General features: G+C 44.8%; 41 protein-coding genes. 18 read left to right on the plus strand and 23 right to left on the minus strand.

Translation table 11 applies throughout. The features are described 5' to 3' along the window. Nucleotides 1-170: 170 nt before the first annotated feature. Together ISR87_06100 and ISR87_06105 are read right to left on the minus strand one after the other, a co-directional pair. Entirely contained in the window at nt 171-803 is a 633-nt protein-coding gene (locus ISR87_06100) for a membrane protein insertion efficiency factor YidD (GenBank protein ID MBL7025012.1), read from the minus strand. Nucleotides 804-844: 41 nt separating this feature from the next. Then, nucleotides 845-1567, minus strand: coding sequence for a hypothetical protein (locus ISR87_06105; GenBank protein ID MBL7025013.1), 723 nt, complete (start codon nt 1565-1567; stop codon nt 845-847). A gap of 236 nt (nt 1568-1803) precedes the next feature. Between ISR87_06105 and ISR87_06110 the strand changes: the two genes are divergently transcribed. The 4 genes from ISR87_06110 to ISR87_06125 all read left to right on the plus strand — a co-directional run bounded on the left by ISR87_06110 (nt 1804) and on the right by ISR87_06125 (nt 6495). Further along, entirely contained in the window at nt 1804-2673 is an 870-nt protein-coding gene (locus ISR87_06110) for a tetratricopeptide repeat protein (protein MBL7025014.1), read from the plus strand. Nucleotides 2674-2692: 19 nt separating this feature from the next. Next, nucleotides 2693-3253: an aminodeoxychorismate/anthranilate synthase component II gene (locus tag ISR87_06115; GenBank protein MBL7025015.1), complete on the plus strand. Its 561-nt coding sequence runs from the start codon at nt 2693-2695 to the stop codon at nt 3251-3253. Between the two features lies 1 nt (nt 3254). Then, a complete protein-coding gene (locus ISR87_06120; GenBank protein MBL7025016.1) occupies nt 3255-4433 on the plus strand; it encodes an anthranilate synthase component I family protein in 1179 nt (392 codons plus the stop codon). 103 nt (nt 4434-4536) lie between these two features. Further along, the gene (locus tag ISR87_06125; GenBank protein ID MBL7025017.1) at nt 4537-6495 is read left to right on the plus strand and encodes a T9SS type A sorting domain-containing protein; all 1959 of its coding nucleotides are present in this window, start codon (nt 4537-4539) and stop codon (nt 6493-6495) included. Between the two features lie 71 nt (nt 6496-6566). On the opposite strand, the gene ISR87_06130 is transcribed toward ISR87_06125, so the two are convergent. Genes ISR87_06130 through ISR87_06140 form a run of 3 tightly spaced genes read right to left on the minus strand, consistent with a single transcriptional unit; the run spans nt 6567 to nt 10047 of the window. Continuing rightward, nucleotides 6567-7313: a fumarate reductase iron-sulfur subunit gene (locus ISR87_06130; protein MBL7025018.1), complete on the minus strand. Its 747-nt coding sequence runs from the start codon at nt 7311-7313 to the stop codon at nt 6567-6569. Then, nucleotides 7313-9262 (minus strand): fumarate reductase flavoprotein subunit, encoded by a 1950-nt coding sequence (locus ISR87_06135; protein ID MBL7025019.1) that lies wholly within the window; start codon nt 9260-9262, stop codon nt 7313-7315. The genes ISR87_06130 and ISR87_06135 overlap by 1 nt, the downstream gene beginning before the upstream one ends. Continuing rightward, on the minus strand, nt 9259-10047 hold the full coding sequence (locus ISR87_06140) for a hypothetical protein (GenBank protein ID MBL7025020.1): 789 nt from the start codon (nt 10045-10047) through the stop codon (nt 9259-9261). The genes ISR87_06135 and ISR87_06140 overlap by 4 nt, the downstream gene beginning before the upstream one ends. Before the next feature lie 427 nt (nt 10048-10474). Here ISR87_06140 and ISR87_06145 point away from each other — a divergent pair, with 427 nt between their 5' ends. After that, a complete protein-coding gene (locus tag ISR87_06145) occupies nt 10475-11647 on the plus strand; it encodes a DUF5009 domain-containing protein (protein MBL7025021.1) in 1173 nt (390 codons plus the stop codon). Nucleotides 11648-11697: 50 nt separating this feature from the next. Here the strand turns inward: ISR87_06145 and ISR87_06150 are convergent, their stop codons facing one another. Further along, nucleotides 11698-13017, minus strand: coding sequence for an LPP20 family lipoprotein (locus tag ISR87_06150; protein MBL7025022.1), 1320 nt, complete (start codon nt 13015-13017; stop codon nt 11698-11700). Nucleotides 13018-13502: 485 nt separating this feature from the next. Between ISR87_06150 and ISR87_06155 the strand changes: the two genes are divergently transcribed. Continuing rightward, complete coding sequence (locus ISR87_06155; protein MBL7025023.1) at nt 13503-14933, plus strand: proline--tRNA ligase; 1431 nt, start codon at nt 13503-13505, stop codon at nt 14931-14933. A 111-nt stretch (nt 14934-15044) separates the two neighbouring features. Here ISR87_06155 and ISR87_06160 read toward each other — a convergent pair whose 3' ends face one another. The 13 genes from ISR87_06160 to ISR87_06220 all read right to left on the minus strand — a co-directional run bounded on the left by ISR87_06160 (nt 15045) and on the right by ISR87_06220 (nt 26587). Beyond that, nucleotides 15045-15704 (minus strand): DUF4395 domain-containing protein, encoded by a 660-nt coding sequence (locus ISR87_06160; GenBank protein MBL7025024.1) that lies wholly within the window; start codon nt 15702-15704, stop codon nt 15045-15047. 51 nt (nt 15705-15755) lie between these two features. Beyond that, entirely contained in the window at nt 15756-17012 is a 1257-nt protein-coding gene (locus tag ISR87_06165; protein MBL7025025.1) for an ABC transporter permease, read from the minus strand. Between the two features lie 136 nt (nt 17013-17148). After that, nucleotides 17149-18369, minus strand: coding sequence for an ABC transporter permease (locus tag ISR87_06170; GenBank protein ID MBL7025026.1), 1221 nt, complete (start codon nt 18367-18369; stop codon nt 17149-17151). A gap of 1 nt (nt 18370) precedes the next feature. Beyond that, nucleotides 18371-18730: a GIY-YIG nuclease family protein gene (locus ISR87_06175; GenBank protein MBL7025027.1), complete on the minus strand. Its 360-nt coding sequence runs from the start codon at nt 18728-18730 to the stop codon at nt 18371-18373. 71 nt (nt 18731-18801) lie between these two features. Continuing rightward, complete coding sequence (locus tag ISR87_06180; GenBank protein MBL7025028.1) at nt 18802-19500, minus strand: ABC transporter ATP-binding protein; 699 nt, start codon at nt 19498-19500, stop codon at nt 18802-18804. A 31-nt stretch (nt 19501-19531) separates the two neighbouring features. Further along, a complete protein-coding gene (locus ISR87_06185) occupies nt 19532-19882 on the minus strand; it encodes a GIY-YIG nuclease family protein (protein ID MBL7025029.1) in 351 nt (116 codons plus the stop codon). 101 nt (nt 19883-19983) lie between these two features. Next, the gene (locus ISR87_06190) at nt 19984-21228 is read right to left on the minus strand and encodes an efflux RND transporter periplasmic adaptor subunit (GenBank protein ID MBL7025030.1); all 1245 of its coding nucleotides are present in this window, start codon (nt 21226-21228) and stop codon (nt 19984-19986) included. A 9-nt stretch (nt 21229-21237) separates the two neighbouring features. Beyond that, entirely contained in the window at nt 21238-22503 is a 1266-nt protein-coding gene (locus ISR87_06195) for a TolC family protein (GenBank protein MBL7025031.1), read from the minus strand. A 44-nt stretch (nt 22504-22547) separates the two neighbouring features. After that, entirely contained in the window at nt 22548-23342 is a 795-nt protein-coding gene (locus ISR87_06200; protein ID MBL7025032.1) for a YIP1 family protein, read from the minus strand. Nucleotides 23343-23509: 167 nt separating this feature from the next. Continuing rightward, a complete protein-coding gene (locus ISR87_06205; GenBank protein ID MBL7025033.1) occupies nt 23510-24331 on the minus strand; it encodes a hypothetical protein in 822 nt (273 codons plus the stop codon). A gap of 32 nt (nt 24332-24363) precedes the next feature. Then, nucleotides 24364-25365 carry a hypothetical protein gene (locus tag ISR87_06210; protein MBL7025034.1) on the minus strand — a complete coding sequence of 334 codons (1002 nt, stop codon included), beginning with the start codon at nt 25363-25365 and terminating at the stop codon, nt 24364-24366. Then, entirely contained in the window at nt 25362-26219 is an 858-nt protein-coding gene (locus ISR87_06215) for an ABC transporter ATP-binding protein (protein MBL7025035.1), read from the minus strand. The genes ISR87_06210 and ISR87_06215 overlap by 4 nt, the downstream gene beginning before the upstream one ends. Then, nucleotides 26219-26587, minus strand: coding sequence for a GntR family transcriptional regulator (locus tag ISR87_06220; GenBank protein ID MBL7025036.1), 369 nt, complete (start codon nt 26585-26587; stop codon nt 26219-26221). Before ISR87_06220 ends, ISR87_06215 begins: the two co-directional genes overlap by 1 nt. A 415-nt stretch (nt 26588-27002) precedes the next feature. Between ISR87_06220 and ISR87_06225 the strand changes: the two genes are divergently transcribed. Then, nucleotides 27003-27422 (plus strand): prepilin-type N-terminal cleavage/methylation domain-containing protein, encoded by a 420-nt coding sequence (locus tag ISR87_06225; protein MBL7025037.1) that lies wholly within the window; start codon nt 27003-27005, stop codon nt 27420-27422. Nucleotides 27423-27805: 383 nt separating this feature from the next. Here ISR87_06225 and ISR87_06230 read toward each other — a convergent pair whose 3' ends face one another. Both ISR87_06230 and ISR87_06235 read right to left on the minus strand, forming a co-directional pair. Next, nucleotides 27806-34099, minus strand: a complete 6294-nt coding sequence (locus ISR87_06230) for a T9SS type A sorting domain-containing protein (GenBank protein MBL7025038.1) — start codon at nt 34097-34099, stop codon at nt 27806-27808. Nucleotides 34100-34314: 215 nt separating this feature from the next. Next, nucleotides 34315-34965 carry a hypothetical protein gene (locus ISR87_06235; protein MBL7025039.1) on the minus strand — a complete coding sequence of 217 codons (651 nt, stop codon included), beginning with the start codon at nt 34963-34965 and terminating at the stop codon, nt 34315-34317. Between the two features lie 346 nt (nt 34966-35311). Between ISR87_06235 and ISR87_06240 the strand changes: the two genes are divergently transcribed. Further along, on the plus strand, nt 35312-36085 hold the full coding sequence (locus ISR87_06240; protein MBL7025040.1) for an AMP nucleosidase: 774 nt from the start codon (nt 35312-35314) through the stop codon (nt 36083-36085). Between the two features lie 87 nt (nt 36086-36172). Here the strand turns inward: ISR87_06240 and ISR87_06245 are convergent, their stop codons facing one another. Beyond that, nucleotides 36173-38353, minus strand: coding sequence for a PBP1A family penicillin-binding protein (locus ISR87_06245; GenBank protein ID MBL7025041.1), 2181 nt, complete (start codon nt 38351-38353; stop codon nt 36173-36175). 271 nt (nt 38354-38624) lie between these two features. Here ISR87_06245 and ISR87_06250 point away from each other — a divergent pair, with 271 nt between their 5' ends. The 9 genes from ISR87_06250 (at nt 38625) to ISR87_06290 (ending at nt 52366) form a co-directional block, all read left to right on the plus strand. After that, complete coding sequence (locus ISR87_06250; protein MBL7025042.1) at nt 38625-39857, plus strand: GNAT family N-acetyltransferase; 1233 nt, start codon at nt 38625-38627, stop codon at nt 39855-39857. Between the two features lie 111 nt (nt 39858-39968). Further along, on the plus strand, nt 39969-41204 hold the full coding sequence (locus ISR87_06255) for a C40 family peptidase (protein ID MBL7025043.1): 1236 nt from the start codon (nt 39969-39971) through the stop codon (nt 41202-41204). Nucleotides 41205-41217: 13 nt separating this feature from the next. Then, entirely contained in the window at nt 41218-42093 is an 876-nt protein-coding gene (locus ISR87_06260; protein MBL7025044.1) for a 2-oxo acid dehydrogenase subunit E2, read from the plus strand. 25 nt (nt 42094-42118) lie between these two features. Next, nucleotides 42119-42952, plus strand: coding sequence for an NAD(P)-dependent oxidoreductase (locus ISR87_06265; GenBank protein MBL7025045.1), 834 nt, complete (start codon nt 42119-42121; stop codon nt 42950-42952). A gap of 85 nt (nt 42953-43037) precedes the next feature. Continuing rightward, a complete protein-coding gene (locus tag ISR87_06270; protein MBL7025046.1) occupies nt 43038-44189 on the plus strand; it encodes a HAMP domain-containing histidine kinase in 1152 nt (383 codons plus the stop codon). Nucleotides 44190-44311: 122 nt separating this feature from the next. Continuing rightward, entirely contained in the window at nt 44312-45208 is an 897-nt protein-coding gene (locus tag ISR87_06275; protein MBL7025047.1) for a DMT family transporter, read from the plus strand. A gap of 145 nt (nt 45209-45353) precedes the next feature. After that, nucleotides 45354-45563: a zinc ribbon domain-containing protein gene (locus ISR87_06280; protein ID MBL7025048.1), complete on the plus strand. Its 210-nt coding sequence runs from the start codon at nt 45354-45356 to the stop codon at nt 45561-45563. Nucleotides 45564-45648: 85 nt separating this feature from the next. Further along, nucleotides 45649-46074, plus strand: coding sequence for a hypothetical protein (locus ISR87_06285; GenBank protein ID MBL7025049.1), 426 nt, complete (start codon nt 45649-45651; stop codon nt 46072-46074). 82 nt (nt 46075-46156) lie between these two features. After that, nucleotides 46157-52366, plus strand: coding sequence for an exodeoxyribonuclease V subunit gamma (locus tag ISR87_06290; protein ID MBL7025050.1), 6210 nt, complete (start codon nt 46157-46159; stop codon nt 52364-52366). A gap of 58 nt (nt 52367-52424) precedes the next feature. Here ISR87_06290 and ISR87_06295 read toward each other — a convergent pair whose 3' ends face one another. Further along, nucleotides 52425-54233, minus strand: a complete 1809-nt coding sequence (locus ISR87_06295) for an ABC-F family ATP-binding cassette domain-containing protein (GenBank protein ID MBL7025051.1) — start codon at nt 54231-54233, stop codon at nt 52425-52427. Nucleotides 54234-54616: 383 nt separating this feature from the next. On the opposite strand from ISR87_06295, the gene ISR87_06300 reads away from it, so the two are divergent. After that, the coding region (locus tag ISR87_06300; GenBank protein ID MBL7025052.1) for a hypothetical protein at nt 54617-54845 on the plus strand (229 nt) is incomplete at its 3' end.

Consider the following 54845-nt stretch of genomic DNA (forward strand, 5'->3'; position numbering starts at 1 on the left):
TCATTACTTGCTTTGATTTTGAAGGAGGGTTTTTTATCTTTGCGCATCTTCACCTCGTAGGTGTGTTATGATTATTTTTTAAGACATTATAATTTAACACGCTTACGAGGTTTTTTATTATTCTAAATCGGAATCAGGGAGGGTGGTGTGTGATAATTATTGCGAAAAAATCAGGGCTGAGTATTTCGTGGTGGGGACATTTTAGCGCTACGGTGAGCCCCATAAAAATCAGCCAGCCAGAAGAGGGTCATGAAGCTGGCATTTATCCCGATTCTAACAGGATTTTCCGCCTGAATATGTTGATGGGTATTAAAAGCAAATCCAGAGACCAGAATAAAGCTGAATAGTCCGTCAACGGGATGCCCGGCATAGGCTCTACCCAGGCCCGGAATTATTGATAAGGAAGTCGCCAGAAGTGGGCTTTTCCCAGGGCTAGGCTCTCTGGCATATTCGAGTGGATCCACCAACCTCCCGTCATATTGAATTTTAGAATGTGGGAGTTGTAAGTGGTAATGACGGGCTGAAGGATTACAGCGAACGATCCTGTCAGTTCCCATGACTGATCCCCGCAAAAATCCTTTCTCCAGAACAGCTTCAACCATAAAATTGGAGCATGACTTCTCGAATTGGCAGTTGAGTGCTGATGATTCATAGCTGAAATGCTGCCAGGCTTGGATGGGCTTTAATAGTGCTCTTTGAGCAAAGCTGAGGCTATCCTGAGCATACAATGAATCCAGGGGTGTCAGCTCCTGTGCGCATACAATTTGTGTAAACAGGATGAGTGAAAGTAGGGCTGATCTCAATCTTATTGCTTAACTGGTAACTGTATTCTGACGAATCTCTATTAAGGCTGAAGTTCAGTGTACAGGCGATTGAAAAAATCGATAAAGAATTGCTGGTCCTGTACTGGACCTGATTCAACAAGACTGGGACCTTCGTAATGTTCTCCCTGAACCGTCAGGCGTACCCGGGTTTGCTGGAGAGGAAGGTCTTCAAGATTAATGGTCATGATGTAGGTATAAGAATCGGCACTCGAAGGGCTGGAATCACTGGAACCAAATATCGAAACGCCAGAATCATGATGGTGGGAGCGGGATCTGTGCGAACGTCGGGGACGGTGGGAGCGTCGATTATCGTTTTCATCATCCTGATCTTCACCTTCATCGTCATTATCAAATGCATCAAACATCCACGCAATAAAAAGACCTACAACGGCCATGGTTCCTGCTATCAAACAGAAAGTCCCAACATCACTCTCGAGGCTCTCTTCAGCAACTGTTTCACGACTTATGGGTGCCAGGAGGTGTTCGGATGTCCTACTGGCAGTCATGAGTCCCAGATCCATGTCCACATTGCCCATGGTGTAGTGCATTTCCTGGAGGACAAGACTTGCGGCTTTGGCCACTTCTTCTGGAGACCCGTTGAAATCCCTGGTCTGAAGTATCTTGGCTTGCTCTGGAGCGAGTTCAACGGGTCTATTAGCGCATCCAGATATTGCTACGGATAAGTAAATAATGAGCAGCCAGCTGGCTCCTCTTGAGTAGCGATTGACAACTGATGTTTCCATAGTTTATTTCCCTTCCACTTCCAAAAGTCAGGATTTGTTCCCCCAGGGGACTTATTTTTCTGCTTTACACCCTTAGCTTACGTCTTAATTTGATATTAGCAAAGAATAATTATTACAAAATATTATGGATTGGTACGCTTATGTATAAAAAAAATGTCGTGTTCATATGTATGCTACTGGTGTTAATAAGTTGTTCGCCGGATAATAAGGGGGTTGCAGTCGAGGAGGAATTTCAAATGCATGATTTTGATAAATTATGGAACTACAATAACCCTGGTGAGACAGAGCAGAAATTCAGGGAGATACTGGACAATACAACTGAGCAGGAGGACCCTGGATATGAACTGGAGTTGCGAACACAAATTGCCCGATCCCTGAGTCTTCAGCAAAAATTTGAAGATGCCCATAAATTATTGGATCAAATTGAATCTGAATTAAAACCTGAATTTCCCATTGCCAAGATTCGCTATTTACTGGAACGGGGGAGGACTCTTAATTCATCTGGAAAGCAGGAAGAATCATTGCCTCTTTTTCTGGAAGCCTGGGAAGCAGGTCTTGATGTAAAAGCTGACTTTTATGCAGTGGATGCAGCCCACATGCTGGGCATTGCAGCGCTGCAGGATCAGCAATTGCTCTGGAATGAAAAGGCAATGGATCTAGCGGAAAAAAGCCTGGATAAAAGAGCACAGGGGTGGTTGGGATCTCTATACAACAATATTGGCTGGACCTACCATGATATGCAGGAATTTGATAAGGCCATGGCCGTTTTCCTGAAGGCCCTCAAATGGCGTGAAGCCCATGAACAGATTATTGAGACCCAGATTGCAAAGTGGTGTGTAGCCAGAACCCATCGTTCATTAGGAAACGTTGATAAGGCCCTGGTAATGCAATATGAGCTTGAAAAAGAAATGTTGGCAGCGGGGCAAGATGAAGATGGTTATGTCTCAGAGGAGATTGCAGAGTGTCTCACCCTTCAGGGTAAACCAGAAGAAGCGGCTCCTTATTTTATGAAAGCCTGGACAATACTGTCGCAGGATATCTGGCTGAAAAAGAATGAGGTGGAGCGTCTGGAGAGATTAAAGACTCTGGGAGAGAAGACATTCTAGTGTCTCAGGATCTCAGCCCTTGATCCTTCTCATAGATAATTACGATTCTTTTACCTATAACCTCTATCAACAGGTATCCGGTTTTGGACAGGAGGTCATTGTTGAAAAGAATGATGGCCTTTCCCTGGATACTATTGCTGCTCTAAAACCAGAGCGGATCATTCTCAGCCCGGGACCCAAAACCCCGGCAGACTCAGGTATCTGTATTCCCCTTATTAAAAGATTCTCTGAAATAGTTCCAATCCTGGGAATCTGTCTGGGGCACCAATGCCTGGCAGTTGCCTATGGGCAATCCGTCATCCCTGCACAACGACTCGTTTATGGAAAAACTACCACCATAACTACAAATGGTTCAAGGATCATGGCTGATCTGGATGCATCCTTTGAGGTCGCGCGGTATCACTCTCTGGTTATAGACGAAGTGCCCAAAGGCTTTTTAGCCACTTCCCATGATGCTACTGGCGACATCATGTCTATTGAACATGAACAATTACCTCTCTTTGGTCTGCAATTTCATCCTGAATCCTTTTTAATGATGAATACAGGAAATCGTATCATCCAAAAATTCCTGGAACTTTGATATGAGCAAGGAACAACTCTGGTTGCAGGTTACCAATACAGGTGACACCTGTTTTAGAACAGATGGTGATGGCACATCCATGTGGCGTGATCTCCTGGCATTTCAACCCGCCTCAAGCTTCATTCTCAACGATATTGAGAACCTTCCAGCTCTTGAGGACTTTCTGGGAATGAATGGAGATAAGCTTTGTGGGGGCTATTTCAGCTATGACCTGGGAATGGCGCTTCAGGGTGTGGTCAGTCAGCACAAGAGACAAGTTCCACTGGCAGTCATCCATGCTTATGATAAATGGGTTGAGTACCAGCAAGGCCAACCTGACTACGTGGGATTCGACCCTTCAGGATTTGAGAATATAGATTCACCCTCAGACTTGTCTTCGCCCATTGAATTCACATCAAGTATTTCAAAATCAAGGTATGCAAATATCATCCATCGAATCCAGGAATACATCCGTGCAGGTGATTTTTATCAGCTCAACTATACCCAACAACTGACTGGGAAGACCGATAACACCATATCATATGCAGCCATGTTAAAAAAGCATCCTGCCGCCTATGCACTGGCCATGGAATTTGGTGGCTTCAAGATTCATTCACTCTCGCCGGAGTTATTTCTACATCATAGGAATGGGATTTTAACGACGGAGCCCATTAAGGGCACCAGACCCCGTGGAACCACCCAACAGGAAGATGATGCCCGACGCCAGGAGTTGATGAGTAGTGAAAAGGAACAGGCTGAATTATTCATGATTACTGATCTCCTCAGGAATGATCTGGGCAAGGTCAGCGAGGTTGGCAGTATTTCGCTTGAAGCAGTCAAGGATATGAGAAAACTCCCCAAAGTCTGGCATACCTATTCCAGAATATCAGGACGGCTTAAGCAAGGTCTTAAACCCGTTGACGCCCTGCTTTCCATGCTGCCTGGTGGATCCATTACAGGTTGCCCCAAAAAACATGCGATGGAAATTATCGATGAATTAGAAGATTCTTCCAGGGGGATATATACGGGATCATTGGGCTATTTTCATCCTGATGGAGAGTTCAGTTTCAATATTGCTATTCGAACCCTGGTTCAGCAGGATTCGAAAATATCCCTGGGCTCAGGCGGGGGAATAACCATTGATTCTATCTGGCTGGAGGAGTGGGAAGAACTCATGGTGAAAGCCTCAACCTTTCTGTAATCTCACATTCCAATATTGAACAATCGCTTTATTCTCCTCCTTGTAACTTGCTTTCAGGGAATGCACCCATAGATTTCATCCATAAAAAATTTGAGGGGATATCATGCATAGATCAACAAAAGCACTCATACTCATCTTGTGCCTCTCCATGGCCGTCGAAGCACAGATGTGGCAACAAAATGATCTGATTTTCAACCCCAGTGGTGTACCCTCCTTACCGTTCTCACAACCACGATTTGCCGATCTTGACAATGATCTGGATCTGGACATGATCCTGGGAAATATCAGTGGTCCCCCTTTGTATTTTGAAAACACAGGGTCCGTTACTTCACCTCAGTTTCAGCCAGGTGCTGATCTCTTCAATTCAGTAGAGGAATTGGATTGTGAAATTGGGGTCTGCATAGATCTGGATGCTGACGATGATCTGGATTTCGTAAGTGGGGGATACAGGGGTTTACAGCTATACGAAAACACAGGTACACCTGAAGTTGCCATATTCGAAAAGGTGGATGGATTTTTCGACGGATTGAGTCTGGCTGCCAATCCCGTTCCGCATTTTGCTGATATGGATAATGATGGTGATATGGTAATTGGGCTTAGTGAATCAGGAGCAGTGGAATACTATCAAAACTATGGTACGCCTGAGGCAGCCATCTTTCTTGGCGGAACCCAGGAATCGTGGTTTGATGTGGGTCTATACGCCTATCCCTGGTTTTCCGATCTGGATGCTGATGGGGATACTGATCTTCTGGTAGGTCGTGATGGCTATGGATTCTATTATTATCAAAACGTAGGAACCAATACCAACTGGACATGGATTCAGACAATTTCTCAGTTCTCTGGACTTGGACAATCAACCTACTGGAATTCACCCTGTCTGGTGGATCTGACCGGTGATGGCAAGCAGGATCTGGTCCACGGTACTGCCTCCGGTCCACTCAGGTATTATCGCAATACAGGAACACTTGCACAGGCTTCATGGTCAGAGGTGACATCACTTTTTGGCGGGGTCATGGATGTGGGTGGTGCCAGCAACCCGATCTTTATTGATTTTGATGATGATGGTGATCTCGATCTACTCAGCGGCAGTCAAATGGGTGACATAAAATATTATGAAAATACAGGAAATGCTTCAGGACCCGCCTGGACGCCTAACCATTCTCGTTTCAGTAGTATTGATCACTCAATTTATTCTGCAGTCGCAGCCGGTGATCTGAATGCTGACGGTGAGGTTGATCTCGTCGTAGGAGATCTTAGCGGCAATCTTTATTACCATAGAAATACAGGGACCAGTTTTGTCTTAGAATCTGCTGAATTTTCCGGAATCAATGTAGGCGGGTGGTCCAGTCCCCGCTTATACGATACAGACCAGGATGGTGATCTGGACTTGTGTGTAGGAAGGGAGGACGGGCAAATTTCATATTATGAAAATTCGGGAACCGTTCTGGATGCTATCTGGACTGAGGACGCAACATTCTTTATTGGTCTGGATATAGGCAGTAATGCCGTCCTCACGCTGGGAGACATCAATCTGGATGGGATTCTGGATATGCTGGTGGGCAAGAGCTTCCGGGCTGTTACGTATTTTAGCTATGAACATGGAACATGGGTTGAATATCCTGATTCATTGTCAGGTTTTTCTTTTGGCCAGAATGCCGCCCCCGCCCTGGCCGATTTGAATGGAGATGGGGATCTTGATCTCGCGGTTGGGAATTATGAGGGAACCTTTAGCTATTTTGAAAACCTGAATGCCGTAAGTGTTGGGGAAGATGTATATCGTCCCAATACTGCCACTTTGCACACAGCCTATCCTAATCCCTTCAACCCTGCTGTTACCATTCGCTACGAGCTCGATGATGTAATGAACATCTCGATCACTATTTACGATTTAAGGGGAACCAGAATTAAAACCTTGTTGGATGAGAGCCAGGCATTTGGTACTCACGAGGTTGAATGGACCGGCCTCAATGGGCAGGGGCTGCAGGTTGAAGCGGGTGTCTATCTTGTGGTTCTCGAAGAAGGTGGGATAAGTCAAACTCAGAAGATTACGTATTTGAAGTAAAAAAAAGAGCCCCGACATATCTGCCGTGGCTCTTTGATTACGAAACCTGTTTGGCTTCGCGAAAACAGGTTTTAGGTGAGATCCATTTCGTCCACAGCAACCTTTACTCCTGAATTCATCTTGCGACGAATATAGGAGAAGACCTCCAGAAGAGGTAGATCCTTGGGACAGACATCGTCACAGGCCATCATACCGATACAGCCAAACACACCAATATCAGTTGAAACCAATTCGAACCATTCCTGTTCTCCACGGGTATCCCTGGGATCAAACATAAAGCGACCAATGCGATTCAATCCAGCTGCGCCCAAAAAATCAGGATAAACCTGTGCCGTAGCACAGGCTGCCACACAGCAACCACACTCGATACAGCGTTCAGATTCATAGATTTTATTGGCGGTGTCATTGTCCATGCGCTCTTCTTCGGCAGTGGGATCAAATTCCTTGGTCGTATGGATCCAGGATTCCAGACGTTTGGCCATATCATGGAACCAGACACCTGTATCTACTGAAAGATCACCGAGGAGTTTAAAGAAGGGCAGGGGATACAATTCAATGGTGTCTGTCAGGTCAGCCGTAAGTGTTCTGCAGGCCAGTGTGGGTCGACCATTGATCATCATGGCACAGGAGCCGCAAATACCAGCTCGGCAGACAAAATCATACATGAGATCTGGTGCTTGTTTCTCTCTGATTCGATGAAGGGCAGTAAACAGATTTAAACGAGGAGTCTCCTCCAGTTCAAAGGTGTCAATATGCGGTTCATCATTCTCTTTGGTGGGATTATATCTGAATATTTTAAATGTCAATGTACGTGCCATTATTTTGCATCCTTATAGGGTGATTCTTCACGCCAGGCTTCCTTTGGAAGGCTAACTCCAATCGGTTCACTTGTATCTTGTTTTCCCAGCGCTTTTTGCTCGGCATCGACTTTGGCGTTGTATGCTTCAAGACTCAAATCCATATCGATCATTTGTCCCCCACCATATCCTCGATCACCAGGAGGCAGATCAAGAGGGCCTACAGGTTCATAATTAAATTCAGGCTCATCTGCACCCACTGGCCAGCTGGCAAGTGTGCGATTCAGCCAGTTTTTGTCATCTCTGGCAGGATAATCTTCACGGGTATGGGCTCCCCTGGATTCAGTGCGCAGCAGGGCTCCCTTGGCAATGATATAGGCCTGTTGTGCCATCCCTTTGATCCGGAGTGCTTGTGATAATGCAGGGTTCATACCAGGGGCACTGGCCTTGACCTTCACATTGTCCACTCGACCTAAAATTTCCTTTAGACCGTTAACTGCTTTTTCAAGGCCCTCACCAGTTCTGAAAATATGAACATGATCTTTAAGCAACTCAGCAATTTCATCTCGGAGGGCATAGACGTCTTCCTCACCAGAGTTGGTTAGCAGATGCTCAATAAGGTCAGTCTGTTCCTTGGCGAATTTCTCTCCCAGAGAGATATTTGCGTTCAATTCAGCCGATTTGGCAAAATTTGCGATTTTTTCACCCACTACCATACCAGCAACCACTGTTTCAGCCAGGGAGTTGCCACCTAGACGGTTAAAACCATGCATATCCCAGCAAGCCACTTCGCCCAAAGCGAATAAGCCTTTCATGCCATAGGCCATACCATCCTTGTTAACACGAATTCCACCCATGGAATAGTGCTGGGTTGGACGTACCGGTATAAGCTCTTTAATAGGGTTGACTCCGATGAAGTACATGCAAATATCGTAGACTTCCCGGAGCTTGGTGGTGAGATGTTCTTCACCAAGATGACGCAAATCCAGCCAGAGGTGTTCACCATACGATGATTGAACGCCTTTACCCTTGAGGATGTGTTGCTTCATCCTGCGAGAGACAACATCGCGTGAGGCTAATTCTTGTTTTTCTGGCTCATATTCAGGCATAAAACGATATTCATCCACATCCAGCAGGAGACCCCCGTCACCACGACAACCCTCAGTGACCAGAATATCTGTTGGCACGATACCAGTTGGATGAAATTGAACAGCTTCCATATTTCCCAGGGGAACCAGACCAGTTTGCAGGGCTATGGCTGATCCCGTACCTTCATTAATGATGGCATTGGTGGATTCACCATAGAGTCTTCCATAGCCGCCTGTGGCAATGACAGTCGCTTTGGCCAGATAGTTTATAATCTCTCCATCCCTGAGTGAGCGAACAACGGCTCCAATACAGGCACCGTCTTCATGGATAAGGCTAAGTGCTTCCATTCTATCGTGGATGGTGATATCCAGCTGAACCGCTAAATTGTCCATGGCATAAAGTACGGTGTGTCCCGTTCCATCAGCCGTATAACAAGTTCTCCACTTGGCTGTACCACCAAAATCGCGGGCAGTGATCAGTCCTTCTTTATCATGATCTTCAACAATAGTCGTTTTTTTGCCTTTGATGTAAACTTCACGGGGACCGCCTTCAACACGATTCCAGGGCACACCAAAATGAGCCATTTCGCGCATGGCTATGGGGGCATTATCAGCAAATATGCGGGCAACTTCCTGATCGGCGCCCCAATCAGAGCCCTTAACAGTATCCAGCCAATGAACAGTTGGGTTGTCACCCTTACCTTTTGCTGAATTTCCCAGCGAGGCTTGCATGCCGCCCTGGGCTGCAGATGAATGACTTCTTCGAGGTGGGACAAGGGAAAGCATGGTTACATCCAAACCAGCCTGCGCGCTGGCAATAGCAGCTCGTTCTCCTGCCAGACCGGCACCGATGACCAGAACATCACTGATTAAGGTTCTCATGAAAACAGTCCTTCCCAGGCGCCGGAAGCAGTAACGATAGTAATCGTCCCCAGCACGATATAAAAAGTAAACAATAGATAGAAAAATGCCTTGGCGTAGTTACGTACAAACCAGGTGTCAGCCAACCACTTTACCAGGAGGCGATAGACCCCGATGGCCATGTGGGCCACTACGGATGCCATCAGTATGGCATATAGAATCCAGAGACCGCTACTCATGCGCGACACCGTAAGATCTGCAGTAAATCCGAGAGGTTGTCCAAGATACCCCATGTCTGAGAACAAATTCCAGGTCACCAATACCAGATGGAAGGAACCGGTGGCCAGTACAATCATCCCAGTACGAACCTGAGTAATCCACAATGAAGTTTCAAAATGAGATCTCAATTTAATATCTGATTTTGGATCCTGCTGCCAACCCTCACGGGATTTTTCCAGCTTCTGACCCAATTCCAGCATGCGTTTTCTATCACGGAGTTTGCCAGGAATTTTCCGGCTGGCCCAGATGAAGTGAACAAAGAAGGCAATGGTTACCAGAACAATAACGGGTTGAGCCATGGGAATGGTGTGTTCCATAAAGTTGGCAACGATATCGTAGATATCTTTCCCAAAAATTATGGAGGACTCTGCAAGCAGGTGGCCCCAGATGAACATGGCCAGAAAGGCTCCAGTGAGACCACTGATGCGCTCATCTCGCAAAGCTTTTTTTGCATTCTTGAAAGCGCTGCTCTTCTGACTGTGTCGAGTTTCAGCTTTCGGGTATAGTTCAGTATCAATATCATTCATGATACCAGCTCCGATCTATGTTTATCCGCCTTCATTCCAACTACTCCGTTGGAACTTCGGCGCGATGTTTCGCCCTAAAACATGGGCAGATAACCGCGGCGAAGCTGGTTGAGCGAAGACGGGTTATGGATTTCTCTCGGGCTTGATCCCGTGTATATCCGTTGTTAATTTTGACTTCCGTTTCAATTGTTGGTTTAACACAGGGTAAATATCAACTCCCCATAACAAATTTCAAGTGTGAAGTATGCACATCATCCCTTCATCAAAAGAATTGATGTGGATTAGTCATGATTGCTCAAAGCAAATATTAAACCATTCCCAGAGAATTGTCTGATATTTTAACTATTCAATTAATTCCTAAGTGCATATTAACTTCCACCAATCTATTTTGTAATCATCTAATTGCTTATCAAATAAAGGAGTCACTATGAAAGATCGTATGATATCTCTGGATGTATTCCGAGGGTTGACTGTTGGGTTGATGATACTGGTCAATAACCCTGGAAGCTGGTCGCACATTTATGGACCACTCCGTCATGCAAAGTGGCATGGCTGGACACCCACAGATCTGGTCTTTCCATTCTTTCTATTTATAGTTGGTGTTGCCATGGCTCTCAGTTTTGGGAAGCGCATGGAGGCCGGTGCAGATGTGGATGCCCTCAAGAAAAAGGTGTGGTCGCGGGGCGCTATTATCATTGGCCTGGGACTCTTCTTGAATGGCTTCCCCTTTAATGTCCCCCTCAATGCCCAAATGGCTGCGGATTTCGAGTTCATGGATATTTTTCGTCGCTTCCTGACACTGCGATACTGGGGTGTATTACAGAGGATCGGTTTGAGTTATCTCATTGGTGGATTGATCATCCTCTACTTCCCAAAAACCATGAACAGAGTCCTTGCTGTAGGTGCTTTGATTTTTATTTATGAGTTTTTTATGCGAGTTCCTCTGGTAGATGGATGGGGAGCCGGTAGTTTTGAGTTGGCCGATAATTTTATTCGCTATATGGATATGCTTCTTTTTGGTGAAGCTCACTTGTATGGCGGCACGGGTGTCCCCTTTGATCCTGAAGGTTTCTTGTCCACCCTGCCTGCGGTTGCCACGCTTATGAGTGGTTTCTGGCTGGGTGAATATTTGCGCAAGCCCATTGATCACCAGGAAAAGCTCAGCACTTTAAGTGTTATCGGGATCATGTTATTCTTTGCAGGTTCCCTCCTCGGTCTGATTGAGCCCATCAACAAACAACTCTGGACCGTTTCCTATGTCATCACCATGGATGGTCTGGCCATCATGATGATCGTTATTTCATCCTATCTCATTGATGTCAAGAAGTTGGTTTCCTGGACCAAACCTGCCATTGTTTTTGGAAGTAATGCTCTGGTTGTTTTCGTGGGCTCTGGAATTATTGGTCGCTTGATGTATATGCTGAAAACCACCAGTGCATCAGGTGAAATTATCTCGATTAAAACGGCACTCTATTCAGGTTTTTATGTGCCGCTGGCAGGGGAGCTCAATGGTTCTCTGCTTTTTGCCCTGACCAATATTGCCTTCTGGCTGGCCATATTGTGGTATCTGTATAGTAAAAAGATTTTTGTAAAAATCTAATTTACTTAAAATTTTTCCAGGAAGATGGGAACAAGTGTGGAGCAGCTAAATTAGTATTGAAATTCAAAATTGAGCATCCAGACCTCATGATCCTCATAGCTGATCATGGTGGCAAAACGATCTGAGACAGCAATCAGTCTTAAGCCAAATTGCCATTGAAAAGCATCACCAAATCGGTTTTTGTAGTTGTCATCTTGAATTAAATCGAATTGATTGATGATGCTGATGGCATCTCCCATGTTCCTGGGAAAGGGATACCATATTGACGCCAGTGAAAATTTCCGTTTATCCCAGTAAGCCGAGATATGTGTATTGAATTGTGGAATGCCTACACCACCAACCACGAGGAATGACTTTCCCTGATCATCAGATTGCTGCCAGAGTTCTAGCTTATGATCATCCAAACCAATAAACTCACTGGGTCGCTTCAAATTAAAAGCGGCATCGTCATCCCAGGCAGAAACATAAGAGGTGTATCCCAGGGCTAATTGCACGGGGTAGAGGTCCCCCTGAGATGGGAGCACTTCCAATCGGACTGAGATATCGGCTTGATTGGCCATAGAAGCTGTACCCCAGGTGTTGGCTTCAGCTGTGATAAGCCAGAGTGAAGCTCCCAGACTTAGCTGGCGAATATGATTTTTGTCAAAATCCCATCGACCACTTGCCTGAAACCAGGTGTTGGGTGTCTTGGCGGAGGGAACATCTACCAGGATATGATGTGGTTTTAATTTGAGAAAGGCGGCATGACGGTTTTTAATCAGATCTACTCTGTCATGCTCCTGTCGTAGTCTGGTTTCATCCATTTTCAAGATGTGATCAAGTGAATCAATGACGGCCTGTTTTCTGGCAAGTACCAGACTGTCCATTGTGATTTTATGTCGTAGTGAATCTGCGCGCAGGGCTTCCGTCGCCTGATGTTCCAGTTCCTGTTGCCGAATATTCGCTTTCAGGGATATTTGAATCTCCTGTGTCACGAGGTGATGATAGGAGGACTTTCCGTAACGAATAAGGCTATAAAAGGTTGAATCGGTGGATACGTAGCGGTCAGAAATTTTAATGCTGCGAAGGTTCATATTGGTGGAGACCAGCGACTCATAGCTGTAGTTCTCTTCCAGTCGATCTTTGTTTTCCTCAATTTGTTGTGTCGCAATACTCTGTACACTGACCTCAACATGTTGGGCAAAACTCAGGCGGGCATCATTATCTGCAGCTTCCTGGGATTCACTTGATTTACCAATGCCATAATAGAGGGTATCAGATGTGAGTTCACCAGTCTTGACCCACTGGGGGACACCGCCGGGTGGAGAAAGAATGTCATCGATGACCGTTGTACCAATTATTTCCTCGATATCGAAAGGTCGACCATGCACAGCCCGGTCAAATTTTGTTGTGTCAGGATTAGGATTACCCCACGCTGTGATGCATGCACTTATGAGGAGTAATATTGTAAAGCTTTTTGAGATAAACGCCTCCGCTGTATGGCATGTATTCTAGTATTTTCCAGTGTTTAAGACAAGGTTTGAATCTGATCTAAGGAGGAGGAGACGTCCAATTTTGCGCTCGGTCACTCTCACTCTTAAAATGGATTTAGACTAGTCACCTCGAGCGGAGTCGAGTGGTGGGATGTTAAGCAGGGTCAGGAAAGGACAGAAGGGCTGAACCACGTCGACCTTTTAGGGTTATTAGGTAGGATCTCTCAACTCCGCTCGAGATGACAGACTTAGAGAGACTCCGATCTGGACGATCTGTGTTTGAATTATGATCTATTCTTCATTGTGTCAGGGGGGTACTTATGTTATGATTGCATCGCTGTGCCGAATAAGCGGTTCAAGTCCAAACAGAAAGGATGCCCGTTGTGTCAAAAGGGGTAACAAAACAGAGCGAAGATTTCTCAAAATGGTATACCGATGTAGTCAGACAAGCCAAGCTGGCAGATTATGGTCCTGTTAAAGGAACCATGGTCATCCGACCGTATGGATACGCGATCTGGGAAAACTTTCAAGGCATCCTGAATCAAATGTTTAAGGACACGGGTCATGTGAATGCCTATTTCCCCATGTTTATTCCTGAGCATTTTCTCAAGAAGGAAGCCGAGCATGTGGAAGGTTTTGCTCCTGAAGTGGCAGTGGTTACCCATGCCGGGGGAAAAGAATTGGAAGAACCATTGGTGGTTCGTCCGACTTCCGAGACCATTATCTGGCATATGTATAAGAAATGGATATCATCCTATCGTGATCTGCCTTTGTTGATCAATCAATGGGCCAATGTGGTACGCTGGGAAATGCGGACACGTTTGTTTCTAAGGACGACAGAATTCTTGTGGCAGGAAGGACATACTGCACATGCTACGGCAGAAGAAGCACAAGATGAAACCCTGAAGATGCTGGAGGTCTATAGAAGTTTTGCTGAAGACTACATGGCCATGCCTGTGATTACTGGTAAAAAATCTGAATCTGAAAAATTTGCTGGAGCGGTGAGTACCTACTCAATTGAAGCCATGATGCGGGATACCAAGGCCTTGCAATCAGGTACCAGCCACAATCTGGGTCAGAATTTTGCCAAGGCTTTTGAAGTCACCTTCCAAAATAAAGACAATAAGGAAGAGCTTGTTTATGCCACAAGCTGGGGCGTGAGCACACGATTGGTGGGTGGATTGATAATGGCTCATGGCGATGATAAAGGGTTAATACTACCACCCAAAGTGGCACCTTACCAAGTTGTGATTATTCCCATCTTTCGGAAAGATACAAAAGACCTTGTCATGGATAAGGTCCATGAGATCGTGGCTGATTTGAAGGTGGCTGAAGTTCGTGTCCATGTGGATGATGACGAGAAAAGTTCCCCCGGTTTCAAGTTCAACGAGTGGGAAATGTGTGGTGTGCCCATGCGGGTGGAGATTGGTCCCAAGGATATTGAAAAGGGACATGCTGTCGTGGTGATCAGACATTCTGGCGAGAAGCATTTTATTCAGCTCTCTGAGCTTGTGCAATTTCTTGCTGATCAGCAGGATATTGTTCAAGCTGAACTGTTCCAGCGCGCTCTGGATTTTCGTGAAGCCAATACTCACACTGTTGATAATTGGGAAGATTTCAAAGAAACACTGGAAACCAAGGGTGGTTTTATCAAAGCCTACTGGAATGGATCTGCTGAAGTTGAGGAGAAAATCAAGAACGAGACCAAAGCTACTATCCGCTGTATTCCCTTTGATCAACCTGATGCTTCAGGAAAGTGTGTTTACACCGGTGAGGAGAGCTCGCAGCAGGTCATTTTTGCCAAAGCTTATTGATATCCAGAAACCAGTTTTCAGCGTAGCCAAACTGGTTTCAATTGGCAATATCAAAGCACTTAAACCTGTTTGACTCGTTCCACTCGCTGAAAACTGGTTTAGAAAGAAATACTATCGATGCATCTTTCCTTCAATCCCAAATAGATCAAAAGGTGGTCTACTATAGAAATCATTGAATAGTACGATTGTCAATATGATGAAAACGATGAACCCCAATAGTATCAACCATTGGTTCCTGGAAATCTTCTGGATTTCTTGTCTGTCTTTCAGTTCGCATACTTCGCCAGGACAGTATTGCGCCTTCTCCTTATAAATCCAGGGGTAGACCTTACAGCCCAGGCAAATACCGAATGCTGATTCAAAAAACAGGAAGATGAGACAAATAAAACAGATGAGACCTGTAATCGGACTGTATGAGTTCACCAGGACAATCAAAACAAACATGACCAGCGCCATAAAGATCCCGATGTACCAGGCAAATTTCTTCTGCTGGGCACCCACATATTCGGGAGTCTGATTTCTGACGATCCACCGACCCAAAATGAGGGTGGGGGAGTACTTGGGATTGATAAAAACACGAATCAACATGTCTGCCAGGAAAAAAGTAACTGCATATTTCAGGGGGGTAAAGTTCCCGGCACCAGCAGCAGCTTGAATTGAAAACAGCATGACCAGGAAAAGTATCCCGGCAGTTGCCCTGATCTCTCGTTCGTTTAAAACGGGAATGTTGTACCCTTCAACGTCCTCACCAAATTTTACAATTTTACTCATATACTTCCTTATGATTTTCGATTTGTATGTTCGTCTACGATGGTTTTTCTGCTATTCGTGGCGCAGGGATTCGATGGGATCCAGTCTGGCGGCTTTGTAGGCAGGATAGATTCCAAATACGATCCCAATAAATGAACAGACACCCAATCCAATAAACACCCAATCTATGGGAATGACAGGTGCCACATTTTTCATTACCAGGGTTACCATGTTTCCTACTCCGACTCCCAATAGGACACCGATGACACCACCGATAAGTGAAAGGAAGACAGCCTCAAGCAAGAACTGAAAGAGAATGTTATTTCTAGTGGCTCCTATGGCTTTGCGAACACCGATTTCCTTGATTCGTTCACTTACTGAAACCAGCATGATATTCATGATACCAATTCCAGCCACTACCAGTGCGATGACACTTACTGCTCCGGCAAACATCTTAATTCCTGCTGTAAAGGAGCCAAATGTATCAATGAGGGCATCATTTGAAGTTACCTCAAAATCATTCTCGTCCTCAGGACCTAGACCACGGACAATCCGCATTTGATCAATGACTTCTTCTTTTGTCAAATTAAAACTTTCTCCATCGGGTGCCTTGATGGATATCCCCAGGGATGTCCAGCGACTGCCATAATACTGGAGGTAGGTTGTAATGGGGACAATCACAAAGTTATCCTGGCTTTGGCCAAACATCTCACCCTTGCGCTGTAAAGTGCCAATGACATCAAATCCAATCCCGTTAATATTAATCATCTGGTTTATGGGGTCTTGAAAGGGAAAGAGTTTTTGAATGACATCAGTGCCCAGAATGACGACCCGACGACTGTACTCAACATCCTCCGGAATAAAGTTACGGCCATAATCAAGCTTGTGATTCAGAGCCTCTAAACCGAATTCGTCAACTCCCTGAACACCAACATTGGGGTTGGTTGCTTCTTTTTTAAAGCGAATGGTCTTGCCACCCGTTCCATCCTGGGCACTGACAAATTCAGCACCAAGCATACGCTCTCTTAATTCCAGAGCCATATCATAGGTGATATTGGGTCTGCGCCAATATTTTCGTCTGCTGTTATGATCTCCCATCTGAATCACAGGAGATTTTTGGACAAAGATCACATCTGAACCAAATACGTTCAGGCCAGTGTTAATGGATGATTCCAGGGTACGGATGGCCGTCATCACTGCGATAATGGCAAAGACGCCAATAACGATTCCCAGGAGAGTGAGTATGGAACGAAGCAGGTTATCACGAATAGCTTCCAGAGCCATGAAAAAGGCATCATTTAGTGTTTTAAGAGTGGTTCGTACGTACATGTTAAATTCTCAACTTATTCATGGGGAGTAGGAATGAAAAATTGATTAAAGTACCTGCCTACGCCTATCAGCTTCGGCAAGGCAGGCAAGGAACACCGATTAACGATTTTTGAATTAGTGTTTAGCATTGCTACTCTTATTCATATCTCAATGCTTCAATAGGATCCAGTTTTGCCCCTTTTCGGGCCGGCGCCAGACCAGCAAATAAGCCTACAGCCGCACTAAGGGCAATGGCCATAAATGCTACGCCAAATGACATGGTGGCAGGGAATAAAAATTTACTAATAGCCATGCTGATCAGTGTGGAGATGATGAGTCCCACCAACCCACCAGAAGCTGTGATGACCATGGCCTCAATAAGAAATTGTCCTTGAATTTGGCTGCGTGTTGCGCCAAGTGCTTTCCGCACCCCAATTTCTCGGGTGCGTTCTTTAACCGATACGAACATGATGTTGGCAATTCCAATTCCACCCACCAGGAGAGAGAGGGCTGTAATGATCATACCAGTGCCTCCGATGGCCAGTTTGATACCCTGGTACGATTGGCGGAAGGCATTTTGCTGATTGATGGCAAAATTATCTTTTTCCTCTGGTTTAAGACCACGCAATACCCGGACAACACCTCGCAGTTCTTCTTTGGCTTCTTCTACGAGGTGTTCCGGGACCTTAACTGTGATACTCCTGCGCCCCCAGGGACCATGAAAAATTTTATTAAATGTGGCGAGGGGAATGATAACCTGGGTATCATTTGAAAATGCTCCCATAAATTTTCCCATTTCAGCAAGTACGCCAATGACTCTGAAACGCTTTGAGCCGGCAAAGATCATTTTGTCCACAGGATTTCCTTGCGGGAATAAAGTTTTCGCTACCTCAGACCCCAGGAGCACAACTTGGGCACCGGTTCGATCTTCAGATTCAGTAAAAAAGCGGCCGAATTCTACATCAACCGTTGATACCTCGGGGTAATTTGAAGTTACGCCATGGATATAGATGTTTTCTGCTGATAGTTCTTTATAGCTCAGGTTGGCAGAACGACCACGCTCAGCAGCCACAACCAGGGCATATTGGGAGCGTTCCTTGATCTCATCAGCCATATCAAGTTCGATACGAGGACGATTCCGAAGTGTCCACCAATCCTCATCTCCAAACCACGGCCATTTCTCAACATAAAGATTCCCTCGTCCCAGGAATTTCATGCTTTCTTCAAAAAGCCCATCAACCCCATTGATCAATGTGGACATAAGGGATACGGCGATGATACCAATGACGATACCGGTTCCAGTGAGAATGGAACGTGTCTTGTGACCCCACAATTCAGCGAGGGCAATGCGTAAGTTTTCCCAGAAGAAACTCTTCATCTTACTTTCTCATTTCTCGGAGGTTCACATCCTCGTCATACAGAGTGGAGTCGAGGGATAGGTTATTATGATGACTTTCATTTTGGCATTCAGCTAATAAATGCAGTATTTCCCACCTCTCTTCAATCAACGCTCTCTTTTTTCTGTGGCTCCAATTCTTTATCTGTTTTTCGAGAACAATGGCGTCCTGGATATGCATTAAGTTCGTATTCCACAGCAATTTTATGGGTCGTCTGGAATGTGTATATCCAGGGAAATTTCCTTCATGATGTTGAGCCAGGCGATTTTCTAGATTGCTGGTTACACCTGTGTATAATGATCCGTCAGCACATTCCAAGATATAAAATTGACCGGTTTTCATGGAGTAATTATCCCTCGACTCCGCTCGGGATGACAAACAATAAATCTTTGCAATTCAAGTACCACATGGAATTATCGTTTTGCCCGGTTAGTAGCTTCATCTACGGCAATTTTTCCATCAAGGAGTCTGATCACTCGGGAGGCATGAGCAGCAATATGCTCCTCATGGGTAACCAGAATAATGGTGTTACCCTGCTTGTGAAGTTCATCAAAAAGGACCATGATTTCTTCACCTGTTTTTGAATCAAGATTACCAGTAGGTTCATCGGCCAGAATAATTGCTGGATTATTGACCAGGGCTCTTGCCACTGCCACACGTTGTCTTTGACCACCGGATAATTCATTGGGTTTATGATCGACACGATCACCAAGATTCACCCGTGTCAGGGCACCAATCGCCATTTCTTTGCGATCAGCAGCCTTGATCTCTCCATTATATATCAGGGGTAGTTCGACATTACGCAGGCTGGTGGATTTTGGGAGCAGATTAAAGGTTTGAAATACAAACCCAATTTTCTTGTTTCGAATATGTGCCAATGCATCATCATCCATGGTGGCCACATCAATACCATCCATAAAGAACTCCCCTGAAGTAGGGGTGTCCAGACAACCCAGAAGATTCATCAGGGTCGATTTCCCCGAACCTGAGGGACCCATGATGGAGACGTATTCGTTTTGTTCGATGGAAAGGGATACGCCGTCGAGGGCACGCACTTCAGAATTTCCCATCTGGTATATTTTATAGAGATCTTTGACTTGGATTAGTAACATAATTAATTCCGTGTTATTACAAATATTTGCTTCAAAAGTCAGTATTCTTCAGTTCGTCATCCCGAGCGGAGTCGAGGGAATAGTTCTTACTATGACTCGGGTTTTTACACTCAGACAATAATTTAAGCGTATCCCAACTTTCATTTATAAGTGCTTTTTTCTTTTCCCTGCCCCAGTTTTTAATCTGCCGCTCTAGAAGTATGGCATCTTGGATATCCATTAAATCAGTATTCCAGAGTAATTTAACAGGTCTCCTTGAATGGGTATAACCGAAGAAATTGCCCTCATTATGTTGAGCTAATCGATTCTCAAGATTGCTGGTTATGCCAGTATACAGTGTCATGTCAGAACATTCCAATATGTAGACTTGTCCCAATTTCATTTTTCAATATCCCTCGACTCCGTTCGGGATGACGTGAAAACGGTATGTGTAGCGATAATATTATGATGCGATGCTCTTGACGTGTATTCTAGTCATCGCTATCAATCTTTATTATCGTCAGCATTGAATTTTTTACGCTTGGTAATCTTTACCCGGTCTCCATCATTCAGACCACGGCTGATTTCTTTATATGGACCTGTGACAATTTCATCATCCAGTTCCAATCCAGATAGGATTTCAAAATCACGCTCGCCAATAATCCCAGTGACTACCTCTCGTTGAATCACTTCTTTGCCCTTACCCTTTTCACTGTCTACCAGGACAAAGACCACTTCCACGGGTTCAAGGTCTTGATCTTCCATATTCTTACTACTGTCAGCTCTTGAAAGTTCTTTACTTTGCTTTTCCTTGAGTTGACGTGGTTTTCTCATGGTGATGCTTTGAATGGGAACGAACAGGACATCATTCCGAACATCTGAACGGATATCAACAGCCGCTGACATACCAGGGCGAATTTGTGGGGGTGGATCTAAAAGGCGAATTTGTACTTTGAAATTGGTCACCTGATCGAGACTACCACCACCAGTATTCTGGGCACTATGGGCAATCTCTGTAACAATACCCTGAAACATGGTATCCTGAAGCGCATCAATTTCAATTTCAGTGGTATCGCCTAGAGAGACATCGACCACATCATTTTCATTTACATCGACCAGAACTTCCATCTCATTCAGGTCAGCAATAATCATGATGATATCCCGACTGAAAGCGGAACCCAGGGCCATTTCTCCAACTTCCTTGTTGACCAGAGTCACAGTCCCTGACATGGGAGCAAACATCATGGTCTTATTATAGTTGTCCTGTGATTGGGCCAGTGCAGCCTCGGCTTGCTTTTTAGCTGACAAGCTCTGCTGATATCGTACCAGAGCTCCCTGGTAGATAAGTTCACTCACTAACTTCTTCTGGAATAGTTCGAATTGCTGGTTTTTTTCCAGTTGGGCCAGGGAGAGTGAAGCTTCCGAGGATGCCAGGACCTGTTCAGCTCGATCAACATCTGCATTGTAGCGTGTCGCATCGAGTTGGGCCAGGAATTGTCCCTTCTCTACCCAGTCACCTTCCTTGACAGCCATGCGAATGACCCGACCGGCAACATCTGCACTCACATCGACTTCAACGACAGGTTGGATTCTTCCTGAGGCAGCAACTTTATGGACGACCTGTCCACGCTCAACCTTTGCTGATTGGACTTCCTTGGTATTACCCTGATCTTTCTTTACAGCGAAAAATCCACCAATTCCTACAACAATGACAATCAGGACAATGATTATTATTTTCTTTTTGGACATATCAACCCCTTAACGCTTTCCCATCAATTGAAGCAGTCCTGCTTCAGCAACTTTCAGATTGTGTTGGGTACGGATTAAATTTGATTTTGCATCTTCATAACTTGCCGTGATTCTCAAGACATCCAGAATAGAGAGCGAACCAATTTTGTATTGTTCTTGGGCCAGGAGAAGATCCTGTTCAGAAGCCGTTAGAATAAGCTGAGATATGGTGACTGATTCGTTTAAAGCATCCATTTGTTCCAGGGTTTGAGCCAGATCTTTACGAAGATTTCGCTCAGACAAATCATAGTTTTCCGTGGCCAGTTTGGCGTTAATCTTTCCCTGTTCTACTCCCCGGCTGGTGCGGGTTCCATTGAAAAGGTTCCAGCTGAGGGAGAGTCCAGCAGACTTTGTTGAAGTGCTCTCACCAAAAACATCACCAAATGCAGTGGCGCCATTATTTCCATAGGAAGCTGACATTCCCAGGGATGGCATATAGCCTGATCTGGCTATTTTTACATTATATGACATGATTTCCTTGTTCTGTTCCAATAATTTCAGTGACTGATTTGAAGCCAGAACCTCATCCATGATTTGTTCGACTTCTGGAACGACAACAGCCTGCCACACTGGTTCCGCCAGGACGAGGGGATCGTTTGCTTCGCGGCCAAGGATGATATTGAGATTGCGAGATCTTGATTGTAAATCAACCTCGCCATTTACGATCTGCAGACGAGCGCGTTCTATATTCACTCTGGTTCTCAGGGTATCATTCTGGGAGGCAGCCCCCAATTTGAATCTTTCCAGTGTGAGCTGATGCTGATATTCACTTGTTGTGAGATTCTCACGGTAAACATCCAGCAATTGCTGTGTTGAGAGGTAGTTATAGTAGGCAGCTTTTATCTGATATACGGTATTAACTTCATAACTCTCATACTGGATAGAAGCTGCATCCTGGGCGACTTTAGCTGATTTGAGGGTGTTCCACCAGGCACCGCCATCCCAGATATTCTGAGAGAGAGTTAGCGAGGAGGAGTAGCCATCGTTCCAGCCAGTCCCGGCGAGATTTGAACTTCTACCCGAAACTGAAAAATTGACAACGGGCAAAACCATGCCAATGTTACTTTTGGCTTGAGAGACACTCCGGTCGGTTTCATAGCGGTTTATTTTTAGAGATTGATTGTTTTCTAATCCAATACGGATGCAATCATCCAGAGTTATGGGGGAGGCTGATTGACCAAATCCAGGCAGCCAGAACAGGATGATGAATAAGGAGCCTATTAATTTTAAACGCATGGAATTTCCTATCATAAATATTGAATGATTATTATTGTGATTTCTCATCCGGCAGTTGCTGGATTCGACTGAAGTAAAGCTGCTCCGATTGAGACAAAGATGAGCCACGGCAGGCCAACGGCCATGATTCCTGTGGCTGTGGACTTATTGTAAAGCTTGGCAAAGCCAAAACCCATTACAATCATTCCCCAGACTCTGAAGATATCGATTTGGTTTACAAATTGTTTTACAAAGCTATCAACATGGTCAAAAAGAAGACCGGCGCTAAGCATCATTCTGGTAGACTCTTTCATAACAATCAAGGGGGTTTTTACCAGCAGTTCCAGCGTCCCCGATCCAGGAAGGCTATTTAGGAATATTCCATTCCCGCCAATGAGATATGACATCATAACTACGGTAAATATTGGTATAAATTTAACCTGGCCACCCATTCCAAAATTTCCCACTAACCTGAGAATAAGTGCAAAGACGGCAGCCGATATTATTAGCATGATCGGAATCAATATTTTTATCCAAAGGTATTTAAAAGCAAATGGGTTGTTGCGGGCGTCTTCGATGTTCTCTCTGGCTTCCTGCATCCCTTCAATGATCATAGCGCTTCTCTCTTCAGGGATGTCAGAGTTGTTCTGTATCGATTGAATAGCCCGATCCATATGATAAGCTCCTTCATCAAGACTGATATCCAGATATGCGTATGGTAGGACAAGCAAAGCTAAGGAGACAATGATTAATGGGTAGAGCCAATCCTTGTATGAAACCTCATCAACTAAGCCGTCAAAGGCTTTGCTTGGAATAAAAAATAAATTAATAATCCGCTGAAGAAATGATGTGTTTTCCATGAGATCGAACCCTCTTGTAATTGTGGATCGGTATAGGTGTCATTTTATCCAGTTGAAGTGAACCGACCCAGCTCACTTTAAACTTTCTTTTATGCGGCAATCAATATGCCACTTGTTCAAGTCAAGTGTATTACTTTCTGAAACTATAACTCATCTGATGCATTAACTCACTTCAGTGCAAAATGATCCGCCTGGTAAGGTGTTGTCTCAGCCTCAAGAACATCATACTTCATGGTAAAGACATCGTCATCATCCTTGTCCACAAGCCTGATAACAAATCTTACGATATCACCTTCAGGGCGGGACCACTCTCTATCTCTCTTCATGTCGTTATATATTACATTCACCAGAGATGGGACGCCTTCAACATGGTCTTCATCATTGCCCAGCTTCATGCTCAGATCTTCTCTGGCTCGGGAAATCTTGGATAGGGCTGTGGACTTCGTGGTATAATATTCCTCCACCACAACCCGGCTTTCTGAATCTTCAGGATATACGGTAGTGACTACTTTTCTGGCTTTTTGACCATTTATATTTTTTTCATAACCTAAAATTTCTCTCACCATTTTCTTAGGATCATCTATATCATTTTGATCTGACCCTATATCAATATGAGTTTCGTGATCACCCTTTTCGGCGACTTTCAATTCACGAAGATCCTGGAAGGATTGGGACTCATAAGCGGTCGATTCTTTGTTGTACTGCCACTGAACCTCTTCGCATAAGTTGGAAAGAATAACCTCCGTACTTTTGCCATCTGATTCGCTCATGATTTTTACAAGTGCGTTATGAACTTTCACTGTGGTGCTTTCTTTTAGCCTGCACCCTGAGAGATAGCTTGAGGTCAAGGTTGATATCTTGCCCACGATGGGTATCTCTATGACCGTTTTTTCCTCAATATGATATTCTTTGTCGCCAGCATACAGGGGCAGGGTATAGGTGAAAAGCCCCAAAATAATTGCCAGGATTAATGCTGTTTTGGTTTTCATAATAAATTCACTTTCTCCAAAGTTCCAGGGTTCTAACCCGTCGGTATATTTTTGCGATATACGTGCCATATGCCATAGTAAAGCAAGGCTGATACCAAAACAGAAATAGCAGTGTCAGTATTAAAGATATAGGCCCAGAAATTTCCGTAAATCGCCCCGTCAGTTTCGAGCCCATTTTCAATTGATTCCCACTGATCTATGATAACCTGGTTGAACCCCCAGAAAAACCTACCAATGGTCTTTAATAGCGCAGCACTCTGAAAAATAATCGCCCAGCTGATGGACAGCAGAATCGGTGCTCCAATTCCAACCAGAAGGGGGCGTCCCTTTACATAGGTACCAACCAGCATTAGGAACAGAGCCAGTGGTGCCATGTGGATGGCTGCAAAGAGCAGATAGCCAAACCAGTCCCAGATGAGTCTCAGATAGGAGATCTGATTCAGAACGAGTCCTGCCAGGGAGGTGAAAGGATCACCCATGATCCAGATAGCAATTCTGAGGAAGGCCAGATATTCAATGGAGAGAAATAGCGTTAATCCAATCACACCAATAAGACCGGCAGCTATTTTTGAGCCGAGGAGCATATGGTCATTGACCGGCAAACTACGGTAGAATAAAGTGCTATTGTCGGCACGCTCCTTATAGATGGCATCAGAAAAGTAGAACAGACTAAGGAATAGTATAAATCCGAAGGTACCCATCATGCCCAATCGAAGACCAAATGCAACAGGAATAGCAACCTTTCTTAGCATTTGCTCAACACTACGAGGGGTAGCATCTCCATCAATACTAAGCTCCACATCGTTACCTTTCATACGGACATCGACGTCAAACTCTTCATCCTCATCGCTGAACTGGACATCTTCAATAAGGATGTGACCATCCTTTTCCAGCTTTGAGTGGAAGAAATCTGAACCGCGGGAGACTGAAAGCAGCATCAGCAGATTTAGAAAGGTAATAACCAGAATGGTTCCAATAATCACACGTTGCCATTCCAGCCATTCTCGTTTTAACAGGACAATTAGTGGTTTCATGATTCACCTCCCATGAGCGCTACAAAAATATCAGCCACAGAGGGTGTTTGAGTATCACCCAGACCAACCAGGGCTTTGCTGTCAGTGTTTTCCAGTAAAAAGACTCTTCGTCCCAGAATACCATATTCATTCATGGGCTTAAGTTGAATTCTTAGTTCATCTGCCTGGTCCGCAGGTACGGTTAACTGGGTGAAGCGTTTCCCGAGATCTTCAAGGCTGGAATACAGAAGAATTTTCCCCTTATTGATGAAGATGACATCACTTAGAATGTGCTCTACTTCTTCTATTTGATGGGTGGAGATGAGAATGGATTTTTCTTCATCAAAATAATCTTCCAACACACTTGTGTAGAGTTGCTTCCTGAATAGGATATCCAGTCCGTGAGTTGGTTCATCCAGAATAAGTAACCGGGTATCTGCGGCCAGGGTGACGGCAAGGTGGAGTTGGGTTTTCATCCCCTTGCTCAAGGTCTTTATCTTTTTATCCATGGGAATGGTTGTGGCCTTGAGAAAGTGTTCTGCTTTCTCACGATGAAATCCGGGGTGGATGCCTTCTAAAAAGTTGAGTAACTCTTTGACCTTCATCCATGAGGGCAAGACTGCGATATCATGGATGACTCCGGTTTTCTCCATAAGATCAGCGCGATGGGTGCGCGGTTCAAACCCCAGGACCTTAGCTTCGCCTTGATAGTCTAATTCGCCGGTCAGGGCGCGGAGCAGGGTCGTTTTGCCTGCGCCATTGGGCCCCACTAGACCCACGATTCTGCCAGGTGGAATCTCCAGATTGACACTCTCCAGGGCTTTGAAGTCGCCGTAGGATTTGCTTACATTTTTTAGTTCTATAAGGGCTGACATCAGATTTCCTCCCCGTAGTTTTTTTGAATGAGTTTTATGAGATCGGATTGGGATATGGAAAGCAATTGAGCTTCCTGGACCAAAGCCAGAATAGTTTCGTTTTTAAAGCGGTCGCTGGCACTCTGACTGAGCTGTTTACGAGCACTCTTCTGGACAAACATGCCCAGTCCTCTTCTTTTTTCCAAAAGACCCTCCTGAATCAGTAATTGTGTTGCATTTAAAACGGTCTGAGGATTCAGGCTATACTCTACTGAAATCTGTCTAACAGATGGGATTGCCGTTTCAGCTGGCAACGCCCCAGAGAGAATGTCCTGGCGAATAGACTCAGCCAGTTGTTGGTATATCGGTGTTTTTTGATCAAAGTTCATTTTCTTTCACCTCTTTTGGTGTTCTACATTACTATAACACCAACACAACACGGTATGCAAGAACTATTTTTAGTGTTGCTGTATCTTCATCTGCCAGTTTTCACTCTGTAAATTTGATAACGAATGGCGGACGAGGATCATCAAAATTAATGATAGATACCGGAGATGATTTTTTCTAGATTCGGGGACGATCATGAATAAGGGATCATCTTGATTTGAAACCGAGGTATTGAAAAAACAATTACTTGCTTCAGGGGGTCGGCAATCCTGCATAGACAGGGAGGGAATTGCCAGCTTACTTCCCTTCGTTCACTCCTAGTTTTTCTGCTTCACACAAGGTTCAATCACGATGATGGCCCAGCTGGGGATTTCATGACGTGGGAAAAATATGGGATTAGCTGAGCAATAGATGTAAATGAAGAATAGTGGCTATAGCCTCGTTGAGGTTGTGTTGTCCGCCGTACTACTTTCAGTAGTGGCTGTTGGATCATATCAGATTTACGATCATGTCAAATGGGAAGCAGATCAGGGGAAGCGGGATCAGCTGGCCTGGACCAACATGGCCACCCGCATGGCCATCGCTGTTGATCTGGATTATTTCACCATTCAAGATAGCATGCCAGAGTATTCGGTTCCCATTACACTGGATGGTCTACAGGGGTACCGTACCACAACCGTCAGGGAGATAGATGATCCCTTCGATGGTGTGGCTCCCATGGACACATCCCTGCCAGATTATCTCAAAGTAACCGTCATGTTCGCCTGGTTTGAACCGGACAATATCAAAGACAGCCTGAGTGTGAGTATTTCTGAAGAACGTGGATGGACTTATTAAAGATTAACCATTCTGCACCACCCCCCAAAAAAATCATAATATGCTTAATAAAAGAGGCTGTCTCATAACAAGAGATGGCCTCTTTTTTTTAGCCACGGATTATCACAGATTTAGTTAAAGCCCAAGATAAAGCGTTATTTTCAAGTCACGGGGGCTAAAACCAGCTCACCAGAGATAGGTTATCAATTCTTTCCTGTTCCCCCGACCCCGGAGCAGGAAATGCCTGAAGTGACGATTTGCTTTGATTTGACTGAACACTGCCTCAACATTCCCTTATGCCCCCCTATACCTTTATACCCCGTTACTAATAAAAAAAAGAGAGGCTGCCCTTTTGGACAACCTCTCTTTGATATATATCGGGACTACCCCTTACAAAATGAGTCCTACTTGATGTAAGCCATTTTGAAAGTTTTAGCATATCCAGCAGCCTGGAGGTGATAGATATAGATACCTGTAGCTACTGGCTGTCCAGCATTGTCCAGACCATTCCATGATACTTCATAGCGTCCAACATTCTGATTTCCATTGACCAGAGAGCGGACTTCCTGACCCAACATGTTATAAATCACGAGATGAGCATCGCCACTTTCAGCGATATCATAGCGGATGGATGTGGTTGGGTTAAAGGGGTTGGGATAGTTCTGTTGTAGACTGAACTCTGTTGGTGCTGCCAGGCCAATATTTATAATGCTGACCAGACATTCTGCTACGATCTCAACACCGCCAGGACCGGAAATAATCAGATCTTCAACAGTGAAATCAATAGCGCCGGAAGCATTTTCGTCAATGACCTGAACCGGAACATTCATGAGTAAACCAGAAGCCAGATCAATCATATCTCCTGCAAGATCAATACCAAGAACACGCATGGTATTGCCGCTGACAGATGAGAAGACTCCAACAGATTCATTCCCTTCAGCAAGAACGGGAATGCCCAGTTCTACAACACTGGGATCAAAAACAAGATCTGCTTGAAATCCAGCTACCATCTCAAAACAATCCACAGTAACGGGGATATTCTGCCATTCACGTCTATTGGTCAGCGTCGTTGGTGGAATAGTGGCAGTGATATCCTCAATGATAGGTGCGTCTTTTGCCAGACCACCCATGTTAAGGACTTCTTCAATGAGTAGCACGACATCAAGGATATTGTGGTTACCATCACCATTTATATCCATGAGTGCTAATTCATCGAATGTGGGATCTGCTCCAGTCTCGGTCACGATTTCGATAAATCGGGTGACATCAAGAATATTCAAGAACCCGTCGCCATCCAGATCACCCATAAGAATGGTAGACTCGACAACAAAGGGAGTGATTTCCTGGGTGGTAAAATCACCTCCTGGACCAACCAGAATGTTGCCATCATGGCTCACCTGATAATATCCTGGTGCAAAGATTCCGTCACCGTATGTGTCAAGCATTTCAAATAGATAGGGTCCTGGCTCCAGACCAAGAGCCCATTCATAGAGTACACCACCTTCAGTAAGATCACCTGCTGCGATGCTGGCAACGATTTGGCTACTGGAGTTGTAAATATTCCATGATGACTCATATGGATAACCATCTGTGAGAACCTGAACAATAACCGGTTTGGGTCCTACCCATACCTCACCAACGACAGGAACTCCAATATTGGGTACTTCATCAAAACCTGAGACTTCATATACATAATGACCATCAGGTATACCGAAATCCGTAAAAGTCCATTCCAGTGGATCAACGCTTGAGATTAATGATCCATTCCTTCTGACTTCCAGACCTTCAAGATCAAAACAGGCAGACCCATCCATGTTTAACAAGGGATCACGCCAGGTCATCGTAACGGTATGGCCAGTGTCTTCTATACTTAATCTGGTAGGTGGACCTGGAGCCATATTTGCTCTGGCTTCAACCAGGTTTGTAGGAGCAGATTCGTCACCATTTGCATAGGTGGCAGTTACTTGATAGAAGTAAGACATATCTTCTTCAACTGCATCATTGTATATGGTCTCACTGGTTGTACCAATGCTGCCGCCATCGCGATAGATGTTATAATGTGAGATTTCTGCAGTTTCGCGGATGTCGTTATTGTATGCATTAGATTCAATAAAGACAGGAGCAAAATCAACGGGCTCTTCAGCTGCAACAATTGCTTCAGCTTCTGAGGCTGACATTTCATTGTTCAACACCAGTTTTTTCAGAGATTCACGAGTAGATGTAGGCACGAATTGTCTCTGAGTACCGGACTCGGTAATCGTCAAATCATAATTGCCCTGGTTGGCACTAAACCCATCCACGACAACGAAGTATACTCCTTCTGCCAGGAAGGCACCTAAAATTTCTGAAGGACCAATGAGACCAGGAGCGGCATCACAGGCAGGACCATCATCATCATAGTATCCAGTGGAAACGATTACTTCACAGTCGCCATTGAATATTTCGACTTTTGCATCATAATCAATGTTTGGTCCACAGAGGGTAATATCAATACTACCATCTTGAGACATGAACAGCTGGTAGGCATAATCTTCATTGTCAGTACCACTTACATCGAAGTCATCACCCATGCCAACGGTGCTGCCGTTGGTTATGAAGGGGAGGGATGGGATCAATTCATCGGCACAATCCATGAGGCCTGGTGCTGGATTCCCAGGAACTAACCAGGTTAATTCAATATGATCATCGAATTCGCCATCAGCGGTGAGATCAGTTGGGGGTACAGCTCCAACCAGAGCTTGCACTCTGTCAGAAACACCTGAAATCATATCACCCGTATCAAAGGAAGCGACGGTATAGTAATAGGCACCATCATCTACAACATCATCATAGGTTGATGCTGTTGAGGATCCCACCAATACTTCATCACGATAGACATGATATCCTGCCAGATCATAATCACTATTATCATCCCAGTCCAGTGTCACTGTATTGAGATCATTGTCTACGGTAGCAGCAAGATTCACAGGGACCATGGGTTGATGATTTTGAGGAATCCCTGATACTTCTTCAGAGGGACCGGCACCCGTATCATAAATGGCGGTGATGATGTAGTAATAGGTGGTTCCATTCACCAATGGAAAATCAGTATAGTTTAACTGATCCATTCCGACGGTTTCCACATGATGTGCTTCATCAACTACCACAGGTGATGTTTCACTCCGATAAATTCCATAACTGAGTAAATCACGTAAATCCCTCAGGGATGAATTATCGAAGATGGTCTCACTGACGATGTTCAAGCTTTGAATATTTGTCGGTACAGTTCCCTTTGGACCTTCTGCCACACCATCATAATGAGCACGTCTAAGGGCGATGACACCAAAAGCATCAAAGGTGACACTCTCAGAATAACCATAATTACCGCCACTCGTGTGGATCAAATCACCATTCAAAGAGATGCTATAATACGCAGGCGCGTAGATTCCATCTCCAAATGTATCATAAATCGTAAAGGTATAGGTTGAGGGGGTCAGTTCGACATCCCAGGTATAAAGTGTGTTGGCAAGGAGCTCGCCAGGGGCAGTTCCCGCTACAACTTCACCAGCTTGATTCATGATATCCCAGGAGACTTCGCCACCAAAAATATCCGTCAAAATTTCGACAGTCAGTGTAAATAGTTCTGTCCCCGGAGGCATCCAACTCAGTTCTATGGTACCATCCAGACCGGAAAGGGCACTGGGGTAACTTGGTGGGACATCACCGACCAATACCTGAACATGACCAGATGGTGGTGATTCCATACCACCCGTATCGTAGGCACGAACGGTATAGGAGTGTGCGCCATCTGCAACGATTTCGCTAAAGGTGGGATCTGTAACAGTCCCTACCAGTGCCTCTGCACGATATACATTATAACCCACCAGGTCATAATCAGTGTTGGCATTCCAGGTCAGGGTTACCTCACTGGTTTCGTCATTAACCGAGCCAACCAGGTTCAGCGGCTGCATAGGAGGATGATTGGTTGGCATGGCTTCAACCTGCTCAGAGGCAGATTCACCATCATCATAAATAGCTAAAATTCTATAATAATAGGTGATCTCATTGGCTACAGGAAAATCTGAATAAGCTAAGGGTTCCAGGCCAATTACTTCAACAAGATTTTCTGCTTCAATAAGTACAGGTGACATTGTATTACGGTAGATTCCATAGTTGAGTAACTCACGTAATTCGCGAGTATAGTAACGACTTGGACTGGAGCTAAGGATGCCAGAGGTAATTTCGATGCCATCATTCCGAAGCTTGTCCAGTTCATGACGGAGGTCATTTACTATAGGTGTCTCGGTTTGATTTCTAGCCACTTGCTCGAACACATCGAGTGTGTAGTTGCCGGTGGCACCGGAATAACCATCAACAACGATGAGATAGGTGCCTGCTTCCAAATAAACATCAGTTAACTCTGACTGTAGACCACATGCGTCATCGATGTAGTACCCGGTTGTGGTTATACAGTCATCAAAAAAGACTTCAAGTTTAGAATCATAGTCTGTGCCGTTACAGAGAGAAATTGTATAGGTAGATGGAACCATCACATTGAGTTGGTAGGCCACATCCTCACCATCACCAAAATTAACATCAAAATCATCACCCCAACCTGCGTTAGTCCCAGTTGCATTAAAGGGTAGTTCTGAAACAGCGAAATCAGCACATTCAACCAGAGGTGGTGCTTCTGTACCAGGTACCAGCCAGGTCAGATCAACCTGACCATCAAGACCAGAAATAGCTTCTACGAAAACGGGTGGTAAATGCGATACCACACTGAAAACAAACAAAGCTTCAGGCGCTCCTTCTGGAGCAAACCCTTCATTTGCTGTATCATCAGTAGCGGTGATGTAGTAAGCCACGGTTGTGCCTGCAGTTTGTCCTGGAATATCACCAGTATAAATACCATCACCTGAGTCTGTCATTCCAACTTCAACGAATTCACCATTATTGAGATTGTAAAAAAGTGAAACACTTGCGATACCAACATTGTCCTCGACATATGCTTCAATGGTATAGGGTCCGAGAGTATCCAGGGTAAAGGTGAACTGTGTGACACCACCAACTGTGGGTGCCCAGAGGTCAGTATAATCCATGGCCATAAATTCGAGGTATTCAGCTAAAAGTTCACTTACAGTTCCAATGCTGTCTGTGAGACCACCAAATTCAAAAGAAGTACCAATGGTATTGGCTCCTGGAGTTAAATTTCCAATACCACATGGTTCTCCATCAGCGGGATTGACGTGGAATACCATGGCATCATGAGAAAGGGGGGCGAGATGATCTACATAGTTATTGAACCCATAGTAGGCCAGATCGATACCATCGATGAGTGTCTCTCCCTCAACGGTTGTGAGATCTCCTGAACCATCTGCAACGCCCTCAATACCAAAAAAATCATGGAGTGCTGTAGGAGCATCAAAAGCCCATGTGTCGCCACCTTCCATATAAAGCGGGTAGCCTGCAGAAGCATAAGCCACCAATGCACTTACTTCACCTGAGTTTGGATCCAGGGCATAGTTGCCATTTCCATACATACCGAGGCATACAAAAATTCCAGAATATCCAACATCAGCTGGATCCCCAAACATAAACAAATCTGTAGTGAGCGCTGCAGTGTAACCCAGGGTTGTGAGTTCACTAAGGAAGGCTTCTCCACTGATTGAGGCGGAAGGATTCCAAATCATGTACTGTGGAAGACCATCATAGACCATGGCAGAAACGTTCACAACTATTTCAGTCACGTTATCAGCAGTTGAGGTAATGGTATAGGTACAAGATACTGCACCCTCGGCTGAAGGAGTCAGCGTGACATCAAATACCACAGAGCCGTCTACTGGGACCGTTACAGGGGTTACCAGTGATGTGGTGAAATCTGCACCCGCTATGGTAATCGCGGTAACATCAAAAGGATCAAGTCCGATATTGCCAATGGTAACGTCTGCTGTGACAGCACCATCATCAAGCTGGAGGACACCAAAGTTGATGTTGCGTGTATCCACAGTCATGTATGAACCTTCAATTTCCTGGGGAAGGTATGTGGCTGAAATTCCAAAGTTTCCAACCAGTGTCGGGTCGCCACCAACGGCATCATTGATCATTTCCCATCCATTGGCAGAGTATGCCCAATTGCGATCTAAATAATTCGGCTGTAAGTCACTGGCAATTCCGAGGAATCCAGAATTGTTTTCCCAGACCACAACATAGTAATCACCGGCTTCAAGAACCAGATTGTCCAGGACAATATCAAACTGTGATGTGGGATCACCGGTGGTAGTAAGGTCCATTGGATCAGATTCCCAAAGAGCAGTCCCGTCATTTGGGCCGATGGGTAATGTTGGTGGGCCAGCAACAGCAGAGGCCGCATCGGTATAGATGCTTACAACTGCAGCGGTTGCATTTCCACCCTGAGTATACAGTGTCAGGCCAGTGAGAAAGATGGGTGTTTCAGCAGTGAAGCGTACGCTGAAACCGCAACCTCCACCACAACCAATTTGACCTTCAAAAGAGCCATCGTGATACACAGCCTCTTCATCCCGGAGCGATGAACTAGCGATTGTCTCAGCATTCCAATTTACATCCAGCGTACCGTCAGCAGATGTCTTCAGACATACATCACAGGCAGATGTTGGTGTGACCTTCTGGTCTGCAAAGGCACCAGTTGCCAGCAGCATGATGAGGACAAAAACCCATCCGTTAGAGAACAATCGTTTCATGGTATACTCCTTAGTATTCATTTGATCATGGACCTTAATTAGGCTTACTACCGTTACTAAACATTTCAGAAAAAAAACGGCACGAATAATAATGCGGGAATTTCTCTGGTTAAACACCAAATATAGAGCTAGCTCAGAACCAATTCAAGCCTATTGCCTGAAGCATTCTTGATGACATGAAAATGAGATATATTAGTGATATAGATATAGAGGGCTCAAATTTTGATCAACTGGCCAAACCAGACTCTCATGGAAATTCCAGAGAGGGGGGCATATTTGGGGTTTAAATTTAGATCAGAAACTGGCGTCCGACCTGAAAAATCATGGAAATATCCAAATTCAAAGCCCCAGGTTTTTCGAAAATTCATTCCGTAGAGCAACCCAAAGAGATGAACATTATCACCCCATAAACCGGAGGGGATATAATTATATCGAAGACCAAGATAGCCGTAGTTAAAAATATCTACCTCAGTCTGCTTGAATACTTTCCCATCTCGACGGACAGTCTTGGTTCGATCTTTTCGGGAAACATTATAGTAGGTTGCTCCAAAAGCACTCTGGTCGGCGTAAGTGGCTGCAAAATTCATGGTATGCAACCTGGATCCCTCATCTCTAAGCTTGATGGTAGCATCAACACCGCTCCCATGCATGGGCAACATACCAATTCGGATGCCACCATCCATGTTTTGCCCCAAACCCTTCCTATACACAAATTGTGGAATCATGTTTTCAGCTGAAAGAACAACACCCTTATAGCTTTCTTCAGGCTTCAAGGGGTCTGGAGAAATCACAGCGTGGGAGGTACAGGAAACCATAAATGCGGTAAGAAATAAGTATACCATGTAATATTTTGGATTTTTGAACATGTCCTCGAATTTCCCCGCAGGTGACATTGATGACAAGACTTTTGTTCTCCTTTCGTTAAGACGGTCAGGGGAATATCAAAATTCTGTTAGTTATCGAACCAATAGGACAGGCCGATCGTAATAAGTCGAAAGTCGAAGGTCTGAAGGTCGAAAGTCTAGAGTGGGGGCTTTGTAGACTTTAGACTTTAGACTTTAGACTTTAGACTTTACCCACATCCACGACCCAACCATGATCATGTCATGAAAAATATCTGGGTCTGAAACGGCAGCTTTGTTTGCCAATGTGCGTCTATACATATTCTAGCAAACTGTTTTGGACATTGGTGATGCAGGTTAGATTATTGGCATGGATACAAAACAAGCAATCGTCAAAGATTGGATATTTCGTTATACAGGAGTGGAACCAGAAGCCTTTGGCGACAGAATTTTACTCACAAACTTTAAAAACTACGTCGACAAATTTGCACGTAGGTTCGATGTCCCAATTTTTGGTGAAGATCGCAGCATGAGCGTGGCCACCAATAAGGATGGCTTGAGCATAATTAATTTTGGAATGGGTTCTGCCAATGCAGCCACCATTATGGATTTGCTTTCAGCTATAGACCCCTATGGCGTTCTCTTTTTAGGAAAATGCGGAGGATTAAAACAATCCACAGAGCTCGGCCACTTTATTCTCCCCGTAGCAGCCATCCGAGGTGAGGGAACCAGTAATGATTACCTCCGGCCAGAAGTACCAGCCATGCCCAGCTTTAAGATACACAAATACATTTCACAAATTCTGGTTGAACAAGATCTGGATTATCGGACAGGTGTCGTTTATACTACCAATCGCCGCGTCTGGGAACATGATGAAAAATTCAAGGAATATCTTAGAGAAACAAGGTGCATAGGCATTGACATGGAAACGGCCACCATTTTTATAACCGGGCTGGCGAATAACATTCCCCGTGGAGCCCTGCTGCTGGTCAGTGATCTGCCCATGGTGCCGGATGGAATAAAGACCGAGGCTCTTGATAGAAGTGTCACCAAGAAATATGTAGACCTACACCTGGATATTGGCATTGAAGCCATGACTCATATTGCAGAACAAGGCGAATCAATCAAGCACTTCTCGTTTTAAGTTTTTTTAAGAGTATAGAGCTTCTCAAGGCCAGGATTCGAAACGAAGTAAGGCGAGGGAGTGTAACGACGCTCAGCCAATCCTGGCTTAGAAGTCGATGACTTTTGGTTTTGAGCGATTACCGTGAACATCACAACTCTGGGATGGGACGGTTCCAGGTAAAAAGACTTCACGCTCCGGAGTACAATACTGAGTTGCTAATTTGTGGGTTTCAGAACAAACATTGGTAAACACAACTGACTCTTCAGGAACGACAAATTCCTCGCGTTCCCATTCCAGACTATCATAGACTGCCTTCATGTACTGAGCCCAAATGGGCACTCCCAGCGCAGATCCAGACATGCGAGGACCCAGACTGATGGACGCATCGTCCATACCTACCCAAACAGCGGTGGACAAGCGTGTGGTAAATCCAACATACCAGGCATCAGTAAAGCCAGTCGTTGTTCCAGTTTTTCCACCGGCAGGTTCCTGAAATCCAAACCTGGTTCTGGCTCCTACACCGGTTCCTCGGTTGGCAACTGTTTCTAGCAGGGACAACATGACATAGGATGTCCCACGCCCCAACACCTCTTTACGCTCTGGATTATAAGTACGCAGAACGCCCCCAAAACGATCCTGAATAGATAGAATGCCAAGGGGTTGAACCCATATACCCAGTCGTGGGTAAACTGCATAGGCTGCAGCCATTTCAATTGGATAGACTCCTGAGGCGCCTAGAGCCAGTGCATCCCCAGGGTATAATCTTGTGGTAATTCCCATGGCCCTGGCTTTTTCAACCACAGCTGCAGGTGCGATGAGTTCCTGGATAGTTCTTACAGCGATAAGGTTGAGTGAGCGCCTAATTCCTTCACGCATGGTGGTTTCCCCCCCCATGCTTAAATCATAGTTCTTGGGTCGCCAGTCCGTTGAATCATTGGCGCCCAGCTTGATGACAACAGGTTGATTTAAAAGGGTGGTTGTGACTGGATACCCATTGTCGATTGCGGCTGTGTAGAGGAAGGCCTTGAACGATGAGCCCGGCTGACGTTTCATCTGGGTAGAACGATTCCATTTGGACTTGCTGAAATCTTTTCCACCCACCATGGCTTTTATCTCACCCGTTTCCACATCGAGAGAAATCAATTGTGCCTGAACTGTCAACAAATTTTCAATCTGATAGGGCATTTCAAGCGAATCAGAAATCATCAGTCGAACGGTATCAATGTTGAGATCAATATTGTGCCTTTCGAGAATATCGGCTAAAGCTTTTGAATTTTCATCCATCATGCGTTCATCAAAAATGGCCTGGACTCGATCCAGCTCTTTGGCTACAACCACATTGGCTATGGTCTGCATACGGGTATCAAGACTGGTGTAAATAGTCAATCCATCCCGGTAAAGATCTACACCCAGCTCATCATCTTCTTTTTCAAGCTGGCGACGTACAAATTCGCCAAAATGAGGAGCCACATTTCCGACATCTACGCTATCGGGATCATAGGTTTCAATGGGTAAAGATTTGAAGTAGTTCCGCTCGACTGCATTAATGGCTTTTTCACGAAACATGTTGTTGATCACTACATTGCGGATATGCTTGGATCGATCTGGATGGGTAATGGGCGAATAGTAGGCCGGTGACCGTAGCATTCCTATTAGAATGGCGCCTTCATCCAGAGTAAGATTCTCAACCCGTTTGTTAAAATATTTACTGGCCGCTGCCTGCAAACCATAGGTGCCATGTCCGAAATACACGGTATTCAGATACATGGTCAGGATCTCTTCTTTGGTAAATGTATGCTCAATCTGGACTGCAGTGATCAATTCACGAATCTTTCGCAGATAGGTTTGCTTAAATCCAATGCGGGCATACAGACTACGGGCTAATTGTTGAGTCAATGAGGAAGAACCACCATGAATCTCGCCCGTTACCATGTTCAACGTGAGGTTATAAACGGTACGGAACAAGTTCATACCCCAATGGCTGTAAAATCTCTGATCCTCAGTCACGATGAGCGCTTTCTTAACATGAGGTGGGATTTCATTGGATTTAACCAGGGTCCTCTGTGTGGTAAATAACTCTTGAATTACCTGGTCGTCAGCAGAAACAATACGGGTAATGAGGTCGGGATCATAACGCTCCAGCTCATCCAGGGAGGGTAGGTCTTTTGATAAAAAGAATATCCAGGTAAAAATCCCCACAATAAATGTCAGCGACACGATTGTAGCGATATACAACCTGTGCTTAAATTTTTGTTGACTACCCCTGGCCTGGAACTGTTTCATCATATCTTACAATTATAAACTTATATGCCTGTCTTGTTCATACGTTTTTGAATCAATTAAGTAATATTTCATTTTTATCAAGAGCAATCCTCATCATAGTAGATGATCTGTGTCAAATAATCTAAACCGGCAGGGGAGGATCTCCTCCCTCAAGCTTCAAAACAGAATATTGCACAACCCCACTCCATCACTATATTTTTTGCTTCATCGCGTGAATAGCTGTTTTAGTAGAATATCTGTTAGTGAATGAATCGTATTATAGGGAATTCCCCGCATGTATACATATAGAAAATATAATCATGACAAAGACCTTGAAGCTGCCAGAAGAATCTGGCATGAGGTCCAATGGCTTGATGATAGTTCTGATGAAAAATTACTGGATGCCTTTCTCAGAGTGGGAAGAGCTTTGGTCGCTGACTTGAATGGGAGTGCTGAATGTCTGGTCACTGCAAATCCAGGAAAAATCCAATATCTGAATGAGGAGTTGTCACTTTCCGTCGTGACCTCAGTTACCACAAGCAGAATAGCCCGCAAACAGGGCTTGGCGAAAAAACTGACCGCCCAACTCATCGCTGAGGAAGCGGAAGCGGGTGCTATCGTATCTACCCTAGGGATATTTGAGCAGGGGTTTTATGATCAATTGGGGTACGGAACTGGCTCATATGAGCATTGGATGAGTTTTGATCCAGCTGATATTACAATTGACAAAAGCATCCGACCACCCCTTCGTCTCACTCGCAATGACTTGAAAATAATTCACCAGGCAATTCAAACCCGAAAAACCCGGCATGGCGGTGTTACGCTTTTCCCTGAGTCCCTCGTTGAAGCGGAGCTGGCATGGATGAAGAAGGGCTTTGGTCTGGGTTATTGCGATGGAATCAAGGGTGAATTGACTCACTTTTTCTGGGGAACCAGTAATGATGAAAATGGTCCTCTCGTCATCAATGTATTGGTATATCAGACAATGGAACAATTCATTGAATTGATGGCTTTGATCAAATCACTGGGAGATCAAATTCGACTTGTCAAAATGCGAGAACCTGCCGGGATACAACTTCAGGATTTAATTCAAAACCCTTTCAGGTCAAGAATTGTGACGGAGAAATCCAAGTTTGAGCATATCAATAGAGCTTCAGCGTACTGGCAGACCAGAATCTGCAACCTGGAAGCCTGTATTGAAGCCACACATCTGAATTCAAGATCCTTGAGCTTTAATCTGGATCTCAGCGACCCTCTGGAAAAACTCATTGATCCAGAAATGACATGGCGAGGATGTGCTGGAGAATACGCGATTCAACTTGGGCCAAGGTCTAAGGTGGCAGCAGGCTTTGATAATGCACTGCCGACTCTGGTGGCGGATATAGGTACATTTACAAGATTATGGCTGGGGGTCAGACCAGCAAGCGGATTGTCAGCGACTGGTAATTTGAGTGGTCCAGAAAAGCTAATTCATGATCTGGACGAAGTGCTATGTCTCCCCAATCCCCATCCAGACTGGGATTATTAAGGGAGCAAAAATCTGTATAAAGCCCAGGGGCGGAACTCATGGTTGCACCTCTCGGGAAAGCAACTATATTTTTGGTACATTTCAGACTTGAAAACAAATGGGAGCGCGTTGATGCAACGAAAGTTTTTACCTCTAAGTATCATCATTTTTGCTGTTCTACTGAACGCTTGTAGTTCACAGAAAGTTGGAGTATTTGATGACTTGAATAAAAACAAAATGGATAAGTCATTTGATAAATACATGGGCACTCCCTACAGGTGGGGTGGTACTGAGCCTGGACGAGGTGTTGATTGTTCGGGATTTACATCTGGGGTGTATAGGGATCAGGGTATCATCATTCCCAGAACATCTCGCAGCCAATATACTGTTGGTGACGAAGTGTCCAGAGATGAACTTCAATATGGCGACCTGATATTCTTTGATACCCTGGGCAAGGGCGTGAGTCATGTCGGTGTCTATACTGAAGGCAATAAAATGATTCATGCCAGCACCTCTGCAGGGGTGACGGAAGTACCGGTAAATACAGACTACTGGATGAAACGCTATATCGGAGCTCGGCGTTTGACCGGTTCTGATTATCGGTCAGGGGAGGTCGGCGGAGAATTCCATTTATTACCGCAGGCATATCCCTTTCGAGTACGGAGACTAATAGATGTTCCTACAGCAGATGTCATTGATAATCGATTTATAGGTCTGGATATCCAGAATGATGCTCAGGGAAATCTCAGAGTGGCAGGTTCAGTTAGTATATGGAATCGATGGGAGTTTGGGGCAGAGCTGCAGGTGAACCAATTTCTTGGCCACGATGTGGATGCTTTTGGATTTGAATTGCCCTTTGTAAGTACCAAGTTTCGTATCTGGGAGCAAAAAGGGAAGATTCTACCATCCCTGGCAGTTGGTGCAGAAAGCAACAGCAGAAATTGGACGGTGACAAAGGATACGAATTCCGTTGAAATTGTGGAACATCGGTGGAGCCCTCCCCGCAATGCCTATGTCGTTGCTTCATATAAATACGCGCGATTTAAAAAATTGCACCTTGGGCGAGGACGACTTAGCGGTGGTCTTGCATTGACCGATTTATATGCCTACCACGAAACTTCTGATTATTATGATGGGAATCAGGACGCCTTTCTCTTTCTGGGGGTTGAGCAACAAATTACCCGACGGCTTATGACCACCATAGAATTTGATCATGTCTTTTTGAAAGATGTGGGGATGACCTGGAATATGGGCTTCCAGTTTGCCTTGAATGATGATTCCAGCATTGCGTATACCTGGAGAAATGTGGGAGCCCGAGAGCGTTCCTTGGAGCGCGCCATGCAGTTTAGTTATATTCTTGAATATTAGACGGGAGTTGATTATGCCTTTTCGCTGGAGACCTGATGGAAAATTTATTAGAAACTTGTCAAACACACGCAGGATCATGCCATTTCTCATGCATGGCAGGACGGAATCAACAGTTTATTATGAGCAACATGTCGAGGTAGAAAAAGCCTGGAAATTTGTAGAGAATTTCCAGAAAGAGACAGGCTTGAAAGCCAGTATTTTACATTTGATTATTTGGAGATCTGCACAGGTTTTGAATGAGCGACCTGGCCTGAACAGGTTTGTTGCAGGTCGTCGTATCTACCAGCGCGATGGCATCTGGATTAGTTTTTCCATGAAAAAAGAAATGAATGATGATGCGCCCCTGGTTGTGGTTAAAAAGAAAATAAATCCAGATTGGACATTTGAAGAGACAGTTCGAGAAATACAGGGTGGCATCAAGAAAGGTCGCGAAGGAGCCAAATCTGTTTCTGATAAGGAAATGGACCTGGTGTTCCTTTTTCCCATGTTTATGGTCAGTTTCTTCACCTGGCTGTTGAGAACCCTTAATCATTTTGGGTGGCTACCTCGCAGTATGATTAAGGCAGACGAGCTCTATAGCAGTGTCTTCATTGCAAATCTTGGCAGCATCGGTCTGCAGCCAGCATATCATCATTTATATGAGTGGGGTAATGCTCCCATTTTCATGGCCTTGGGCACAAACGAGCCCCGTATGGCTCTGGATGAACGAGGTCGACCAGCTGTCAAGGATATGATGACTATTAAATATAGTTTCGATGAGCGAATCAATGATGGATTCTACAGTATAAAGGCTCTTGAATTGTTGAAAAATCTGGTTGAAAACCCCGAGATGGATTTAGAAAAGTCCACCCCGGAAAAAGTCACCGAGGATGAAGCTCTCGGAGTATAGGTCTTTGGATAACAGGTAAATAAGCATGAATATCGGTTTCTTACATCCAGGTGCCATGGGAATATCCCTGGCTGTCTCAGCGCAGGCGACAGGTCACCAGGCCTATTGGGTTCCAAAGGGGCGCAGTGAGGAAACCAGGAAACGGGCTGACGTCCACAATCTATCCCAATCGCAATCTCTTAGTCAAATGTGTGAGGTCTGTGATATTATCATTTCCGTATGCCCTCCCCATGCAGTACTGGATGTTGCTCACCAGATTCTTGAGTGTTCCTTCACGGGTATCTTTGCCGATGTAAATGCCATATCTCCTGAGAAAGCAAAATCCATATATCAATTAATGAGCTCAAGAGATATTGAGTTTGTGGATGGTGGGATCATAGGGGGTCCTGCCTGGGAAGCTGAGAGCACGTGGCTCTACCTTGCAGGTCAGAAAGCCGCTGAAGTGGCGAATTGCTTTCAAGGAGGATTGCTGGAGACCGAGCTCATGGGACCTGAAATTGGCAGAGCATCAGCTATAAAAATGAGCTTTGCTGCATATACAAAAGGATCAACAGCTTTACTTTGCGCCATCATGGCTGCAGCAGATGAAATGGGGATTCGTGAAGAGATGGAAAAACAATGGTCACGTGGTGGATCTGATTTTACTGAACGCACCCACAATCGACTCCGCCGTGTTACGGCCAAGGCCTGGCGCTTCTCCGGGGAAATGGAAGAAATAGCCGCCACCATGCAAGCATCAGGATTGCCGGATGGCTTTCACCTTGCTGCAGCAGAAATCTACCGGCGTATGACCCACTTCAAAAATTCAGAATCATTACCAGATATCAATCAAGTACTTGAGTCGTTAAAATCCTCATGAAATAGGGGTTACTGCTTCTGAAAAGTTCGATCTGCTACCCGTAAAAGAGTATATTTATACATAGTCGATACAAGGGAGCCAAACCATGGACACATATTTCGCACCTGCTGAACAAGCAACGGAGGAAAGGCTTCACCAGGAAGTTGAAATCTTCAATCAAAGTGCTGTTATGGAAGGTCTCATGGAGACGGTGGGAGGACTGTTGGCCGTCTTAAACGAACAGCGGCAAATCATTTCACTCAATGACTCATTCCTAAAAATGCTTGGAATTCAGGATCCAATACATGCTCTTGGCCTGAGACCAGGAAATGCCTTGAATTGCGTCCATGCAAATGAGCCACCCGCAGGTTGCGGAACCACCAAGTATTGTTCAACCTGTGGAGCAGCTAAATCCATAGTGGCAAGCCTGGAGCAAAACAAACCCATTGAAGACACTTGTGCTCTGAAAGCACTGAATCACAATCGTGAAATCGATCTGGTTTTAAAAGTACGATCTCATCCAGTTATGATTCATAATACAAGATTTGTTATGCTTTTTCTTCAGGACATCACCCTGGAACAGCAAAGGGCCGCTCTGGAAAGAACTTTCTTTCATGATATTAATAACATGCTTTCCGGGCTGGTGGGGGCCAGTGAATTATTGGCACGTGATTCCCATAACTCAGCCATGGTAGATATTGTGCGTCGCTCCTCGCTACGACTGCAAAAGGCCGTTGAGATTCAAAGATTTTTGCTGGCGTGTGAAACTGATTCCTACCAATTGGTTCCACAACCCATATCACTTAATCAGCTTGAGGAAGACCTCCACGCTTTGTTTGTGAATCATCCAGTAAAGGAATCCAAACACCTGATTATTTCTCATGATCTGGGTGATCTTCAGATTCAAACTGACGTATCCCTGTTTCAGCGTGTAATGGCCAACATGATTACCAATGCCCTGGAAGCCACGGAGGTGGGCGAAAAGGTAGAAGTCAACTTTTATAAAAAAGCAGACACCATCAACTTCAGTATCCATAATGATCAGGTTATACCAGAAGAAATCAAGCTCAGGATATTCCAGCGCAATTTCAGCACCAAGGCCAATTCCGGTCGTGGAATTGGAACCTTCTCCATGAAATTGTTTGGTGAAAAAATCCTGGGTGGGAAAGTGAATTTCATTTCTGCAGCAGAAACAGGAACCGTTTTCACATTCTCACTTCCACTCAATAATTCTAACCTGGTAAACCAGTATTCATAATTATCAGCCAAACTCAGGTCCAAGAAATCAGGGAAGCCGACTAGGTGGACTTGAAAACCTTCGCCAGATACCAAAGCTTTTGAAAAGTATCTGAGCAAACCTTCCCTCATGTCGAGCAAATAGTGAGCGATCACCGACTCCACCACGTTTTTGCAGTTTTCCAGGCTTTGCTGGTGACCTTTCTCTGGTCCACATCATTTATCATTATCAAATGGGGTCTGGCAGATATTCCACCTATCACTTATGCTGGATTAAGGTACTTCCTGGCTTTTCTGTGTTTTTTGCCCTTTATCTTCAAAAAGAAATACATAGAGGAAATCAGGGGACTCAGTTCCCAACAGCGGAGCAAGTTGCTGCTTCTGGGATTTGTATTTTATACGCTTACTCAGGGCACCCAGTTCTTGGGACTATCCCTTTTACCCGCAGTGAGTGTGAGTCTCATGTTAAATTTTACACCCATAGTTGTAGCCATCATGGGCATATTATTTATCAATGAAACTCCCAGCCAGTTACAGTGGTTTGGAACAGTCATTTTTATAGTCGGAATTATATTTTACTTCTTCCCGATCTCATTTGAAGGGAATCAAGGGCTGGGCTTGATGGTTATGGCTTTTGGGGTGCTAGCGAACTCAGGGGCTGGAATTCTTGGAAGAGAGATTAATCGCCAACGCAATATTAGTCCCGTAGTCATTACCTTTATCAGCATGGGCGTGGGTTCAATCATATTATTGCTTACTGGGTTTTTGTACACTGGGATTCCAACGATTAGCACACAGAACTGGTTTTATCTGATCTGGTTGGCCGTTGTGAACACTGCTTTTGCTTTTACACTATGGAATCATACGCTGCGCTCCATCTCAGCCATGGAATCAAGTATCATCAACGGTACTATGTTGATCCAAATCGCCTTTCTGGCCTGGTTTTTCCTGGATGAAAAAATCACTACACAGGAAGGAATAGGGATGGGAATCGCGGCTTTGGGGGCAACCCTGGTTCAGCTCAAGCCCAGGAAGTCATGACAATGAGGGTATTATGCCGTTGGAGCATGAGTATTGTAGATTGGAGTTCTGGTAACTACATTCATCCACATATTTGCGATTCTGAGAACCTGGCCGTTTTCAATGGTTAACGTTCTTCAATGAGAACAACAATAGGGATGGCTTCATGCAGCATAGTAATTGGCATTGTCCAAAGTGTAAAAACAATGAATATGAAACGGGTCAATTTGCCGCTACGGGTGGTGGGCTTTCCAAAATATTTGATGTCCAGAACAAAAAATTTACAACAGTCACCTGTGTAAATTGCAGGTATACGGAAATTTATAAATCCGAGACAAGCGCTCTTGGTAATATATTGGACTTGTTTACAGGCTAGTCCGACAATTTAAGTTTTAAGTTATACTCCTCAGTTATACTTAAAACTGAGTATTTTAATAAATCTAATTGCTTGAGAGGAATGCATGAGCGTAATAGATATTTTTGCAGCTGCAATCACAATTGTATTGTTTATCATTTTAGCCTATAAAATTTACAATAATACAAAACTGATGCGGGGCACAGCGAAAAAGTCCGGAAGTGGTAAAGCAGACGACATAATGCACGACTTTATGGATCAACCCGTATTGTGGGCCAAGCTATCAAAAGGGATAGCAGCAAGTGGTCCAGATGAGGAACTCAGTATGACACTTATGGTTAATGCAGCCTTCCAGGGATTTGAGGCGCAATGTCAGGAAGCTGATGCGGGAACGCTTGACGAGAATGGGATCCTGGCCCTGGAGGAGGGTGTACATAGAATATGCGCCATGCCGGGAGTGGCAAAATATCTGGATGATCTGAAACCGGACTTCTCCCAAAGGTTGCTGACTATTATTGATCAAACCCCCTGACGACCGCTCTTTTTTCTAGCAATATAGTTTGTGCTAAACCAGTTATAACATACAGATTGATCCTTCCCAAAATTAAAACATTATGAGTATTGATTTAAGCAAAGTATTTGACCTCAATAAAAACATATTTATTGAGGCCTGTGCCGGAGCTGGAAAAACCTGGTTACTCTCCAAGCGCTATTCAACTATCATGGATGATTTCGCCAGGCAGCAACACGAGGGTACAGCACTCCCCAGGAAAGATGCTTCAAATATCCTGGTCATCACCTTTACCCGCAAAGCTGCGGCGGAGATGTCGGCACGTATTTATGAAGACCTGAATACATTGCTTAATGATGAGGCGCTGGACAATGTTACTGATAGTTTTGGCGCATATTTGCGATCTGCCCCCCAGAGCACCAAGATGCATTTGCGCTCTACATTTTCAAAAAATGCCATATCCACCATTGATTCATTTTGCGCTCAAATCTTGCGAGAACAAGCAGAGCGTCTGGATATTGATCCAGAATTCAGAATTGAAGATGAGGCTGACACGCAGCGCATGGAACTGGAAACCTGGGAAAAGTATCTGGGAACATGTAGTCGCAACAAGGACCCAGACTTACAAGTATTGTTAGAGCATCTTTCAGTTTGGCATATCAGTGAATACATCAAGAAATTTCAGTCCCATACTCAGCTCCTGACGAGCTGGCTGGAGCATCAGAGCACAACATCTCCTGAGGATTTACAAGCTGAGTTTAAAAGGAAGCATCCACTCCCAGATGTGGTACAGGAGATAGAGTCAGCACTAATTCAATTGGTGGATAGATTCCCCTCTGCAAAAGAGGTACTGGATACTTCCCATTCACAGTATGTTTCACTCCAAGATCTTCTGGAGTTTTTGAGTAATCCCATTGAAGATGATTATAGATATGGGTTGGAACTGCTTGAGTTCACTCGGCGAATCGCCTTAACCAATGATAGAAAAAATTATCTAAAGAATCCCTCCGTTCCATCAGCAGTCTGGCCTGAAGCATTTAAGGATGAGGTCAGATTGCGCTTGAGAGCTTTTAAAGACAGAGCCGAGCAACTTTTACCCTACGAAACCCTCATGCTTGAGATTCCCAATGTATGGGATATAGAGGCCTGTCTTGTGAATCATCATCTCGCAAAATTCTTTCTGGGGTACCTTGAAGAACTCAACCAACGTCTCCGCCGGGAAGGTATTCTCAGCTTCAATGAGGTTATGCTCAGAACCAGAGAGGTTTTAAAGAACAGGGAAGTAGCTGCTGTATATGGTAAACGGTACCAGCATATTCTCTTTGATGAGTTCCAGGACACCAATGATGTCCGTTGGGATATTGTAAGACTCATTGGAGAAGCTGGCCAGGGGATCCTGCGCAATCAGGGACTCTTCATCGTGGGTGATTCCAAACAGTCCATTTACCGATTCAATCAGGCCGATGTCCAGGTCATGAATCGTGTCAGAAACATAATTGATGCTGGTGGCGGGTGGGTGCTTACTGCCGACGAAACCTATCGCTCTACTCAAAAATATGTGTCATCAGTTGTGAACCCATTAATCGGTTCAGCCTTTCCAGGCGATGAGGACCGCGAGAATATCGAATTATATGAAACTGTGTTTCGCGAGACAAGTGCAGCGAAAAGCACGCTATATGCTGATGAATATACTGATATATCTCGCTGTGAAGTGAATATTGTGCTAGATGATGAAGCTTCCAGAGGATATTCAGTTGACATCATGAAGACAGCGGATCTGACTCTGGAGTGGCTGAAATGGATCAAAGATAATGGATTGGAACCCAGGCGTGGTCCTTCCATAGGAATCCTCCTTAAAGCCTTCACGCCCATCCTCGACTATATCAAAATTTTCACATCAAGGGGAATTGAATTTGAGGTCCTGTCCAGTAAGGGATTATTCAAGCAACAAGAGAGCTTTGACATCTATCATTTGATTAGCGTGCTGGTAAACCCTCTGGATGATCTGGCTCTGGTAGGAATATTACGTAGCCCCTTCTTTGTGATGAAAGATGCAGACATCCAGCGCTTAAAGGATGCGGCGCAAGATAGGAGCAGCTCAGGATGGGTCTGGAATGGGTTGAATCAATTACATCCAGAAATTTGTAACACACTCAGAGAGTGGCAACAGGCCAGTGCCCGCGAACCTCTGGATCGTCTCATTGAAAGAATAGTTTCTGAGGATGAGAGGAGACTGAGTTGGATATCAGAAACTGGGGGTGTTCTGCGATTGGCAAATATCGATCGCATCATTCATACGATGCACCAGCTTTCCCTGGATGGATTGGGCATTCGCGAAATTCATGAGTACATGAAATATCAGATTCAACATGGTGATGCTGGACAGGCAGAATTACCGGGAGCTGCCAGTGTCCAGATTCTAACTATTCACAAAGCCAAAGGGTTGGAATTTCCTGTTGTTCTTCTACCGGGGATGGAGTCACCCTCCCCCAATAACACCAGTGGTATTTTTGTTGGTCGGGATGGCTCTGACTGGCAGGCCGGAATAACTCTGGATTCAAGAAATGCAAGTTACAAAACCTGGATGTACGAGCGTATTAAAGCACAGACTATAGCTGAGGAGGAAGCTGAAGATAAAAGATTATTCTATGTGGCGGTGACCCGCGCAAAGTATGGCGTGGCCTTTATTGCAAAAATTAAACCCGAAACAAAAGCCATGTCCTCCTCGCGCTGGAGCCGGTATCTGCAACCTGTCTTTGACCTGGAATTGGACAAGGATCTTGCCAATAGCGATCCCACGGCCCTAAAAAAGGAGTGGATGCAAAGATCAAATGAGGATGTGATTTATGATCTTACACTGGGCTCAGATATTCTTCATTCGGAAGCTGCCCAACCCATAAAAATGGGTGCTGAGCTTACTCCAGTAGAACCTGTCATGCCAGCTCTGGTCTACCGTGAAATTTCTCCCCACACCATTATGACATGGATGGATCAGCGCCAATACACAGGCTCGGATGAACGCCAAGTCGGTGAAGATCTGGGGCTGGAAACCTCAGCTCTCACTTTTGGCCGATTGCTACACATGGCTATGGAAATGAAATGGTTTATTCCTGAGAACTTTGATGGGGAGATAAAATTATTTCTTGAGGATGAGGGCCTTGTAGAGAAAGAAGCACAGAAGCCCTTTCTCACAGACCTTCGAGAATGCCTGACTATTTACCGAGATAGCGATCTTGCAAAAAGACTGGCTGTTTTGTCAGGCATCAATCGACTACCTGAATTGCCAGTTTTTGGCTACCTGAAAAGCACAACCCATATGTTCAAAGTAACGGGTATCATTGATTTGCTGTATCAATCTGGTGATGAGTGGGTTGTTCTCGATTACAAGACTGATAAAGAATTACCGGACCAGGATAAATTAAAGCAGCACGCATATTGGTATCAAATTCAGACCTACCTCTGGATGCTCAAGTATTTGTATGGAATTGAAGCCCGGGGAGAACTTTACTTCAATCGGTTTGACACACTGATTCCCATCACCTTTGAGGAGGAGCGATACTTTGATGGTCTGGCGAATTATGAACATGGACAAGGCTTAAGGCCAGTATTGCCGGGCGCTCAGGATCTAAACCCGGGTCTGATCGATATTTTAAAACGTCAGGATGCCCTGGCTGAAATACTGCTTATAGAGCCAACTAAAAATAGTGGCGAGTTGTTGGCCCAATCACTGGCAAAAGCGGGACTAAATCATCCCAGATTGCAAATTATGACCCTGGGTGACGTTCGCAAAATGACGGAGCCGGCTGGACGCAGACTGACACCATATCTGACTCGATTGGGGATAGCGCAACTCTCAGGTAAACGTATGCAATGGGGTGTGGTGAACCGCATGGCAGAGGCTTTTTATAAAGCAACTGGTGGTGAATCTGTCGTCGAGGGGAAGCAGGAGCTCTTTAACCAATTTTTGGAGTGGTGTGAAAAACAATCCATACAGACACCTGGACAAAAATCTGATTTAAAGCATTTTGCAGCCTCCAGAAAAATTATTGTTAACTCAATTCACTCAACCTCTCCGTCAGATTACGACTTCCTGAAAAATCTGGCCCATGATCATGATCTCATCTTTTTCGATCCTCTTCAGGGTGGGAAGCCATTATCAGGATTCAACATGTCCATTGTGGATTGGATGTCTCAGGATGAAATGCCCTCCAGGGATATGAATCATAGTTATACACCTTGTTTTTCTATTTATGAAGAAGCGGTTCTGGTGGGAGATCAAATCAGGCAATTAATCGAAAACGATGTTGCACCAGCTGATATCCGCATCGCCGTCTCTTCCATGGAGCGGTATGTCCCCGCTTTAAAACGGGTCTTTGATCAACAGGGCATCTCGGTGCGTCTCAGCAAGCGTGAACCAGTTATGGAACGACCAGTTACCCAATTGGCCTTTGCACTCATACAGGGTCGACTACGGCAACACGTTTCCTGGGACCTGGCCATGTCTGTCTGGCTCCATCCTTTGGTCATTCCCAGCGGGTCAGAAGGATATGCAAGATTAAAACTTGATATAGAAATGAGAAAGCTTGGAGTGACACTGGTCAGTGAAACACTGCCAGACTTGGTCTCACATCCCAAACTTCAGGAAACGGCCAAAGCTCTGGTTCAATTTCTATCAGATACATGGCAAACAGGAAAGTCACTGGGTTTGGTGGAAGCGGCTGATTGGTTGCTTGATGTCCTCAAAAATTTCCAGTTTGCCCATCGTCTCGATGCAGGTAGTGTGGCCTCTAAATCCTATACATCATTAAAAAATGCAATTCTTGGTTTGAGAAATGATTGGGAAAGATATTTAAGTCGCAAGGGGAGTCTTGGTGATCTGAATCGAGAATTGAGAGAGAGGTTGCGTGGCGTTGAAGTGGCCTCATCCAGTCAGGGTTTTGGTATCGATGTCATCTCTCTCCTGGACACCCTGAATTTGAAGTCCGGTCATCTATTTGTAATGGGTCTTACTGAGGGTCAATTTCCTCTGACCATAAATACCAATCCCTATCTTAAACCTGCAGCCCTGAACCCCTGGTTTTTAAATCTTTATCTATTCAAGCAATGGCTCAGTTTCCCCCGGGGTCACTTGCACCTCACAGCACCTTCTCGTAATTCTGATGGGGCTGCGCTCCAGGAGAGTACCTTTTGTCAGTATTTGGAGAAACTGGATTTCCCCAATCTACCTCCTATAACCCCTGACCAGCAATATACCCGATTGGCAGGTAAGCTGTTTAACTCACCAACTTCACAACGACACATTAGGCACAACCAACTACAACAAGCCAGGGGACAAGAAGCGTGGCAAGGCAAACTGTATGAGCATGACATCCACGAATTTGCTCACATCTCAGCTTCAGCTTTTGATGAATTGATCAAATGTCCCCAACGATATTGGTATAGTCGTAAACTTCGACTGGAAACTGCTGAAACCAATATTGCTGAACGTGAAGAGATCGAAGTGGGCAATCTGGTGCACAAGGTTTTAGAGCGATTTGGTCGCGGTGGTGGCTTCTTATTGGCTGTTGACAACTTCCCAGCAGCCCTGGAAAAACTGGAAAAAATATCTAATGCACTGTTGGTTGAGAAGGAAGTGGATCTGGATGCAGACTTACTTCACAATAAATGGGGGGAGTTATACTTTAAAAACTTTGAAGAGGTTGAGCAAAACCTGATCGCCGCTATGTTAAAAACAGAGATCGAAGTACTTCCTTCATTCCAGGGCATGGGGCTTCATGAGCAAGCTTTTGGGGATGAGGATGATCCAGAATCCTGGGCTTCATACGAAATAGAGGGTGACTCGATAAAGCTTTCTCTTCGTGGAAAAATTGATCGAGTACTGGTGTCTGATAAGCATGTATGGGCAACAGATTATAAAACTGGAAAAGTTGATATTAAAGAAAGCAAGGAACTCTGGACCAGTCAGATGCTGTTTTATTATCTGGTTCTCAAATCACAATATCCTGAGAAAGATGTGGTATTGACCTACGAACAGGTCAAGGGGTTCAGGGACAATGCATTTGGTCTAAAGGGTTACATTGGTGATGTAGACTCTGATCATCCCGTCATGGATACATTGCCGCCGCGTTCAAGGGCAACCCTGGCTATTGGTGGAGAGGCGGACTGGACCATAGATCGAATAAAAGCCGAAACACTTGCTTATGCCCAGGCATTGGCTGACAATCATTTCCCTCTCACTTCCCGAGATGAGAAGCTTGCCTGTGCTTATTGTCCTTTTGATAGAATCTGCCGGAAAACTGCATTGCCCAGATAAAAATATTTAATGCTATCCAGGCTGGGATTCGAATCCCAGCCTGGATATTCATAATTGTCTATCCCTCAAGTTTTGAGATAGCTTCCCCCTGGGTTTCCCAATCCTCAAGCAGCGTTTCGAGTTCCGCATTTAACTTTTCTAAAGCCTTTGAAAGCTCTGCAAGTTTAGCGGGATTGGTGGCATTTGCTGGATTATGAAGTTCGGTTTCCAGGGCTGACTTCTTGAGTTCGGCCTTATCAATATCACGCTCAGTTTTATTAAAAGTCTTACGCAGAGTTTTAAGTTCCTGGTGACGGAGTTTGTTGGTAGTAGGGCTTCGAACTTCAAGCGGTTGGTCAATGTTGTTCAATGACTTTTGATAGTTTGTCAGCTGGTAGGTGTCGGCGAAGACCTTCACGGTACCATCACCAGCCAGGTAGATGATCTCATCGCAAACGCGATCCATCAGATAACGATCATGTGTGATCAATAGCAGGGCGCCCATAAACTCCTGGAGACTCTCCTCCAATACTTCCAGCGTAGGAATATCCAGATCATTGGTAGGCTCATCCAGGATGAGAATCTCAGCCGTTTCCAACATAATCTTTGCCAGCAAAACACGGGCTCTCTCTCCACCAGACAATTGTGAGACGGGGAGCTCCAGTTGCTCTTTCTGGAATAGGAATTTCTTAGCCCAAGCACTCACATGGAGGGGGTTCCCATGAAAAATTACGGTATCACCATCTGGAGCAAGTGCACGTTTCAGGGAGAGTGTTTCATCTGGGAGATGACGCGACTGGTCCAGGGTTACCAGGTTAACGCCCTGTGTGATTTCAACCTCACCAGTGTCAGCATCCAACTGCCCCCGAAGCACATCGATAAGACTACTCTTACCACTGCCGTTGACCCCCATGATACCGATTTTCATACGAGGAGAAAGCAAGAGCTCCAGATCTTTGAACAGGGAATGACCGCCCCTGGATTTGCTGATGCCCCGGGCGTGAAGCAATTTTTTTGACCGCCTGTCACCAGACTCAAATTTGAGACCGGCCTCAGTCTGGAGATTGTTGCGTTGTTTTAGTTCGGTGAGATCGTCAATCATGTCATAGGCTTTATCGACACGATATTGGGCTTTGGTCGTCCGGGCTTTTGGGCCATGGCGCAGCCAGTCGATTTCCCGTCTCACTTTATTGGACAACGCTTCTTCTTCCACGCGTTGATCGTTTAAAACCTTTTCCTGGTCCTGAAGAAATCGAGAATAATTACCTTTAACTTTGAGGTAGCCCTCCTTGTAACGGCGATCCAGATCCATGATGCGATTGCAGGTATTTTCAAGAATAAAGCGGTCATGGCTTATCATGATAAAGGCGAACCTGGCATTTTGGAGAAACGATTCCAGCCACAGAATTCCCTGGAGATCAAGATGGTTTGTGGGTTCGTCCAGTAAAACCAAATCATTATCCTGAGCCAGAACACAAGCCAGAGCGACCCGTTTTTTCCAACCCCCTGACAAGGTTCCAGAGATTTTATCAAGATCTGAAAACTGCATTTGATCCTGGATATCATTGAGCTGTTTCTGAATTTCCCATGGTTCCAGGTGATGAGGAAAATGTTGGGAGATGACCTCTCGAATGGACAGTCGCTCATCGAATGTATCTGTCTGGGGCAGGTAGGATACACGTAAACCAGAGCTGAATGAAATGTCTCCACTATCCACCTGTTCAAGACTGGCCAAAATTTTCAGAAGGGTTGATTTGCCAGCACCATTGGGACCGATTAATCCTATACGTTCGCCGCTATGAATAGTGATAGACAAATTTTTGAAGAGCAGCGTATTGCTGTAGGACTTGTGTATGTTTTGGGTGGAAATGAGTGTGGAAGGGGTCACATCAGCAACTTTCTGAACAATTTAATCAGGATTGGTATAGTCAAAAACATTGATCAATATAATTATGATCTCAGATAATACTATTTGTGCAAGGAGATAATTGTTATAATGAAATAATTAAAATAATATGGGGATAACACCATATTGCATTAACATCTTAGTGAAATATCAGAACCTAATTAAAACATTTTTGCAATAAATATATTTTAATAGTAGTGAGGGAGATCAAGTCATGATGAAACGTTATATTTGTGACACTTTTAGTGCTTGTATGATGTGCCCTCACCCCATATTATGTTCAAAACAAATGAAATGAAATGAATTAGCACCTAAGGTGCTGATATTGTTTTGTTTATTGCATGCAACAAAATAACGGAGGACGTATGTGGCGTAAATTGTTACCAATTTTATTAATTTTGAGTGTGACTGTAGCATTTGGTCAGACCGGCGAGTCTTGCGAGACTGCCATCGCTTATGGTGCAGTAAATGATGCTGCCATGTCCGGCGATCTAGTTGCCGGTGGTGCTGACTGGTACAGTTTTACTACAGATGGAAGTTTTCAGGAAATTACTGTATCTCTGTGCGGTAGCACGGGATTGAGTGATTCCAAAC

The organism is Candidatus Neomarinimicrobiota bacterium (assembly GCA_016784545.1).
GTDB lineage: Bacteria > Fidelibacterota > UBA8477 > UBA8477 > JABMPR01 > JABMPR01.

Bases quoted from the DNA above. Each gene is read 5' to 3' on its own strand.
- ISR87_06225 (MBL7025037.1), top strand. From the start codon at position 27,003: ATGAAGAATAGTGGCTATAGCCTCGTTGAGGTTGTGTTGTCCGCCGTA.
- ISR87_06145 (MBL7025021.1), top strand. From the start codon at position 10,475: ATGAAAGATCGTATGATATCTCTGGATGTATTCCGAGGGTTGACTGTT.
- ISR87_06285 (MBL7025049.1), top strand. From the start codon at position 45,649: ATGAGCGTAATAGATATTTTTGCAGCTGCAATCACAATTGTATTGTTT.
- ISR87_06170 (MBL7025026.1), bottom strand. From the start codon at position 18,369: ATGAAGAGTTTCTTCTGGGAAAACTTACGCATTGCCCTCGCTGAATTG.
- ISR87_06265 (MBL7025045.1), top strand. From the start codon at position 42,119: ATGAATATCGGTTTCTTACATCCAGGTGCCATGGGAATATCCCTGGCT.
- ISR87_06220 (MBL7025036.1), bottom strand. From the start codon at position 26,587: ATGAACTTTGATCAAAAAACACCGATATACCAACAACTGGCTGAGTCT.
- ISR87_06240 (MBL7025040.1), top strand. From the start codon at position 35,312: ATGGATACAAAACAAGCAATCGTCAAAGATTGGATATTTCGTTATACA.
- ISR87_06165 (MBL7025025.1), bottom strand. From the start codon at position 17,012: ATGTACGTACGAACCACTCTTAAAACACTAAATGATGCCTTTTTCATG.
- ISR87_06255 (MBL7025043.1), top strand. From the start codon at position 39,969: ATGCAACGAAAGTTTTTACCTCTAAGTATCATCATTTTTGCTGTTCTA.
- ISR87_06105 (MBL7025013.1), bottom strand. From the start codon at position 1,567: ATGGAAACATCAGTTGTCAATCGCTACTCAAGAGGAGCCAGCTGGCTG.
- ISR87_06195 (MBL7025031.1), bottom strand. From the start codon at position 22,503: ATGCGTTTAAAATTAATAGGCTCCTTATTCATCATCCTGTTCTGGCTG.
- ISR87_06215 (MBL7025035.1), bottom strand. From the start codon at position 26,219: ATGTCAGCCCTTATAGAACTAAAAAATGTAAGCAAATCCTACGGCGAC.
- ISR87_06230 (MBL7025038.1), bottom strand. From the start codon at position 34,099: ATGAAACGATTGTTCTCTAACGGATGGGTTTTTGTCCTCATCATGCTG.
- ISR87_06270 (MBL7025046.1), top strand. From the start codon at position 43,038: ATGGACACATATTTCGCACCTGCTGAACAAGCAACGGAGGAAAGGCTT.
- ISR87_06200 (MBL7025032.1), bottom strand. From the start codon at position 23,342: ATGGAAAACACATCATTTCTTCAGCGGATTATTAATTTATTTTTTATT.
- ISR87_06120 (MBL7025016.1), top strand. From the start codon at position 3,255: ATGAGCAAGGAACAACTCTGGTTGCAGGTTACCAATACAGGTGACACC.
- ISR87_06205 (MBL7025033.1), bottom strand. From the start codon at position 24,331: ATGAAAACCAAAACAGCATTAATCCTGGCAATTATTTTGGGGCTTTTC.
- ISR87_06250 (MBL7025042.1), top strand. From the start codon at position 38,625: ATGTATACATATAGAAAATATAATCATGACAAAGACCTTGAAGCTGCC.
- ISR87_06185 (MBL7025029.1), bottom strand. From the start codon at position 19,882: ATGAAATTGGGACAAGTCTACATATTGGAATGTTCTGACATGACACTG.
- ISR87_06135 (MBL7025019.1), bottom strand. From the start codon at position 9,262: ATGAGAACCTTAATCAGTGATGTTCTGGTCATCGGTGCCGGTCTGGCA.
- ISR87_06110 (MBL7025014.1), top strand. From the start codon at position 1,804: ATGCATGATTTTGATAAATTATGGAACTACAATAACCCTGGTGAGACA.
- ISR87_06280 (MBL7025048.1), top strand. From the start codon at position 45,354: ATGCAGCATAGTAATTGGCATTGTCCAAAGTGTAAAAACAATGAATAT.
- ISR87_06125 (MBL7025017.1), top strand. From the start codon at position 4,537: ATGCATAGATCAACAAAAGCACTCATACTCATCTTGTGCCTCTCCATG.
- ISR87_06290 (MBL7025050.1), top strand. From the start codon at position 46,157: ATGAGTATTGATTTAAGCAAAGTATTTGACCTCAATAAAAACATATTT.
- ISR87_06245 (MBL7025041.1), bottom strand. From the start codon at position 38,353: ATGATGAAACAGTTCCAGGCCAGGGGTAGTCAACAAAAATTTAAGCAC.
- ISR87_06160 (MBL7025024.1), bottom strand. From the start codon at position 15,704: ATGAGTAAAATTGTAAAATTTGGTGAGGACGTTGAAGGGTACAACATT.
- ISR87_06210 (MBL7025034.1), bottom strand. From the start codon at position 25,365: ATGAAACCACTAATTGTCCTGTTAAAACGAGAATGGCTGGAATGGCAA.
- ISR87_06260 (MBL7025044.1), top strand. From the start codon at position 41,218: ATGCCTTTTCGCTGGAGACCTGATGGAAAATTTATTAGAAACTTGTCA.
- ISR87_06180 (MBL7025028.1), bottom strand. From the start codon at position 19,500: ATGTTACTAATCCAAGTCAAAGATCTCTATAAAATATACCAGATGGGA.
- ISR87_06235 (MBL7025039.1), bottom strand. From the start codon at position 34,965: ATGTTCAAAAATCCAAAATATTACATGGTATACTTATTTCTTACCGCA.
- ISR87_06190 (MBL7025030.1), bottom strand. From the start codon at position 21,228: ATGTCCAAAAAGAAAATAATAATCATTGTCCTGATTGTCATTGTTGTA.
- ISR87_06175 (MBL7025027.1), bottom strand. From the start codon at position 18,730: ATGAAAACCGGTCAATTTTATATCTTGGAATGTGCTGACGGATCATTA.
- ISR87_06130 (MBL7025018.1), bottom strand. From the start codon at position 7,313: ATGGCACGTACATTGACATTTAAAATATTCAGATATAATCCCACCAAA.
- ISR87_06140 (MBL7025020.1), bottom strand. From the start codon at position 10,047: ATGAATGATATTGATACTGAACTATACCCGAAAGCTGAAACTCGACAC.